General features: G+C 73.1%; 32 protein-coding genes and 1 pseudogene. 14 read left to right on the top strand and 19 right to left on the bottom strand.

Annotated features, from left to right (window positions below):
- Positions 1-107: 107 nt before the first annotated feature.
- The 7 genes from V7E46_RS09245 (at position 108) to V7E46_RS09215 (ending at position 6,582) form a co-directional block, all read left to right on the top strand.
- The gene (locus tag V7E46_RS09245) at positions 108-911 is read left to right on the top strand and encodes a DUF4184 family protein (protein WP_333767963.1); all 804 of its coding nucleotides are present in this window, start codon (positions 108-110) and stop codon (positions 909-911) included.
- 153 nt (positions 912-1,064) lie between these two features.
- Positions 1,065-1,652: a sigma-70 family RNA polymerase sigma factor gene (locus V7E46_RS09240; RefSeq protein WP_329172044.1), complete on the top strand. Its 588-nt coding sequence runs from the start codon at positions 1,065-1,067 to the stop codon at positions 1,650-1,652.
- Entirely contained in the window at positions 1,649-2,392 is a 744-nt protein-coding gene (locus V7E46_RS09235) for an anti-sigma factor (protein WP_333767962.1), read from the top strand. The genes V7E46_RS09240 and V7E46_RS09235 overlap by 4 nt, the downstream gene beginning before the upstream one ends.
- Positions 2,393-2,499: 107 nt before the next feature.
- Positions 2,500-3,765, top strand: coding sequence for an NAD(P)/FAD-dependent oxidoreductase (locus V7E46_RS09230; protein WP_333767961.1), 1,266 nt, complete (start codon positions 2,500-2,502; stop codon positions 3,763-3,765).
- Positions 3,762-4,496: a DUF1365 domain-containing protein gene (locus V7E46_RS09225; protein ID WP_333767960.1), complete on the top strand. Its 735-nt coding sequence runs from the start codon at positions 3,762-3,764 to the stop codon at positions 4,494-4,496. Before V7E46_RS09230 ends, V7E46_RS09225 begins: the two co-directional genes overlap by 4 nt.
- Positions 4,493-5,779 carry a cyclopropane-fatty-acyl-phospholipid synthase family protein gene (locus V7E46_RS09220; RefSeq protein WP_333767959.1) on the top strand — a complete coding sequence of 429 codons (1,287 nt, stop codon included), beginning with the start codon at positions 4,493-4,495 and terminating at the stop codon, positions 5,777-5,779. Before V7E46_RS09225 ends, V7E46_RS09220 begins: the two co-directional genes overlap by 4 nt.
- Positions 5,776-6,582, top strand: coding sequence for a DUF1295 domain-containing protein (locus V7E46_RS09215; RefSeq protein WP_333767958.1), 807 nt, complete (start codon positions 5,776-5,778; stop codon positions 6,580-6,582). Before V7E46_RS09220 ends, V7E46_RS09215 begins: the two co-directional genes overlap by 4 nt.
- Before the next feature lie 23 nt (positions 6,583-6,605).
- Here the strand turns inward: V7E46_RS09215 and V7E46_RS09210 are convergent, their stop codons facing one another.
- The 3 genes from V7E46_RS09210 to V7E46_RS09195 all read right to left on the bottom strand — a co-directional run bounded on the left by V7E46_RS09210 (position 6,606) and on the right by V7E46_RS09195 (position 12,412).
- Positions 6,606-7,376 carry a helix-turn-helix transcriptional regulator gene (locus tag V7E46_RS09210; protein ID WP_329172033.1) on the bottom strand — a complete coding sequence of 257 codons (771 nt, stop codon included), beginning with the start codon at positions 7,374-7,376 and terminating at the stop codon, positions 6,606-6,608.
- Between the two features lie 159 nt (positions 7,377-7,535).
- Entirely contained in the window at positions 7,536-10,988 is a 3,453-nt protein-coding gene (locus V7E46_RS33855; protein WP_443054095.1) for a discoidin domain-containing protein, read from the bottom strand.
- 560 nt (positions 10,989-11,548) lie between these two features.
- Positions 11,549-12,412, bottom strand: a complete 864-nt coding sequence (locus tag V7E46_RS09195) for an NAD(P)H-binding protein (protein WP_333767957.1) — start codon at positions 12,410-12,412, stop codon at positions 11,549-11,551.
- A 123-nt stretch (positions 12,413-12,535) separates the two neighbouring features.
- Between V7E46_RS09195 and V7E46_RS09190 the strand changes: the two are divergent.
- A pseudogene (locus V7E46_RS09190) lies at positions 12,536-12,808 on the top strand (MarR family winged helix-turn-helix transcriptional regulator); the annotation flags it as partial.
- Between the two features lie 143 nt (positions 12,809-12,951).
- Here V7E46_RS09190 and V7E46_RS09185 read toward each other — a convergent pair.
- The 5 genes from V7E46_RS09185 to V7E46_RS09165 are packed head-to-tail and all read right to left on the bottom strand — an operon-like array spanning position 12,952 to position 18,791.
- Positions 12,952-14,349, bottom strand: a complete 1,398-nt coding sequence (locus V7E46_RS09185; protein WP_333767956.1) for an alkaline phosphatase family protein — start codon at positions 14,347-14,349, stop codon at positions 12,952-12,954.
- Positions 14,346-15,524, bottom strand: coding sequence for a metabolite traffic protein EboE (gene eboE, locus V7E46_RS09180; RefSeq protein WP_333767955.1), 1,179 nt, complete (start codon positions 15,522-15,524; stop codon positions 14,346-14,348). The genes V7E46_RS09185 and eboE overlap by 4 nt, the downstream gene beginning before the upstream one ends.
- Before the next feature lie 15 nt (positions 15,525-15,539).
- Positions 15,540-16,394, bottom strand: a complete 855-nt coding sequence (locus tag V7E46_RS09175; RefSeq protein ID WP_329172019.1) for a TatD family hydrolase — start codon at positions 16,392-16,394, stop codon at positions 15,540-15,542.
- Positions 16,395-16,422: 28 nt separating this feature from the next.
- Positions 16,423-17,958 carry an EboA domain-containing protein gene (locus V7E46_RS09170; protein ID WP_333767954.1) on the bottom strand — a complete coding sequence of 512 codons (1,536 nt, stop codon included), beginning with the start codon at positions 17,956-17,958 and terminating at the stop codon, positions 16,423-16,425.
- Entirely contained in the window at positions 17,955-18,791 is an 837-nt protein-coding gene (locus V7E46_RS09165) for an SCO3242 family prenyltransferase (protein ID WP_333767953.1), read from the bottom strand. The genes V7E46_RS09170 and V7E46_RS09165 overlap by 4 nt, the downstream gene beginning before the upstream one ends.
- Positions 18,792-20,119: 1,328 nt before the next feature.
- Here V7E46_RS09165 and V7E46_RS09160 point away from each other — a divergent pair.
- From V7E46_RS09160 to V7E46_RS09150, 3 genes are all read left to right on the top strand, one after another.
- The gene (locus V7E46_RS09160) at positions 20,120-21,391 is read left to right on the top strand and encodes an ROK family transcriptional regulator (RefSeq protein ID WP_333767952.1); all 1,272 of its coding nucleotides are present in this window, start codon (positions 20,120-20,122) and stop codon (positions 21,389-21,391) included.
- 358 nt (positions 21,392-21,749) lie between these two features.
- Positions 21,750-22,979 (top strand): ThuA domain-containing protein, encoded by a 1,230-nt coding sequence (locus V7E46_RS09155; protein ID WP_333767951.1) that lies wholly within the window; start codon positions 21,750-21,752, stop codon positions 22,977-22,979.
- Positions 22,980-23,074: 95 nt separating this feature from the next.
- Complete coding sequence (locus V7E46_RS09150; RefSeq protein ID WP_333767950.1) at positions 23,075-26,002, top strand: PQQ-dependent sugar dehydrogenase; 2,928 nt, start codon at positions 23,075-23,077, stop codon at positions 26,000-26,002.
- A 94-nt stretch (positions 26,003-26,096) separates the two neighbouring features.
- Here the strand turns inward: V7E46_RS09150 and V7E46_RS09145 are convergent, their stop codons facing one another.
- From V7E46_RS09145 to V7E46_RS09095, 11 genes are all read right to left on the bottom strand, one after another.
- The gene (locus tag V7E46_RS09145) at positions 26,097-27,158 is read right to left on the bottom strand and encodes a substrate-binding domain-containing protein (protein WP_333767949.1); all 1,062 of its coding nucleotides are present in this window, start codon (positions 27,156-27,158) and stop codon (positions 26,097-26,099) included.
- A gap of 58 nt (positions 27,159-27,216) precedes the next feature.
- Positions 27,217-28,308 (bottom strand): ABC transporter permease, encoded by a 1,092-nt coding sequence (locus V7E46_RS09140; RefSeq protein ID WP_329172007.1) that lies wholly within the window; start codon positions 28,306-28,308, stop codon positions 27,217-27,219.
- Positions 28,305-29,789, bottom strand: coding sequence for a sugar ABC transporter ATP-binding protein (locus V7E46_RS09135; protein WP_333767948.1), 1,485 nt, complete (start codon positions 29,787-29,789; stop codon positions 28,305-28,307). The genes V7E46_RS09140 and V7E46_RS09135 overlap by 4 nt, the downstream gene beginning before the upstream one ends.
- Before the next feature lie 289 nt (positions 29,790-30,078).
- A complete protein-coding gene (locus V7E46_RS09130) occupies positions 30,079-30,867 on the bottom strand; it encodes a ferritin-like domain-containing protein (RefSeq protein ID WP_333767964.1) in 789 nt (262 codons plus the stop codon).
- Between the two features lie 201 nt (positions 30,868-31,068).
- Positions 31,069-32,412, bottom strand: coding sequence for a cryptochrome/photolyase family protein (locus V7E46_RS09125; protein ID WP_333767947.1), 1,344 nt, complete (start codon positions 32,410-32,412; stop codon positions 31,069-31,071).
- 82 nt (positions 32,413-32,494) lie between these two features.
- Positions 32,495-34,033: an SDR family oxidoreductase gene (locus tag V7E46_RS09120; protein WP_333767946.1), complete on the bottom strand. Its 1,539-nt coding sequence runs from the start codon at positions 34,031-34,033 to the stop codon at positions 32,495-32,497.
- Between the two features lie 217 nt (positions 34,034-34,250).
- On the bottom strand, positions 34,251-34,625 hold the full coding sequence (locus V7E46_RS09115) for a hypothetical protein (RefSeq protein ID WP_333767945.1): 375 nt from the start codon (positions 34,623-34,625) through the stop codon (positions 34,251-34,253).
- Between the two features lie 125 nt (positions 34,626-34,750).
- Entirely contained in the window at positions 34,751-35,152 is a 402-nt protein-coding gene (locus V7E46_RS09110) for a roadblock/LC7 domain-containing protein (RefSeq protein WP_333767944.1), read from the bottom strand.
- A 50-nt stretch (positions 35,153-35,202) separates the two neighbouring features.
- On the bottom strand, positions 35,203-35,982 hold the full coding sequence (locus V7E46_RS09105; protein WP_333767943.1) for a transcriptional regulator: 780 nt from the start codon (positions 35,980-35,982) through the stop codon (positions 35,203-35,205).
- Positions 35,979-36,368: a hypothetical protein gene (locus V7E46_RS09100; protein ID WP_329171993.1), complete on the bottom strand. Its 390-nt coding sequence runs from the start codon at positions 36,366-36,368 to the stop codon at positions 35,979-35,981. The genes V7E46_RS09105 and V7E46_RS09100 overlap by 4 nt, the downstream gene beginning before the upstream one ends.
- Before the next feature lie 155 nt (positions 36,369-36,523).
- Positions 36,524-37,150 (bottom strand): MarC family protein, encoded by a 627-nt coding sequence (locus V7E46_RS09095; protein ID WP_333767942.1) that lies wholly within the window; start codon positions 37,148-37,150, stop codon positions 36,524-36,526.
- A 121-nt stretch (positions 37,151-37,271) separates the two neighbouring features.
- Between V7E46_RS09095 and V7E46_RS09090 the strand changes: the two genes are divergently transcribed.
- The 3 genes from V7E46_RS09090 to V7E46_RS09080 all read left to right on the top strand — a co-directional run.
- Positions 37,272-38,978, top strand: coding sequence for an MDR family MFS transporter (locus tag V7E46_RS09090; RefSeq protein ID WP_333767941.1), 1,707 nt, complete (start codon positions 37,272-37,274; stop codon positions 38,976-38,978).
- A gap of 20 nt (positions 38,979-38,998) precedes the next feature.
- Positions 38,999-39,463, top strand: a complete 465-nt coding sequence (locus tag V7E46_RS09085) for a universal stress protein (protein ID WP_333767940.1) — start codon at positions 38,999-39,001, stop codon at positions 39,461-39,463.
- A gap of 111 nt (positions 39,464-39,574) precedes the next feature.
- Positions 39,575-42,002, top strand: a 2,428-nt coding sequence (locus V7E46_RS09080) for a polysaccharide lyase family 8 super-sandwich domain-containing protein (RefSeq protein ID WP_333767939.1), incomplete at its 3' end; no start/stop codon positions are given.

Genomic DNA, 42,002 nt, shown 5'->3' with positions numbered 1-42,002 from the left:
CCCCCAGGTCTACACACCCTGACCCCGGCTCGCGGCGGCGACACCGGACGGGGGGACGTCCTGTCCCCCCGTTCGCCGCGCCGGGCCCGCCCCGGGAAGATGACAGCATGCCGTTCACACTCAGTCATCCCGCCGCCGTGCTGCCGATGCTGCGCGGCGGGCGGCCCCGCGGCCCGCTGGTGGCCTCGGCTCTGGTCGCCGGGTCGCTGGCGCCCGACGTCCCCTTCTTCACCGACTCCCTGGTGCACGGCACCTTCGGGTTCGGCGAGTTCACCCACAGCCCGCTCGGCGTGGCCACCGCGGACGTGGCGATCGCGGCTGTGCTCGCCGCCGGCTGGCACTGGCTGCTGCGCGAGCCGCTGGTGGCACTGCTGCCCGGCAGGTGGGCGGATGCCGCCGACGCGGTCACCGCGCCGACCGGGCGGACCGCGGGCCCGGCCGGAGCCGGCCGTTTCGCGCTGTCCGCGGCGGTCGGCGCGGCGACCCATGTGGCCTGGGACGCGTTCACCCACGGCGGCCGGCTCGGCGCCCGCCTGCTGCCGGCGCTGAACCGCACAGTGCTGGGCCGCCCGCTCTACTACGACCTCCAGTTCGGATCCTCGGTGCTGGGCCTGGGCGTCATCGGCTGGTACGCGGTGCGCACGCTGCGCTCGGCCCCCGCGCAGGCCCCGCCCCGGATGCGGCTGTCGGCCCGCACCAGGGCCGCGGCGACGGTCCTGGTGGGCGCGGCGGCGACGGCCGGGGCCGCCGCACGGCTGGCCCGCTGGGACCACGGCCCGCTGCGCACCGCCGGGCTGCTCGACCTCGTCCCGGCCGTCGCCTTCGGCGGTGGCGCCGGCGCCGTCGTGGGCCTGGCCTGCTACGCGGCCGTGGCCCGCACCGCGCTGGGGCGCCGCAGGGACACGGCCTAGGAACCGGCCCCGGCTCGCCCCGCGCCCGCCGCCGCGCGTACGGTGACGGTCCGGCTCCGTACCCGGCGGGAAAAGAATTTCCCGTCCCGACCAATCCGTACGGGCCACGGCGTCGAAACCCCCGTGACGACGTTCCCGTCCGGAGGTGTGCCCATGCGCGCGGTGGCCCGCGACACAACACCGGCCCCGCACAGCGGTGCCCTGGAGAATCTGCTGGACCGGGTGTCCCGCGGCGACCGTGAGGCCTTCGAAGGCGTGTACAACGCGGTGGCCGGCTCGGTGCTCGGCCTGGTGCGCCGGGTGCTGCGGGACCCGGCGCAGTCCGAGGAGGTCGCCCAGGAGGTGCTGGTCGACGTGTGGCGGTGCGCCGCCCGCTTCGACCCCGGGCAGGGCAGCGCCATGGCCTGGATCATGACGCTGGCGCACCGCAGGGCCGTGGACCGGGTCCGCTCCTCGCAGGCCGCGGCCGACCGCGAGCACAAAGCGGCGGTACGCGACCACAGCCCGGCCTTCGACGAGGTCAGCGAGCAGGTCGAACGCCGGCTCGAACGCGAGCAGGTCCGCCGCTGCCTCGGCGGGCTCACCGAACTCCAGCGCGAGTCCGTCACCCTGGCCTACTACCGCGGCTGCACCTACCGCGAGACCGCCGACCTGCTCGGGGTCGCCCTCGGCACGGTCAAGACCCGGCTGCGGGACGGCCTGATCCGACTCCGTGACTGCCTGGGGGTGACCTCCGCATGACCGTCGCCGACCTGCACACGCTCACCGGCGCCTACGCGCTGGACGCACTGTCGCAAGGGGAGGCCGAGGACTTCGCCCGGCACCTGGCCGTCTGCCCGTCCTGCGCCCAGGAGGTCGCCGAACTGCGGGAGACCGCGGCCCGGCTGGCGCTCGCGGTGGCCGTGGTCCCGCCCGCCGGGCTGCGCGCCCAGGTGATGGCGGCGCTGCCCGGCGTACGCCAGCTGCCGCCGCACCCGCACACCGCAGTGGTGCCCGCCCACCCCCGGTGGCGGCGCCGGCTGCCGCATCTGGCCGCCGCCGCGTGCCTCGCGGCCGCCGTCGCGGCGGGCGCGGTGGCGGTGGACGCCCAGCACCGTGCGGACCGGCAGCGGGACCGTATCGCGCAGGCCGAGCAGCAGACCGCCGCGCTCGGCGCGCTGCTGGCCGCGCCCGACGCCACCACCCACGCGGGCGCCGTCAAGGGCGGCGGCAGCGCCACCGTCGTGGCCTCCCGGCAGCTCGGGCGGACGGCGCTCTTCTACCACGGGCTGCCGCGGCTGTCCGACTCCCGCGTCTACCAGCTGTGGTACAGCCGCGGCGGCACGATGGTGCCCGCGGGACTGGTCGGCTCCGGCCGGCCCGACGGCGCCGCCCTGCTGGCCGGCAGCGCGCAGGGCGCGTCCGGCGTGGGCGTGACCGTGGAACCGCAGGGCGGCTCACGGACGCCCACCGGCGCGCCGGTCGTACTCCTGGCGCTGTGACCCGGGGCACTCGCGCGGACCAATCCGCGGGCGCCCCGGCTTCGAACGAGCCATGACAGAATGATCCGCACACGCGGGCCGCCCGCCGGGCGAGGAGGAGGACGGCTGTGGAGCGGCGCAGAACGGCTGTGGTGGGCGGCGGCATCGCGGGTCTGACCGCCGGTTACATCCTGCGCAACGCCTGCGACGTGTCGCTGTACGAGGCGGACGACCGCCTCGGCGGCCACGCCGACACGCACGAGGTGACCGAGGCCGACGGCCGCGTCCTCGCCATCGACACCGGCTTCATCGTGCACAACGAGCGCACGTACCCGAACCTCCTGCGGCTGTTCGCCGAACTCGGCGTCACCACCCAGGAGTCCGAGATGAGCATGTCGGTGCGCTGCGACGGCTGCGGCCTCGAATACGCCGGCGCACGCGGCTTGTCGGGAGTGCTCGCCAGGCCGCGCACCGCGCTGCGCCCCCGGGCGCTGAGGATGTTCGGCGAGGTCCCGGCCTTCCACCGGAAGGCCCGGCGGCTGCTCGCCGCCGACGAGGGTCCCGGCGACCCGACACTGGGCCGCTTCCTGGCCGACGGACGGTTTTCGGCCTATTTCGTGGCGCACTTCATCACCCCGCTGGTCTGCTCGGTGTGGTCCTGCGCCCCCGCGACCGCCATGGAGTATCCGGCCCGCTACCTCTTCCGCTTCCTGGACCGGCACGGACTGCTCGCCGTGACCGGGTCACCGCAATGGCGAACGGTCACCGGCGGATCCGCCGCGTACGTCCGGCGGATCCGCAAGCAGCTCGCGGCCGTTCACACCGGCGCACCCGTACGCGCGGTGCACCGCTCGGCGGACGGCGTACGCATCGTCACCGCCGACGGCACGGCCAGCGACCACGACGCCGTGGTGCTGGCGGTACACCCCGACCAGGCACTGCGGCTGCTGGCCGACCCCACTCCGGCGGAGACCGCGGTCCTCGGCGCCTTCCCCTACTCGCGCAACCCCACCGTGCTGCACACCGACGCCTCGGTGCTGCCGCGCGCCCGCCGGGCCAGGGCCTCCTGGAACTACCTGATGCCGTCCTGCGACGCACCCGCAGAACAGGTCCGCATCGGCTACCACATGAACCGGCTGCAGCGCCTTGACGCCTCCGAGGACTACATCGTCTCGCTCAACGCCGAGGGCCTGGTCGACCCCGCCCGGGTCATCGCCTCCATGGTCTACGAACACCCCGTCTACACCCCGGAATCCGTCGCCGCCCAGCGCCTGCTCCCGTCGCTGAACACCCCCGTCACCGCCTACGCCGGCGCATACCACGGCTGGGGCTTCCACGAGGACGGCTGCCGCTCGGGCGTCGAGGCCGCCTCCGCACTGGGGGTCTCGTGGTGAGCCCCGCCGCCCCCGCCCTCTACGACTGCCGGATCGACCACATCAGGACCGGCCCGCTGCGCCACCGGGTGCGGCTGAGCAGCTACTTGTGGCTGGTCGACCTCGACCGGCTGCCGCGGCTGCCGGCCCTGCTGCGCCCGCTCGCCCGCTTCGACGCCCGCGACCACTTCGGCGGCACCGCGCCCACGCTGCGCGCCGGGCTCGACCGCTTCCTGGCCGCGCAGGGCGAACAGCCGCCGGGCGGGCAGGTGCTGATGCTCGCGAACGCCCGGGTGCTCGGCTACGTCTTCAACCCGCTGACGCTGTACTGGTGCCACGACACCGGCGGCGCCCTGCGCTGCGTGGTCGCCGAGGTGCACAACACCTACGGGGAGCGCCACGGCTATCTGCTGCACACCGACGTCCACGGGCGGGCCGACACCGCCAAGGAGCTGTACGTCTCGCCCTTCCACGGCGTCGACGGCCGCTACCGGATGCACCTGCCGGAGCCCGGGGAGCAACTCGCCGTCACCGTACGGCTCACGCCGGACGGCGGCAGCCCGTTCACCGCGACCGTACGCGGCACCCGGCGCCCCGCGACCGTCCGCGGACTGCTGGCGGCCGCCGCACGGCACCCGTGGTCCACCCTCGTCGTCTCCGCCGCCATCCGCCTGCACGGCATCCGCCTCTACCTGCGCGGACTGCCGGTCAGGCCCCGACCGCCGCACCCCACCCAGGAGGGCATGAAGTGAGCACCCCGCTCACCCACCGGCCGCCGGTGGCCGCCCGGCCGCCGGTCGACCCCGAACGCTGGCCCGACGTCGCCCGCGTACCGCGCAGTTCACCGCCGCGCACCGCCATAGCCCGGGCGATCGTCACCCGGGCGCTGCGGCGGCTGCCGCTGCGGGTGCGCTTCGAGGACGGCAGCGCGCTCGGCGACCGCGGACCGCTGCTGACCGTGCACGACCGGCAGGCGTTCTTCCGCCGCATCGGCACCGACGGCCTGATCGGCTTCGGCGAGTCCTACATGGCGGGGGAGTGGGACGCCGAGGACCTGGTCGGCGTGCTGACCGTTATGGCCGGGCACGTCGGCACCCTGGTCCCCGCCTCCTTGCAGCGGCTGCGCGGCGTCTGGGCGCCGCGCACCCCCGACGCCCAGCGCAACACCCCGGACGGCGCCCGGCGCAACATCCGGCACCACTACGACCTGTCCAACGACCTCTTCGCGCTCTTCCTCGACGAGACCCTGACGTACTCCGCCGCGGTCTTCCGCGGCTTCCCCGCCGACCACGCGGTGCTCCCCGCTGCCCAGCACCGCAAGATCGACCGGCTGCTGGACCTCGCGGAGGTCGGCCCCGGCACCCGGCTGCTGGAGATCGGCACCGGCTGGGGCGAACTCGCGCTGCGCGCCGCCGACCGCGGCGCCCGGGTGCTCACCGTGACGCTGTCCGCCGAGCAGCGCGACCTGGCGGTGCGCCGGGTGCGCGAGGCCGGGCAGCAGGACCTGGTCGAGGTCCGGCTCAGCGACTACCGGCAACTGACCGGCAGCTACGACGCCGTGGTCAGCGTCGAGATGATCGAGGCGGTCGGCGCGGAATTCTGGCCCGACTACTTCACCGTGCTCGACCGGCTGCTCGCACCCGGCGGCCGGATCGCGCTGCAGGCGATCACCCTGCCGCACGACCGGCTGCTGGCCACCCGCGACGGCCACACCTGGATCCACAAGTACGTCTTCCCCGGCGGTGTCATCCCCTCCCTGGAGGCCGTCGAGCAGGTCACCGCCGCCCACACGGCGCTGACCGTCGCCCGCCACGACGGCTTCGGCGTGCACTACGCCGAGACCCTGCGGCTGTGGCGCGAGCGCTTCGTACAGCGGGCCGAGGACGTCGAGGCGCTCGGCTTCGACGCGGTCTTCCGCCGCATGTGGACCTTCTACCTCGCCTATTCCGAGGCCGGCTTCCGCTCCGGCTACCTCGACGTACGGCAACTGCTGCTCACGCGCCGCGAGCCGGACGCCGCCGGGGCCGCCGGGTGAACGGCTTCCCGTGGCAGGCCTTCGCGGTCAACCTCGGGGTCTGCGCCGGGGTCACGCTCGCGGTGTGGCTGGTGACCTTCGCCGTCTCCGTACGCCGAGGCCTGCACCGGCTGGCCGACATCACCTGGGGCCTGGCCTTCACCGTGGTCGCCGCCGTCAGCTTCGGGCTGTCCGCGGGGCACGGCGACACCGGCCGCCGGGTCCTGGTCCTGGCGCTGACGGCCGGCTGGGGGCTGCGGCTCGCGGTGCACCTGGCCTGGCGCGGCCGGGGCCGGGGAGAGGACCCGCGCTACGCCAGGATGCTCGCCAAGGCCCCCGGCAACCGCAACGCCTACGCGCTGCGGATCGTCCACCTCACCCAGGCGGCCCTGGTCTGGCTGGTGTCGCTGCCGGTGCAGGCCGCCTGCTACGTGCAGGGGGCGCTGGGTCCCGTGGCGGCCGTGGGCGCGGCGCTGTGGCTGCTCGGGGTCGGCTGCGAGGCGGTCGGCGACTACCAGCTGGCCCGCTTCACGGCCGACCCCGGCAACCACGGCCGGATCATGGACCGCGGTCTGTGGTCCTGGACCCGGCACCCCAACTACTTCGGCGACTTCTGCGTGTGGTGGGGGCTGTTCCTGATCGTCTGCGACGATCCCGCGGCGGCCGCGGTCACCGTGGTCTCCCCGCTGACCATGAGCTTCCTGCTGATCGGGGGCAGCGGCAAGCGGATGCTGGAGCGGCACATGGCGGAGCGCCCCGGCTACGCCGAGTACCGCGCCCGCACCAGCGGCTTCGTGCCGCTGCCGCCGGCCCGGCCGCGCTGAGCGCGCGGCCGTCCGGCCGCCGGTCAGCCGGGGGCCCGACGGCAGCGGGCGTCCTCGGCTCCCGGCGGTGCGTCGGGGCCGCTCTCCCGCAGCTCCACACAGCAGCGGGTGGTGGTCGTTCGGACCATCGTCGCCTCGATGCCGTGCGCCTGCATGCCGTCCAGCAGACCGTCGAGCAGCGCCAGGTTGATGGCGCACACCAGCTCGGGGGAGCGCATGACGAGCTGGTGGAAAGGGCAGTTGAGCAGCCGCAGCCGGGTGGGCGCCGGGCGGTCGGGCTCGTAGCCGTACTGTTCGAGTATCGGTTCGGCGACGCTCACCGAGCGCTCGGGGCCGAGCCGGCCGGGGCGCACCCTGGCGCGGGCCGCCTGCCCGATCGCCTCGCCCTGCCGCCGTGCCGCGTTGACCGCGGCCGTCGGCGCGTCCTCGCTGGGCTGGGCGCCCATCACAGCGTCGACCAGGATGCCGGCGATGACATCGCTGCGGCGCTCCGGGATGCTCACCCGGATCTCGACGTCGGCGGGTTCGTAGACCTTGGGGCGGCGGCCGACCCGGGGGATCGCGGCCGGGTTGGCGTAGGAGGTCCGCAACAGGCCGGCCGCCACCAGCTTGTCGAGGTGGAAGGCGGCGAGCTTGGCCGAGATCCCGTCGGCGGCCGCGACGTCCTCACGGGTCACCGGCCGGTGGGCGCGGCGCACGATCTCATGGATGCGCCGTCGCTGCTCGTCCGCGAGCACCGCGACCGCATCCAGCCCCGCGTCCCGCGGGGCCTCGTAGGCAATGGCATCAGACACGGGACCACCATAACGCCCACGTCCGTTTCTGAAACCCCTTTCGCAAAGCCTTCTGTCCGAGACCGGGTGTTGCCACCCGGTGTTAGCTCCAGCGGTTGTTGGCGTAACCGCCGCCGGCGCGGGGTGCCGTCAGCCGGCGCCCCGCACCGGCGGCCGCCGTCAGTCGGCGGTCACCGCGGAGGGCAGCGTGACGCCGCCGCTGAGCGGAAGGTTGCGCGACGAGTCGCCGACCAGGATCTGGTAGGTGCCCGCGTCGGCCACCCAGTGGCCCGCCGTGGTGGACCAGGAGGCCAGCGCGTGGACCGGGACGGTGAAGGTGACCGTGCCCGAGGCGCCCGCGGCCAGGCTGATCCGCTGGAATCCCTTCAACTGGTGCGGCGGCTCACCCGCCGGGCCCGGATCGGCCACGTAGAGCTGGGCGACCTCGGTGCCCGCCCGGCTGCCGGTGTTGGTGACGGTCGCCTTCACCGTCGCCTGCCCGCCCGAGACCGCGCCGACCTGGAGGTTGCCGAACGAGAAGCTGGTGTACGACAGCCCGAAGCCGAACGGGAACAGCGGGGTGAGGTTGTTCGTGTCGTACCACCGGTAGCCGACCTTGAGGCCCTCGGAGTAGTTCACCTGGCCGTTGGTGCCCGGCCACTGGGCCGCGGTGTTCGCCGGGACCTGGGACAGCGCCGCGGGGAAGGTCACCGGCAGGTGGCCCGAGGGGTTCACATCGCCGAACAGCAGCGCGGCGATGCCCTGGCCGTACTGCTGGCCGTCGTAGAAGCCCTCGAAGACGCCCGCGACCTGGTTCAGCCACGGCATCAGGATCGCCGAGTTGTTGTTGAGCACCACGATGGTGTGCGGGTTGGCCGCCGCCACCGCGGAGATCAGCGCGTCCTGGCCGCCCGGCAGGTTGAGCGAGGCGTTGTCGGCCTCCTCGTGGCCGTAGTTGTCGCTGGCGAAGACGACCGCGACGCTGGAGGCCCGGGCCAGATTCGCCGCCGCGGTCACGTCCGTGCCCTCGTCGTAGGTCACCTTGGTGCCGGTGTCGGCGAGCCGCTGCTGGATGCCGATGACCGGGGTGTAGGTGCCGCTGCTGGTCACCGTGCCGCTGCCGCCGCCGATCGTCTGGGTGCCGGGTCCCGCGTCGGTGCCGATCACCGCGACACCGGACGGCAGGGCCGCCGGATTCAGCGGCAGGGCACCGTTGTTCTTGAGCAGGACCGTGCCCTCCTCGACGCCCTGCAGGGCGACCTTGTTGTGCGCGGGCGTGGTCACGATGGCCTTGTTGTCACCGGTGGGCGCCTTGTCGAACATCCCGAAGCGGAACATCTGGGTGAGCACCCGGGAGACCATGGTGTCCACGGTCGCCTGGCTGACCCGGCCGTCCTGCACCGCCTGGATCAGGAAGTCGGCGTAGTAGTAGCCGCCGGGCATCTCCACCGTCAGGCCGGCGTTCGCGGACTCCACGGTGGAGTGGATGGCGCCCCAGTCCGACGTCACGAAACCGGTGAAGCCCGCCTGCTGGTAGAGGCCCTTGTTGAGGATGTCGGGGTTCTGGCACGACGGCTCGTTGTTGACATTGCTGTACGCGCACATCACCGCCGCCGCCCCGCCCTCCTTGATCGCGGTCTGGAAGGCGGGCAGGTAGATCTCCTGCAGCGTCCGCGCGTCGACATCGACCGTGCCGGCCGGCTGCTCGATGTTGTACGCGGCGGCGTGCTTGACCTCCGCCATCACCCCCTGCTCCTGGATGCCCCTGATGTCGGCGGCGCCCATCTGCCCCGACAGGTACGGGTCCTCGCCGAAGGTCTCGTACGACCGCCCCCAGCGCGGGTCGCGGATGATGTTCACCGTCGGGCCGAGCGCGACATGCACGCCCTTGCCGGCGAACTCCTGGCCGACCGCGTCGCCGTAGCTCTGCTGCCACTGCGGGTCGAAGGTCGCGGCGGAGACCATGCCGGACGGCATCTGGGTCACCCCGCCGAGCCCGTCGCCGACGCCGGCCGGGCCGTCCTCGAAGTTGACGTCGGGGATGCACAGGGCGGGATTGCCGACGATCTTCCCGATGTAGTCGGGGGCGTCGGTGCCGTGCAGCATCGCGACCTTCTGCTGGAGCGACATCTGCCCCATCAGCTGGGCGACCCTGGTGGAGGTGGCCGCGGTGGAGTTCAGCCACGGGCATGTGCCGGGAGCGGGCTGCGAAGGCGGCGGCGGGATGGTCGCGGTGACCCCGCCGACGGTGTAGACCTCGAACTCCCACAGCGCGTAGCCGTAGGCGGTGGCCCGGGCGGTGCCGTACATCCGGATGTAGCGGCCGCTGCCGGTGGCGTCGATGCTCTGCTTGCCGCCGGGGCCGGTGGTGGTGGAGTAGATCTGCCGCCAGTCGGTGCCGTTGTCGGACAGCTGGATCTGGAAGGCCTTCGCGTAGGCGTTCTCCCAGTTGATCACGACCCGGCAGACCGGCAGGCTCGCGCCCAGGTCGACCTGGAACCACTGCGGGTCCGAAGAGGCGCTGGACCAGCGGCTGATGGTGCTGCCGTCCACGCCGTAGACGGCCGAGTAGCCGGGGTCGCCGTCCTGGAGGGAGGAGGCGGTGGCCGGGTGGCCGAGCGCGGCGTTCGCAGTGCCGCAGTCGCCGGTGCCGGTGCCGCCCGTGGTGCCTCCGCTGCCGCCGCTGCCGCCGCCCGAGGTGCCGCTGCCCCCGGTGTGGACCTGGAACTCCCACAGTGAGTAGCCGTAGCCCGTGGCGCGGGCGGTGCCGGTGACGCGGACGTACCGGCCGGTGCCGGTGACGGTGAGGGTCTGGACGCCGCCGGTGCCGGTCGTGGTGGAGTACACCGGGGTCCAGGTGGTGCCGTTGTCGGACAGCTGGATCTGGAAGGCCGTGGCGTAGGCGGCCTCCCAGTTCAGCACGACCTGGCACACCGGGACACTGCTGCCGAGGTCGGCCTGGAGCCATTGCGGGTCGGCCGCTGCGCTGGACCAGCGGGTGCCGGTGTTGCCGTCGACGGCTGCGGAGGCGGGGGTGCCGGCGTTCTCGGTGGAGGACGCGGTGGCGGGCCGGTCGAGTGCCGCGTTGTCGGTGCCGCAGGCGGTGGGTCCTGTGGTGCCGCTGGTGCCGTAGACCTGGAACTCCCAGAGGGAGTAGCCGTATCCGGTGGCGCGGGCGGTGCCGTAGAAGCGGACATAGCGACCGGAAGCGTTTACGGGGACTGTCTGCACGCCGCCGGTCGCGGTGGTGGTGGAGTAGGCGTCGGTCCAGGTGGTGGCGTTGTCGGAGACCTGGATCTTGTAGGCGGTGGCGTACGCCGACTCCCAGTTGAGGGTGACGGAGCTGAGGGCGGCGCCGGTGCCGAGGTCGACCTGGAGCCACTGCGGGTCGGCCGCCGCGCTGGACCAGCGGGTGCCGGTGTTGCCGTCGACGGCTGCCGAGGCGGGGGTCCCGGCGTTCTCGGTGGACGAGGCCGTCGCGGTCCTGCCCTGCGACAGCAGGGAAGGCGCGGCATGCGCGGGGCGTGCGGCGGTGAAGAGGGCGGCGATCAGCGCGAGGACGGCGGCCGAGGCGAGCCAGGCGGCGCGGGTGGTGCGGACAGCACGGGACCTGACCCTGTTGCTGGCATACATGAGTCTCCCTCAAGGGGGGTGTGGGGGGAACGCAGGAGATCTCTGGACGGCGGCCGCCGGGCGGTGGTGCGGTGAACGGTGACACATGGAGCGGGAGAGCGCTCTCCAATGCGGAAGTGAACACTCGCGTGCAGGACGCGTCAAGGCCTCGACGCGAACTCGCCCGCGCCTCACCGGCGGTACAGCGGCGGACGTGGGCGGACGTGGGCGAATGCTCCCGGGCCCGGGGCAACCTTCCCGGGGTGCCGGGCGGTTGCGGAGGTGGAGGCAGTGGCGTACGCCCGGCACCGCGGCCCGGGAGAGCGGTTGCCGGGCCGCGCCGGACCGCCCCGCGCCGCCGCCCGCCTGCCTCCCGCGCCCCCGTGCACCGAAGCGTTGCCCCATGCCTTCCCCTCCTCCCCGTGCGCTGCTGTCGGGGTCGGGCGCGGTGGCGATCGCCGTACTCGCCGGCGTGTCCGAGGCGCGTATGAGGCAGCTGCCAGCCGTTCTCGACCCCGCCCTGCAGCCGGTGGTCGTGATGGGCGACGCGGCGTCGCTGGCGCGCGGAGCGGGCGGCGCGGTCAGCCGGTGGGGCCGGCCCGGAAGGCGTCGGCGTTGCGGGCGCACCAGTCGGCGAAGGCGGCCGGCTTGCGCCCGAGCAGCTCCTCGACGGTGTCGGTGCGGAAGCCCTCGGTGTCGGCCCGCAGCAGCGCGAAGCCCTCGACGAGGGCTTCGGCGAGGGCGGGCGGGGCGCCGCCGGGGAAGCGGGCCGCCACCGTTTCCTGCGCGGTCACGGCGGGGCGTACGGCGATCGGCCGGCCCGCGGCGGCGGCGATGATCGCCACCTGCTCCGCCACCGTGAAGGCCTCGGCACCGGTGAGGGCGTATTCCGCGCCCGCGTGGCCCTCGCCGGTGAGGGCGAGGGCGGCGACCGCGGCGATGTCCGCCGGGTCGATCGGGGCGAGGCGTCCTGGGCCGACCGGGTCCAGGACGTAGCCGCCGGCGCGGATGGTCGGCAGCCAGTCCAGCGCGTTGGTCATGAAGCCGCCGGGCCGCAGGACGGTGGCCGGGATGCCGCAGTCGCGGACGATCTGCTCGCGGGCGTGGTGCCAGCGGCCCATCGCGGGCATCGGGTCGCCCAGGACGTTGGTCGAGGACAGCTGCACGAGGTGCCGTACGCCCGCGGTCCGCGCGGCGGCCACCGCGTGGGCCGTGGTGTCGGTGCCGATCCCGGGGGTGAGCAGGAACAGCCGGTCCACGCCGGCGAAGGCTGCGGTCAGCGTGTCCGGCGCGGTGAGGTCGCCGGTGAAGCGTTCCGCGCTCGCGGGAAGGGCGGCGGCCCGGGCCGGATCGCGCACCAGGACGCGGAAGGCGGCGCCCGCCGCGTCGAGCTGCCCGACCAGCTCGCGGCCGATGTTTCCGGTGCCGCCGGTGACGAGTATCATCGGGATCCCCCCAGGTCGTTTGCCGTCTAATGAATTGACCCGGGGAACGTTAGCCGGTTAATCATTAGCCGTCAATCGATTCTGTGGGCGTGCGGCGGCCGCCCTAGCCGACGGGAGGCCGCGATGCCCGAATTCCTCGACCTGCACAGCAGGACCACCAAGGTGCTGCGCACGCTCGCCGACGAGGCGATGCGCCGGCACGGCCTGCACTACGGCCAGCACCACCTGCTCGCCGCGCTGTGGGAGCAGGACGGCAGGACGCCGGGCGAGGTCGCGGCGAAACTGCATGTGACCACCCCGACGGTGGTCAAGATGGCCGACCGGATGACCGCGTCGGGACTGCTGGTACGCCGCCGCGACGACCGGGACAACCGGCTGGTCCGGCTGTGGCTGACCGGCGCCGGACGCGCGCTGCGCGAGCCGGTCGAAGCCGAACGTCTGGAGCTCGAACGTCAGGTCACCGCGGACCTGACCGAGGCCGAGCGCGCCCAGTTGATGGCGGCCCTGGCGAAGGTCAGCCGCGCGGCCGGGTCACTGCCTCAGCCCTGCAGTTCGAGCCCCGCGAGCCGCAGCAGCAGGTCCTTGACCTCCGTCACATGGAAGCGGTCCCTGCCGTATGCCGGGTCCGAGCAGATCAGCACCGGGCCGTCCTGCGGGTCGTCCGGCAGCCGGCCGTGGCTGCCGCGTACGCACGACGGGTCGAGGCCGACCACCTGGAGCGAGGTGCGGATGCCCAGTTTGAGCTTGGCCACCGACATCGCCGCCCGCACCTTGACCGTCGGATCGGTCGGGTCGAGGAACAGCTCCGCCGGGTCGTAGCCGGCCTTGCGGAAGATCTCCACCCCGGTCGCGAAGTCCGGCGCGAGATCGTCGTCGAGCCAGTAGTAGTACGTGAACCAGGCGTCCGGCTCGGCGATCGCGACCAGCTCGCCCGAGCGCTCGTGGCCGATCCGCAGTTCCGACTGCTCGCTGCGGTCCAGCACCCGGTCCACGCCGGGCAGCGCCTTGACCACGTCCCGCACCCGGGGGATGTCGCCCGGGTCGCGGACGTAGACGTGCGCCACCTGGTGGTCGGCGACCGCGAAGGCCGGCGAGGTCCACGGGTCCAGATTCTCCATGTCCTGCTGGACGTAGACGTTCAGCAGCCCCTCGCGGCGCAGCGCCCGGTTGATGTCGACCGGGCGGCGGGCCGCGGTGATGCCGTACTCGCTCAGCGCCACCACCGTCGTGCCCTCGGCCCGCAGCCTGCGCAGCAGCGGGGCCAGTTCGTCGTCCACCGCGCGGGCCGCGGCCGGCGCCTCGGGCCCGTCGGGGCCGTGCCGCTGCAACTCGTAGTCCAGGTGCGGGATGTAGACCAGCAGGGTGTCGGGGCGGCGGGTGTCCAGGATGTGCCCGGCGGCGCGGACGATCCACCGGGTGGAGGCGATGCCCGCCCCGGGACCCCAGTAGTTGAACAGCGGGAACTGGCCCAGGGCCGCGGTCAGCTCGTCGTGGACGGACTGCGGATGGGCGTAGCAGTCCTGGCCCTTGCGGCCGTCGTAGTGGTAGACCGGGCGCGGGGTCACCGTGACGTCGACGTCCATGCCCATGGCGTACCACCAGCAGATGTTGCCGACCCGGTAGTCGGGGTCGCTGCGGCGGCCCGCGGCCCACAGCTTGTCGCCCCGCACCAGGCTGTTGGACTGCCGCCAGTGGAAGATCTCCCCGGCGTCGCGGAAGAACCAGCCGTTGGCGACGATGCCGTGCTCGTCGGGCATCGAGCCGGTGAGGATGCTGGACTGCACCGGGCAGGTCAACGCCGGGAAGACGGTGCCCATTTCGGCCGTGAAGCCCTCGGCGGCGACCTTCCGCAGCGCCGGCATGTGGGCCAGCAGCCGCGGGGTGAGGCCGACCACGTCGAGGACGACGGTTCTGCTGCGCTGTGCCGACGGCGTCATGCCGTCACCTCCTTGAGGCCGAGATCGGTCAATGTCCCCGCCGCCCAGGCCACTTCCGCGGCGATCCCGGCGACCAGCGCGTCCGCGCCCTCCGGCCGCCGGTCCGCGGGCAGCACCGACCAGGTGTACGTCTCGACCTCGACGTGGTCGGCCAGCGCCGCGGGTCCACCGAAGAGCAGCCCGAGGGTCTGTTCGAGTACGGCCGAGGTGCCGGCCAGCGGCGGCTCCGGCGGCGCGTGCAGGGGGACGTGGAAATGCACCCGCCAGGGCGCCGCGCCGGGCAGCGCGCCGGGACCCGACAGCGCCTCGCCCAGGTCGTCGGCCGCGTGGGCGGCGCCGCCCGTGCCCGCCTCCCGGGTCTGGTGCAGGAAGCGCGGTTCCACGAAGGCCGCCAGTGCCTCGCGCACCGCGGGGTCGGACGGGTCGTCGGCCTGCAGGGCGCAGGACGCCTGCACCTTGACCACCGCGAGCCCGGCCGCCGCGAGCCGGTCCAGCACCTGCGCGGGGTCCTCGTAGGACACCGCCAGATGACACACATCGAGGCACAGTCCCAACAAGTCGCCGCCCAGGCCGGTCAGTTCCCGTTCGATCTGCTCCGCCGTCTCGACCGCGCAGCCGGGTTCGGGCTCGAAGGCGACCCTGACCGGCCGGCCGTCGCGGTCCGCCTGCGCGGCGAGGCCCGCCTCCAGGGCCCGTATCCGCTGCCCCGCCGCCGCCCGCCGGTCCGCGTCCCAGGGGTCGCGCCAGGCCAGCGGCAGGGTCGAGATGCTGCCGTGCGGGGCGTCGTCGGGAAGCAGGCCCGACAGCACCTGCGCCAGGTCGAGGGTGTAGTCGAGCCGCGCCTGCGACGTCCAGTCCGGGCTGTAGACCGCGTGCTTGACGACCGGCGCGTGGAAGCCGCGGTAGGGGAAGCCGTTGAGGGTGACCACTTCGAGGCCGCGGGAGTCGAGTTCGGCCCGCAGCCGGGCCACCGCCGTACGGTCGGCCGCCAGTTCGCGCGCCACATCATGGGCGAGCCACAGGCCGAGGCCGAGCCGGTCGGCGCCGAGCCGTTCGCGTACCGGCAGGGCGTAGTGGTCGAGTTGGCCGACGATACCGGCCAGGTCCTCGGCCGGGTGGACATTGGTGCAGTAGCCGAGATGGACGGTCGTGCCGTCTGCGTGCCGCAGACGCATGGGGACCTCCTGGGGTCAGCGGGAGCCGCGCTGGACGGAATTGCCCTCGAAGAGCGACGCCGGGTCGAGGGCCGGCTCGTCCACGTCCAGCCGCCCGCTGATGCCGTAGAAGGCCACCGGGTTCTGCCACAGCACCCGGTCGACGTCCTCGGCGGTGAAGCCCGCGGCGAGCATCGCCTCACCGGTGGCGAGGGTCCGCAGCGGATCGCTGTGGCCCCAGTCGGCGGCCGAGTTCACCAGGACGCGTTCCGTGCCGTACTCCTTCAGGATCGCGACCATCCGGTCGGGCTCCATCTTGGTGTCGGGGTAGATGGAGAAGCCCGCCCAGCAGCCGGACTCGAGCACCTGGCGGACGGTCAGCTCGTTGAGGTGGTCGACCACGACGTGCTCGACCGGGATGCCGGACTCCCTGATCACATCGATCGACCTGGCCGTGCCCGTCGCCTTGTCGCGGTGCGGGGTGTGCACCAGGGCGGGCAGCCGGTGCTCGACGGCCAGCGCGAGCTGCGTGGTGAAGGCCTTCTCCTCCGCCGAGGTCATCGAGTCGAAGCCGGTCTCGCCGACCGCGACCACCCCGTCCTTGGCCAGATAGCGCGGCAGCAGGTCGAGCACCTCCGCGCAGCGCGGGTCGTTGGCCTCCTTCGGGTTGAGCCCGATGGCGCAGTGGTGCTTGATGCCGAACTGCGCGGCTCGGTAGGGCTCCCAGCCGAGCAGCCCGTCGAAGTAGTCGACGAAGCTCGCGGCGGACGTCCGCGGCTGGCCCAGCCAGAACGCGGGCTCCACCAGGGCGCGTACGCCCGCCGAGTACATCGCCCGGTAGTCGTCCGTGGTGCGCGAGGTCATGTGGATGTGCGGGTCGAAGATGCGCATGCGGTGCTCCTGGGTGGGATGGCGGGGGTCAGCGCAGAGCGGCGAGCACCCGGCGGGCGGCCTCGGCCCTGCGCGGTACCGGCGAGGCCGCCTCCGCGTGGATGGGCGAGGCGTCGAGCAGCGCGGGGAAGCGCCGCACCAGCGGAAGGACGTCGGCGGGCACATCGCGGCCGGCCGCGACCCGCTCATGGGCGAAGTCCAGCAGCATCCTGGCGAGTTCGGCGTCGGTACGCTCGTCGAGCCCGGCCACCGCGCTCAGCGGGATGCCCAGGAAGACGCATTTGAGCACCCCCTGCCGCCAGGTCCCGATGTCGAGCACGGCCGCGGCCGGGCCCAGTGCCGCGCCGACCAGTGCGACGTCGTTGGTGCGGAGCGCGTCCTCGATCAGCGGCAGCGCGCCGAGGCCCAGGTCCAGATACGGCAAGGCCCGCAGTACAGCCCGCCGTTCCGCCCGGTCCCCGCGCGCGTAGAGGTCGGCCGCCGCCTCCGCGCCCGCACCGGCCAGCAGGACGACGCGGGCCGCCTCGTCCACCGTCCAGCCGTCCCAGCCGGGCGCGGTCAGCGGACCCCGCCCGCAGGAGCGGCCAGCGGCGGGGAAGTCGGCGAGCAGCGTGGCCGGATCCGCGGCGGCCCGGGCCGCCGCAGCTGCCAGCCACTCCCGGCCCTGCGGCGTCAGATCCGCGTCCACGGCGTCGGCCGGTGAGAGCCGCGGCGTCCGCGCGTGCGCGCGCAGGAAGTCCAGCGAGCGGCGGGCGGTGTCCGGCGCGCTGTGGCTGTGCCGGGGGAGTTCGACCGCGACGAGCCCGCCGTAGCCGACCTCGGCGAGGGCGGCGAGCACCGGCGTGAAGTCGATCTCGCCCTCGCCGAACTCCAGATGCTCGTGCACGCCCCGCCGCATGTCGTCGATCTGCACGTTCACCAGATCGGGCCCGGCGATCCTGACGCAGTCGGCCACCGACTCCGACTCCAGGCAGCGGCAGTGGCCGATGTCCAGCGTCAGCCGGAAGGACGCGGGGGCGCCCAGCGCGTCCCGCAGCCGCCGGTAGCCGGCCAAGTCCTCGACCAGCATGCCGGGTTCCGGCTCGAAGCCCAGGACCACGCCCTCGCGGGCCGCGGTCTGCGCGAGCCGCCCGCAGCCCTCGGCCAGCAGTTCCCAGCCGCGCTCGGGCGACGTGCCGCCGGGCAGCACCCCGCTCCAGAAGGACACGGCCTCGGCGCCGAGCCCGGCGCCGATACGTACCGCCCGCTCCAGGAAGTCGATCCGGGTCTCGCGGCCGTCCGCGTCCTCGTGCAGCAGCGTGGGGGAGTGCTTGTGCCACGGGTCGAGCAGGTAGCGTGCCCCCGTCTCCACAACCACCGCCAGGCCCAGCGCGTCCAGCCGCCGCCGTACCGTACGCAGATGACCGGCCAGGTCGGGGTCGAACGGGTCGAGGTGGGCGTGGTCGAGGGTCAGGGCGACGCCCTCGTAGCCGAGGCCGGCGATCACGTCGAGGGCCTCGTCGAGGCGGTGGTTGGCGAAGCCGTTGGTGCCGTAGCCGAAGCGAAGTGGAGAGTGTGACGTCACGTCGGTGACACCTTCCGAGAGAGCCGGCGGGCCAGCGGCAGCGCCGCCAGAAGAGGAAGTGCGACCCGGGTCGCCCCCGCGCGGCCCGCCAGCGCCGCTTGCAGCGGGAGCACCCCGAGGATCCCGGCGCCGACGGCCCGTTGCAGCCGCCGGGGGTCGGGCTTGCGGATCGCCGCGAACTGGGCGCCGCCGAAGGTGCGCCCGTACACCGACAGCAGCGCGGCCGACGCGGCCCGGTGCCGTCCGCGCGCGCCCGGCGCCGCGGCCACTCCCGCCGCGAGCACGGCGGTCGCGGCGAGGGTCGCCTCGGGCAGCGCGTGCGACGAGCCCTCCGCCTCGCGGCGGCTCAGCGCCATCACGATCCCGGTGTGCGCGGCGATCGTCGCGGCGGCGGGCGCCGCCGCCCGCCTGCCCTGCGGTCCCGCCGCGAGCAGCACATCGAGGCCGCGTGCCGCGGCCATCGCCGGCGCGCCCAGCGGGGTGTCCTTGAGCGCCAGGTCGTACGCCCACACCACGGCGGCCAGTGGCAGCGCCGTGCCCAGCGCCCGTCGGCCGCCCGCCGCGGCGGCCACGCCGAGGCCCGCCGCGGTCAGCGCGGCGGCCGTCACCAGCGCGGCCCGCGGGCTCACCCGGCCCGAGGGGATCGGCCGCCCGGGCCGCTCGACGGCGTCGGCCTCGCGGTCGGCGTAGTCGTTGAGCGCCATGCCGCTCCAGTAGAGGAGTACGGAAGCGCCCGCGAGGCCCGCGGTGGCCCGCACCCCGAACGGCCACCCGGCCGCGCTCGCCCCGACCAGTACGTCACCCGGCACGGTGAGGGCGGCGGGGGCCCGCACCAGCTCGGCTAATACGCCGACTTCGGGTATTCGCGCCGGGCCGCCCTGGCCTGTCCGCGGCGCTTTTGTCGCTGGTCGCGCAATTCCCGGCACCCCTGGAAGGGCGCCATTTGCGGTGGCGTTCACAGTCGCGCTCCGTTCTGGCGTGTCGCGCAGTTCCCCGCGCCCCTGAGGGTTGCCCTCCTGCTGTCTCATTCACACCTGTGGCGCCGCCGGGGTTGATCACGCAATTCGCCTTGCGGTGAGCTGTCACCATTCGTTCGTATGCGGTTTCGCTTGCGCGGGCAGCCCCATTTGCGATGGTGGCCGCATGCCTTTACCCGACGGTCCGTCGTGGCCGGTCGCGCAGTTCCCCGCGCCTTTTTGGGTCTGCCACTTGCGGTGGCGCCTCGCGTGCGCGGCCCGGCGGGGGCTGGCCGCGCCGTTCCCCCTCCCCGGGCGGGTGCCACTTGCTGTTGCTTTCACACCTGCGGTCCGTCGTGGCCGGTCGCGCAGTTCCCCGCGCCCTTTTGGGGCGCCCTCTGCCGCGGAGGGCAACCCCCAGGGGCGCGGGGAACTGCGCGATCAGCCACGATGGCGCGACCGACGAAAACGCGCCGCACGAGGCAACCCCCGGCGGGGGCCGGACCCGCGTGGAGCGCCTGGCGTGAACCGTGTAAGGGGCACCGACCGTGCGGGGGTGAATGCCCGGTGGGTGCACCCACCGCAAGCCTGGCCCGGCGCGCACCGCGTCAGGCGTACAGGGGGAGTCGAACCGCCGGCCAGGCGCTCCGCGCGGTGGCCGAACGCATACGTCACCTCCAGGTGTCACCCCGTGGAGCCATGCCCGCGCGGCAGGAAAGGCCAGGCCGACGAGCGTCGGGGCGCGGCCCACTCGCCGGGCACCCCTCGCGTCAGCGATCTGTTCGTCAGTTCAGCGAATAAACTAATCACCCCTTTCCCGCACGGCAAGAGCCAGTCAAGAATCGGTTGAACGCACCACGCGAAGCGGCGACTTGGGCAACCCTGAAGCGGTGCCCCGGCGCCGCCGGGGGCCGGGGTCGAGTCCGTGAAAGTCGGCGCGTAAGGTACATCCCCGGCATCCGCAACGATCACCGCCGGTGCGCCGCGGCGGTCGGCCGCGCCTGCCGCCGTACGACCCATCGGTCCGCTTCGACGTTTCTGTGAGTGTCCTGAAGGTCGTTGACCTGCAGTGAAGCGTCTATTAGTTTGATGAATGAATAAATAGGTCAGAGAAGTTTGCCGGGCAGGACCCGTCGTGGTCCGCGTCGGCGGAGAAAGGTCGCAGCGTGATGAACGGCGGCGGGCAGCCGGCGAGCAAACAGAGCATGCGCCGGCACAACCTGGCGCTGGTGCTCCGTCAGGTCGCTGCCAGTGAAAGCGCCTCGCGGGCCACCGTCGCGGCCCGCGTGGGACTCACCAAGGCCACCGTCTCCTCGCTCGTCGAGGAACTGCGGCTGGCCGGCCTCGTCATCGAGCACGTGCCGGAGAACCAGGGCAGGGTCGGCCGCCCCGGCGGCGCGCTCGCGCTCAACCCGCAGGGGGCCGCGGGCGTCGGCGTCGAGGTCAACGTCGACTACACCGCGGTCTGCGTCGCCGACCTGACCGGCGCCCCCCGGGTCCGGCTCACCGAACGCGCGGACAACCGCGGCCGGGACGCCGAGGAGACGCTGCACTCGGCGGGCCGGCTCGCGGCCAGGGCCTGCGCCGCCGCCCGGCGGGCGGGGCTCAGCCCGGTCCAGGTGACCCTGGGCGTCCCGGGCCTGGTCCACGACGACAAGGTGCTGCACGCCCCCAACCTGGACTGGCGCCACATCCCCGCCGCCGAACTGCTGGTACGCGGCCTGGGCAGGCAGCGGCTCGCGGTGTCGGTGGACAACGAGGCCAACCTCGCCGCGATCGGCGAGTTCCAGGCCAGGCCGGCCGGCGCGGGGGCGAGCTTCCTGTACGTGTCGGGCGAGATCGGCATCGGCGCCGGGCTGATGGTGGACGGCACGCTCTTCCGCGGCGGCGGCTTCGCCGGGGAGATCGGCCACGTCACGGTGATCCCTGACGGCCCCGAGTGCGGCTGCGGCGCGCGCGGCTGCCTCGAACGCTACGCGGGCCAGGACGCGCTGCTGGAAGCCGCCGCGCTCGACACCGTGAGCGCGACCCGGCTGGGCTCCGCGCCCGTGGCGACCGCCACCGCGGCCCGCGCCGGCGGCGGCCCCGGTCGGCACGCCCTCCAGGACGCGCCGACCGAGGGCAGCGCCCCGGTGGAGCGGCTCGCCGCGCTCGCCGCCGAGGGCGACGGGGCCGCGGTCAGGGCGCTCGCGGTGGCCGGCCGGGCGCTGGGCGTCGCGCTGTCGGGGGCGGTGAATCTGCTCGACCCGCCCGAGGTGGTGATCGGCGGGATCTACGCCAGGCTGGCGCCCTGGCTGGTGCCCACTCTCCAGGTGCAGCTGCACGAGCGGGTCACCTCGGGCCGCTGGCGGTCCGACCGGCTCCAGGTGTCCGGGCTGGGCACCGAAGCGGCGGTACGCGGCGCCGCTGGGGCCGGGGTGCAGGCGATCCTGCGCGACCCGTCGGCGTACATCGACCTGACCGGCCCGGTGCTCTGAGCGATCGTCAATTCCCCCCTGAAGCGGCCCTGCTGAGGGCCGGGCCGGTGGTGAAGGCCGGGGCGGAAGCGCTTATTGGCTTGTGTGTGACAACCCTTGACGCTCCGCGCCCGGCCAATTAGTTTTTTGAACCAACGAACCAATTCATCACTCCGCCCGCGGTTTGCGCTGATCAGCGCGCCGCGATGGAGCCGAGGCATCCCTTGTCACCGCCAAGTCTCCAGGTGATGCCGTTATGCCGCAGGACGGACCCTTCGCCGCCCGGCGCGAGCAGACCTGCTTCGTCGCGCCCCGACGCGGTCCGTCCGTTCCACCCTGCGGCACATCCCCCCGCAGTGCGTCCGAACGAGGAGCCGCCATGCGCACGCCCCGCCCACGCACACGTCTCGCCCTGCTCGCGGCACTGAGCCTGTCCGCGGCAGCCGTACTGACCGCCGCGGCCCCCGCGGTGAACGCCGTCCCGGCCCCGCCGTCCGCCGGCCGGGCCGCGGCAGCCCCCTTCAAGATCCTGGTGTTCTCCAAGACCACCGGCTTCCGCCACGACTCCATCCCGGCGGGCATCGCCGCCATCCAGCAGCTCGGCGCGCAGAACAACTTCACCGTCGACGCCACCGAGGACGACTCGAAGTTCACCGACGCCAACCTGGCGCAGTACGCGGCCGTGGTCTTCCTGTCGGCGACCGGCGACCCGGTCACCACCCAGGCGGAGAAGGACGCCTTCCAGCGCTACATCGAGCACGGCGGCGGCTACGCCGGCGTCCACGCCGCCTCCGACAGCGGCTACACCTGGGCCTGGTACGGCGGCCTGGTGGGCGCGTACTTCAAGCAGCACCCCGCCATCCAGCCGGCCACCGTGACCGTTGAGGACCACACCCACCCGTCGACCCAGGGGCTGCCGAACACGTACACCCACACCGACGAGTGGTACGACTTCCAGACCAACCCCCGCTCACAGGTGCACGTGCTGGCCTCGGTCGACGACAACTCCTACACCGGCTCGACCATGGGCGCCGACCACCCCACCACCTGGTGCCACGCCTACGACGGCGGCCGGGCCTGGTACACCGGCATGGGCCACACCATCGAGAGCTACACCGAGCCGAACTTCCTGCACGTGCTGCTCGGCGGCATCCAGACCGCGGCCGGCGTCGTCCCCGCCAACTGCGCGGTCGACACGACCCCGCCGCCGGCCGACCCCGGGATCAGCCTCAAGGCGCACGCCAACGGCAAGTACGTGACCGCGCCGGGCGGCGGCGCCCAGCCGCTGACCGCCAGTAGCACCACGGTCGGCACCGCCGAGAGGTTCGACGAGATCGACCTCGGCGGCGGCAACATCGCGCTGCGCGCCCACGCCAACAACCAGTACGTGACGGCCGAGAACGGCGGCGCCGCCTCGCTGATCGCCAACCGGGCCGCGGCGGCCGGCTGGGAGACCTTCCAGCTGATCCACAACTCCGACGGCAGCGTCAGCCTCAAGGCCGGGGCCAACGGGAAGTACGTGACGGCCGAGAACGCCGGCGCCCAGCCGCTGATCGCCAACCGCGCCGCCATCGGTCCGTGGGAGGAGTTCGACCTCACCACGAGCTGAGCCCAGGCAACGCCCGCCGCACGGCCGCACACGCCATCCGCAGCCGTGATGGTCTGTCATGTCCATGATTACCCCCCCCATCGAGGAGACCCCACGTGCTGTCCGTACGACCACGACCACGACCGCGCCCCCGGGCACGGCTGCGCACCTGGCTGACGCTGCTGGTGGCGCTGCTGACGCTGCCCGCCCTCGTGGTGCTCACCACCGCACCGGCCAGCGCCGCGGGCCGGCAGACCGCCGGCGCCGCGAGCCCGGCCGTCGCCGGTGTCCCCGACAGCAGCTTCCAGAAGGTGCTGCTCAACAACTCGGGCGGAAACCCCCTGCAGTTGGACATCGCCAGCGACGGCCGGGTCTTCTTCATCGACATGCTCGGCGATGTGCGGATCATCAACACCACCGGCACCACCGTGACGGCGGGCCACCTCGACGTCTTCACGGCGAACGAGAGCGGGCTGCTCGCGATGGCCCTCGACCCGGCTTTCGCCACCAACCACTGGATCTATGTCTACTACTCGCCCGCGGCCACGAGCGTCGACCGGCTGAGCCGCTTCACCATCAACGGCTCCACGCTGGACATGACCAGCGAGAAGGTGGTCCTGGACGTCCCCGTCCAGCGCGCCGAGTGCTGCCACCACGGCGCCGGCATGGCCATGGACCACAAGAACGGCAACCTGTGGCTCTCCATCGGTGACAACACCAACCCGTTCGCCTCCGACGGCTACGCGCCGATCGACGAGCAGGCGGGCCGCGCCACCTGGGACGCCCAGCGCACCGCAGGCAACACCAACAGCCTGTCGGGCAAGGTGCTGCGCATCCACCCGGAGGCCAACGGCACCTACACTGTCCCGGCCGGCAACCTCTTCCCCGCGGGTACCGCCAAGACCAGGCCCGAGATCTACGCCATGGGCTACCGCAACCCCTTCCGGCTGGCCCTCGACCCGAAGACCGGCTTCCCCGTGGTCGGCAACTACGGCCCCGACGCCGGCGGCCCCAACGCCGGCCGCGGCCCGGAGAACACCGTGGAGTGGGACCTGCTGAGCAAGCCGGTCAACGCGGGCTGGCCGTACTGCATCGGCAACAACACCCCCTACATCGACTACAACTTCGCCACCCAGACCTCCGGCGCCCCCTTCGACTGCGCGGGCGGCCCGACCAACAACTCCCCGAACAACACCGGTCTGACCAAGCTGCCGCCGGCCACCCCGGCGACCGTCTGGTACCACTACAACACGGACGCGAACAACTTCCCGCTGCTCAGCGGCGGCGCCCCGATGGCAGGACCGGTCTACCGCTACGACGCCAACCTGGCCTCGGACCGCAAGTGGCCGGCCGCGATGGACGGCCAGGCGATCTTCTCCGAGTGGAACACCAGCAAGGTCTACACCTTCCACGTCAAGCCGGACAGCAGCGGCATCGACGACATGCAGACCTTCCTGCCGTCGGTGTCGTTCAAGAAGCCGATGGACATGAAGTTCGGCCCCGACGGCGCCCTCTACATGGTCGAGTGGGGCACCGGCTACGGCGGCAACAACGCCGACGCGGGCATCTACCGCATCGACTACCTCAACGGCGGAGCGCTGCCGGTCGCCGCGGCGAGCGCCAACCGCACCAGCGGCCCCGCGCCGCTCGCGGTGAACTTCTCCAGCAGCGGATCGAACGACCCGGCGGGCGGCAGCCTCAGCTACAAGTGGGCCTTCGGCGACGGCGCGACGTCCACCACCGCCAACCCCAGCCACACCTACACCGCGGTCGGCAACTACACCGCCGTGCTGACCGTCACCAACAGCGCGGGCAAGACCGCCACCGCGAGCCTGGCCGTCACCGCGGGCAACACCATGCCGACCCTCACCGTCAACGGGCCGCCCAACGGAGGGGTGTTCGACTGGGGTGACAAGGTCAACTTCGCGGTCACCGTCACCGACCCCGAGGACGGCACCGTCGACTGCGGCCAGGTCAAGATCCAGGCCATCCTGGGCCACGACACCCACGGCCACCCGCTCGACCAGTACACCGGGTGCAGCGCCACCGTCAGCACGACCCTGTCCAACGGCCACAGCGACGGCGACAACGTCTTCTACGTGATCGAGGCCACCTATACCGACAAGGGCGGCACCGGCGGGGCGGCCCCGCTCACCGGCCGGGCCCAGATCACCCTGCAGCCCAAGCACAAGCAGGCCGAGTTCTTCACCGACACCGGCCGGACCACGGACGGGCAGGGCACCGACACCCCGGGTGTCACCGTCGAGAGCGGCGCCGACAGCGCCGGCGGCGGCCAGGACATCGGCTTCATCGAGGACGGCGACTACTGGAGCCTCGCGCCGATCGCGCTGAACAACGTCACCGCGGTGCAGTTCCGCACGGCCTCGGCGAATTCCGGCGGCCGGATCGAGGTCCGCTGGAACGCCCCGAACGGGCCGCTGCTCGGCACCGCCACCGTACCGAGCACCGGGGCCTGGCAGACGTACACCGACGTCACCGCCAACCTCAGCAATGTGCCCACCGGCAGCGGCAAGGTCTACTTCGTCGCCCGCAACCCGTCCGGGCACACCGGGCCAGGCGCGCTGATGAACGCCAACTGGGAGATGTTCGTCGGCGCGGGCGTCGGCACGCCCGGCACCCCCGGCGGCGCCACGGGCATCAGCCTCAAGGCGCACGCCAACGGCAAGTACGTGACCGCGCCGGGCGGCGGCGCCCAGCCGCTGACCGCCAGTAGCACCACGGTCGGCACCGCCGAGAGGTTCGACGAGATCGACCTCGGCGGCGGCAACATCGCGCTGCGCGCCCACGCCAACAACCAGTACGTGACCGCCGAGAACGGCGGCGCCGCCTCGCTGATCGCCAACCGGGCGGCGCAGGGCCTGTGGGAGACGTTCGCGCTGATCCACAACTCCGACGGGAGCGTCAGCCTCAAGGCCGCGGCCAACGGCAGCTACGTGACGGCCGAGAACGCCGGCGCCCAGCCGCTGATCGCCAACCGGGCCGCCATCGGCCCCTGGGAGGAGTTCGACCTGAGCACCGCGTGAGTGCCGGCCCCCGGGCCGCACACATGGAACTGCCCCGGGCCGACGGCCCGGGGCAGTTCCATGAGGGGGTCCGCGGGAGGAGCGGACGGCGCGGTCAGGTGAAGGACGTCGGGAGGTACTGGTCGACGTTGTCCTTGGTGACCGTCGCCGAGAACAGCGTGATCGAGGTCGGCACCTCCTGCTCGACCAGGTCGCCCATGCCCCTGCTCTGGCCGATCAGCCGGGCCAGGGTGACCGCGGACGCCGACATGCTCGACGGATAGACCACGGTGGCCTTGAGCACCCCGCTGTCCGCCTTGATCTGCTGCATCGCGTGCTGCGACCCGGCGCCGCCGACCATGAAGAACTCGCTGCGCCCGGCCTGCTTGATGGCCGCCTCCACACCGATGCCCTGGTCGTCGTCGTGGTTCCAGACCGCGTCGAGCTTGGAGCGGGCCTGCAGCACATTGCTCATCACCTGCTGGCCGCTGTCCGCGGTGAAGGCTGCGGCCTGCCGGATGCTCACCGAGAAGCCCGCCTTGGCGAGCGCCTGTTTGAAGCCCAGGCTGCGCTGCTTGGTCAGGTCGAGGTTGTCGATGCCGGCGATCTCGCCGATCACCGGCTTGCTGACACCCTTCGCCTTGAGGGTCCTGATGATGTACTGGGCGGCGTTCACGCCCATGCCGTAGTTGTCGCCGCCGATCCAGGTGCGGTAGGCGAGCGAGTTGTCGAAGACCCGGTCGAGGTTGACCACCGGGATGCCCGCGTCCATCGCCTGGGTGCCGATCGCGGTCAGCGCCTTGCCGTCGAAGGGCAGGATCACCAGGACGTCGACCTTCTTGTCGATCAGGGTCTGGACCGCACTGATCTGGGCGTTGACGTCGTTGGTGCCCTCGGCCGCCTGGAAGCTGACGTCGCTGTACTGCCCCGCCTGCGCCTTGGCGTTCTTGGTGATCGCCGCGATCCAGCCGTGGTCGGCGGCGGGCGCGGAGAAGCCGACGGTGACGTGCTTGCCCGGAGTGCTGCCCGACGCGGCGGTCGTCGCCTTCACATTGGCCTTGTCCGAGTCGCCGTTGGAGTTGCTGGTGCACGCCGACAGCAGCAGACCGCTGCCCAGGGCGCCTGCGCCGAGCAGCATGTTTCTGCGCCCCATGGCCGTGGGTCCGGTCTCTTTCATACGCGTGTTCCCTTCAGAGGGGAGTGGAGGCGGGGAAAACGAGGGGTGGAGCAGCCGGTCAGGCCGGGGAGCGCCCGCCGCGGGTGCGCTGCAGCAGGACGGCGACCAGGATGATCAGCCCCTTGGCGATCTCCTGGATGTCCGTGGTCAGGTTGTTGAGCACGAAGATGTTGGTGATCGTGGTGAAGACCAGGACGCCGAGGATCGACCCGAACAGCGATCCGCGACCGCCGGCCAGCAGGGTGCCGCCGATGATCACCGCGGCGATGGAGTCCAGCTCGTAGAGATTGCCCAGGTTGCTGGCACCGCTGGTCGTCCGGGCGGTGAGCATCACCGCGGCGACACCGCAGCACACCCCGGACAGCACGTAGAGCAGCATGGTGTGCCGCCGTACCGCGATACCGGCCAGCCGGGCGGCCTCCGGATTGCCGCCGACCGCGAAGGTGCGCCGGCCGAAGGTCGTACGGTTCAGCAGCAGCCAGCCCAGCACCACGATCCCGGCCATCAGGTACACCAGAAGCGGGACGCCGAGGAACTTGTCGGTCGCGATCCGGTTGAACGACTCCACCGTCACCACCTGCGACTGCCGGTCGGACAGCCGCTCGGCGACCCCGCGGGCCGACGCCATCATGGCCAGCGTGGTGATGAAGGCGACGATCTTCCCGTAGGCGATGAGGATGCCGTTGAGCAGTCCGACGACCGCGCCGACGACGACTGCGGTGAAGAGCATCCCGCCCAGGCCGTACGACTGGGTGGACACCGTGGTGCACCACACCGACGCCACCGCCACGATCGCGCCGACCGACAGGTCGATGCCGCCGCCGATGATGACGAACGTCTGGCCCACCGTGATGACGCCGATGACCGCCGCGCTGGTGAGGATATTGACAATATTGTTGCTGGTCAGGAAGTTGCCGGAGGTGGCGGTGCCCACCACGCCCAGCAGGACCAGGACCACCAGCAGCCCGAGGCTGTGCACCTGGTGCAGCGGGAACAGCCGGCGCAGCCGGTCCGCGGCGGCCGGCCGGCCCCCCGGGTCGGGCCCCTCCTTCAGCGGGGCCGGCTTGGTGGCGACATCGGCGCCGGACCCGGCCTGTGCGGGCAGCCCGGGGGCGCCCTGCGCGGGTCTCGGCGTGGTCTGGTCGCTCATGGGCGGCTCTCTTCCATCACGAGGTCGAGTACGTGGGATTCCTTCAGCGAGGCGGCGGCGGCCTCATGGACGATCCGGCCCTCGCGCAGCACCAGGGCGCGGTCGGCGAGGCCGAGGACTTCGGGGACCTCGCTGGACACGAACAGCACCGCGACACCGGAGTCGGCCAGTTCCCGTACCAGTGCGTACAGCTCGGAGCGCGCGCCGACGTCCACCCCCCGGGTGGGCTCGTCGAGCAGCAGCACCCGGCAGCCGCGCAGCAGCCAGCGGGCGAGTACCGCCTTCTGCTGGTTGCCGCCGGACAGCGTGCGGACCGCGCGCTGCGGGTCGGCCGGGCGCAGGTCGAGCGCGGCCACCCGCTCGGTCGCCGCGGCGGCCTCCCGGCGGCGGTCCAGCCAGCCGAACCGCGCGAACCGGCCGAGCGAGGAGATGCTGACGTTGCGCACGACGCTGTCCTGGAGGAAGAGGGCCTGGCTCTTGCGCTCCTCGGGCGCGAGACCGACACCTGCCCGCACCGCGGCGGTCACCCGGCCCGGCGGCAGCGCCCGCCCGTCGACCAGGACGGCGCCGGACGCAGGGCGCGTCGCACCGTAGACGGCGTGCAGGATCTCCGAGCGCCCGGAGCCGACCAGGCCCACAAGTCCGACGATCTCCCCGGCGCGGACGGTGAAGCTCACGTCCTCGAAGCTGCCGGGCAGCGTCAGGTTCTCCACCCGCAGCACCTCGTCGCGCGCCCGCTCGGCGCGCCGTCCGCGCTGCGGGAAGTCGTACGCGGTCTCGCGGCCGGTCATCAGCGCGACGAGCTGGGCGGTGGGGGTGCGGGCCGGCAGGCCGCCGGCGACGGTACGGCCGTCCTTGAGCACCGTCACCCGGTTGCCGATGGCCCGGATCTCGGCCATCCGGTGCGAGATGTAGAGGACCGCGACCCCGGCCGCGGTCAGCTCGCGGATGACCCGGAAGAGATTGCCGACCTCGTCCTGGGTGAGGACCGCGGAGGGCTCGTCCATCACGATCAGCCGGGTGTCGTGCGACAGCGCCCTGGCCATGCTGACGATCTGCTGCTGGGCGGGGGACAGGCTGCCGACCTCGGTGCCCGGTGCGATCTCCGGGTGCCCGAGCGAGCGCAGCAGCTCGCGGGCGGCGGTCGCGGTCTCGCCGCGCCGGGTCAGGCCGAAGCGGGCGCGCTCGTGCCCGAGGAAGATGTTGTCGGCCACCGACAGGCCGTCCACCAGGTCCAGCTCCTGGTAGATGGTGGAGATCCCGTGCCGCATCGCCGCCGTCGGGCTGGGCAGCACCACCGCCTCGCCGTCCCAGGCCAGATCGCCGCCGTCCGGCTGGTGGGCGCCGGCCAGCACCTTGATCAGGGTCGATTTGCCGGCGCCGTTCTGGCCCAGCAGACAGTGCACCTCTCCTGCTTCGACCTCCAGATCGACGCCGTCCAGTGCCTTGGCACCGGGAAACACCTTGGTAATTCCCCGCATTTGAAGCAGAGGAGAACTCACATTGCCACCTAGGGAGGGGGGAACTGTGGGTGCCGATAGAGACACAAAGCGTTCGTTCGTCAGTTCAGCGAACAAACTAATCAGGACAGAGAAGGAGGGCAAGAGCGAGGACGGAACCAGTTGGGAAACCTGACGGCATTTCACCGGCGCTCTGTGCGCCCGAATCCGACCCGGGTCGACGGGGCATCAGCCCGCGGGACGGACCGCACGCGCGAAAAGGCGGCCCGGACCCTCCGGACCGCCCACCCCCGCTCGGCACCGCGACAGGTCAGGACACGGCCTCCGCCGCGACCGGGCCGCCGCCCAGCGCATTGCGCCGGGACGGCATCGTGAGCGTCGTCATCCGGCGCCGGCCGGCCACGCGCTCGTACGCGTACACCGCGTGGATGCCCGCCCGCAGGGCCGCGGACTTCGGCGCAGGCCAGCGCAGCAGGCGGCCCATGTGCGCCATCACCGCGAGGCTGACCTCGCGGTACACGCGGATCTCCGCCCTCGCGCACTCGTCCAGCGTGCGCCGGATCAGCTGCCCGTGCCCGGCCCGCACGAGCATCAGCAGCTCCTCGTGGCAGTACGCCAGATGGTTGTCCTCGTCGCGGGCGATCTGCCGGATCGCCCGGCCGATCTCGGGGTGGTCGCCGAACAGCCGCAGCAGCATCGCCATCTGCTCGGAGGCCCGCTGCTCGGTCACCCGGCTGTGCGAGAGATACGTGACGATGTCGTGCTCGCTGAGCGGCTGCTCGGCCCGCAGCCGGGAGTGGGCCAGCCCGATACCGGCCCGCTCCAGCAGCATCGTGTAGTCCGTGTCGGCGGGGACGGGCACCGGTTCGAGGGCGCGGCCGTGCAGCAGGCCGTTGAAGATCCGCCCGTGCTTGTCCTCGTCCGCGCCGTGCCGGGCGATCTTGGGCGCCAGCGCGGCCAGGCCGGGGGGCACCAGGGCCGCGATTCTGCCGTTCTCCCAGCCGCCTTGCGTCTCACCGCTCGCGGCGATGGAGCAGAAGAGCCGGAAGGACTCGTCATTGTCGAGGATCTCCGTGAACAGGCCGCGCGCCGACAGCACCACGCCTCTCCTCTCGCCGCCCACCGGGTGTCACGACGAGTCAAGGTCGGTGCGGTGGACCCCGCAACCGGGCGGCGCCGCGGCTCCGCCGTACGGAGTAGGCCCCCGCCGTGCCCGGGCCGCCGGTCCCGGCGGAGGCGGGGGGCCGGTCGGAGGTCCCGGCCGAGCGCGAAGCAAGCCGCCGCGCCGCCGCGAGCCGGATCAGTCCAGGCCGCGGGCCTGCCGGAAGCGGTTCCTGCCGTCGGACAGCTCCACGACGGGCACCGGATAGCCGTTGCGGTCCTTTTCCGGAAGCTTCCAGGGCTCGTGCACCGCGGACCCGTCCACCGAGGCCAGCTCGGGGACCCAGCGCCGGACGTAATCGCCGGCCGGGTCGTGGCGGCGGGCCTGGAGCAGCGGGTTGAGCACCCGGTTCGGACGCGTGTCGGTGCCGGTGCCGGCCACCCACTGCCAGTTCAGCTGGTTGTTGGCGATGTCGCCGTCCACCAGCAGGTCGAGGAAGTGCCGGGCGCCCACCCGCCAGTCGACGTAGAGCGTCTTGGTCAGGAAGCTCGCCACCAGCAGCCGCCCCCGGTTGTGCATCCAGCCCTCGGACCGCAACTGGCGCATCGCTGCGTCGACCACCGGGTAGCCGGTACGGCCCTCCCGCCACGCCTCGGCGTCGGCATCCGCCTCCGTGCCGGTGCGCCAGCGGTCGTGCCGGCCGCGGTAGTCCGCCGCCGACACCTCGGGCCTCGCGGCCAGCAGCTGGCGGTTGAAGTCCCGCCAGCACAGCTGCCGTACGAAGGCGTCCGCGCCGGGACCGCCCACCGCCCGCGCGCGGTGCACCGTCTCGACGGCGGAGAGCGTCCCGAAGTGCAGATGCGCCGACAGCCGGGAGGTCGCGTCGCCCGCCAGGTCGTCCTGCGAGGTGTCGTACGCCGCCAGGCCCTCGCGCAGCCACGTCGACAGCCGGCGCCGCGCCGCGTCCTCACCGCCCGCGCCGGAGGTGCCGGGCGGCAGGCCGGCCGACCGTACCGAGTCCGGCACCCGCACGGTCCGCGGCGCCGGCAGGGCCTCCCGCAGCTTCTCCGCCGACCAGCGCCGGAAGTACGGGGTGAACACCGCGAAGTGGTCGGAGCCCTGCGGGGCGAGCGCGCCAGGCGGCACCGCCGTCACGACCGTGTCGTGGACGTGCAGCCGCCGCCCCGCGCTGCCGAGCGCGGTACGCAGCCGGTCCTCGCGGCGCTGCCCGAAACCGCTGTCGGCCGCCGCCACATGCACCTCGGCCGCGTCGCACTCCGCGGCCACCGCGCACACCTCCGCGGCCGGATCGCCGGTCCGCACCACCAGCCGGCCGCCCCGCTCGCGCAGCCCGGCATCGAGATCGGCCAGGCAGTCGGCGAGGAAGGCCCGCCGGTGGGGCGCCGCGAAGCCGGCCCGCGCCACCGCCGGGTCCTGCACGAACAGCGGCACCACCTCGTCGGCCGCGGCGAGCGCGGCCCGCAGCGGCGGATGGTCGTGCAGCCGCAGGTCGCCGGTGAACAGCACGACGGCCCGCTTCACGCGCCGCCCCCGGGGATCCCCCGCGCCGCCACCGGCCGCACACGCCGTACGTCGCCGTGGTGCCGCTCTTCGCCGTACGCCCTCATGCCGCACCCTCCTTCGCCGTCCGTGCCGCGGCGCGGGCGATGTTCCGGGCCATGCCGCCGAAGACCGCCGCGTGGAAGGGCGAGATCGCCCACCAGTAGGCGTGGCCCAGCAGCCCGCGCGGGTGGAAGAGGGCCCGCTGCCGGTAGCGGGTGCGCCCGGCCTCGTCGCGGTCCGCGCACATCTCCAGCCAGGCCAGGCCCGGCAGCCGCATCTCGGCGCGCAGCCGCAGCAGGTGGCCGCGTTCGATCTCCTCGACCCGCCAGAAGTCCAGCGAGTCGCCGACCCGCAGCCGCGCCGCGTCACGGCGGCCCCTGCGCAGCCCCACCCCGCCGACCAGCCGGTCGAGCAGCCCCCGTACCGCCCAGGCCAGCGGGAAGGAGTACCAGCCGTGCTCGCCGCCGATGCCCTCGATCACCCGCCACAGGTCGGCGGTGCTCGCGTCGACCGCCGCCTCCCGCCGGTCGGTGTAGAGGCTGCCGCCCGCCCAGTCGGGGTCGGTGGGCAGCGGGTCGCTGGGGGCGCCGGGCACCGCGGCCGACGACCAGCGGGTGGTGACCTGGGCGTCCTGCACCCGGCGCAGCGCCAGCGTCAGCGCGGCGTCCACCCCGAGCGGGCCGCCCGGCGGATCGGGGACGTAGTCGGCGATGTCGTGCTCGTCGCAGACCACCTCGTGCCGCAGCGACTCCGCCAGCGGTTTGGCCACCCCCGCGGGCACCGGTGTGACCAGCCCGATCCAGTGGCTGGACAGCCGCGGGGTCAGCACCGGCACGGGCACGATCAGCCGCCGGGGCAGGCCGGCCACCACCGCGTAACGGCGCATCAGCTCCCGGTAGGTGACGATGTCGGGGCCGCCGATGTCGAAGGTCCGGCTGACGTCGGACGGCATGCGGGCGCTGCCGACCAGCCAGCGCAGCACGTCCCGTACCGCGACCGGCTGGATCCTGGTGCTCACCCAGCTCGGTGTGACCATCACCGGCAGCCGCTCGGTGAGGTAGCGCAGCATCTCGAACGACGCGGAGCCGGAACCGATGATGACCGCGGCCCGCAGCACTGTGGCCGGCACGCCCGACTCCAGCAGGATCCGGCCCACCTCGGCCCGCGAGCGCAGATGCGGCGACAGGTCCCGCGCGGCCACCCCGTGCGGGGTGAGGCCGCCGAGGTAGACGATCCGGCCCACCCCGGCCGCCCGCGCCTGCTCGGCGAAGAGCCGGGCCGCGCCGCGGTCGGTCCGCTCGAAGTCCTTGCCTGAGCCGAGCGCGTGCACCAGGTAGTAGGCGACGTCGATGCCGCGCAGCGCGTCCCGCACCGACGCCTCGTCCGTCACGTCGCCCGCCACCACCTCGGCCTCGCCGACCCAGGGGTGGTCGCGCAGCTTGACCGGAGTGCGGGCCATGCAGCGCACCTCGTGCCCGGCGTCCAGCAGCTCCTGCACAAGACGCCCGCCGATATAGCCGGTCGCGCCGGTGACCAGGCAGCGCAGCCGCGCCCCGTCGGGACGGTCCTGCGACGCTGCTTGCTGCGCGCGGCTGATCACGTCGGCACCTCTGCGCTTGCTCGGCCGGGCTGGCCGGCCTGCGGGCCGCACCGGTCACTGACGGGCTGTCACCACCCAGCAGACCATGGCCGTCCCGTCCGTGGTGGCCGCCCCGGTGCACAGTCACCCGAAGCGCCCAACGTCCGCCGCCCGGCCGGAGTCCCCGGCGGCCCGTAAGCGGGGCGGACGGATGCCGGTGGCCGCCCGCCCCCGCCGGTCAGACCTCCAGGCCGTTCTCCACGGACTTGAGCTGGTGGCGGGCCATCGCCAGGTTGGCGCGGCCGCGGTCGAGCGCCAGGTAGAGGAAGAGCCCGGACTTTCCGTTGCCGCGCAGTAACCGGATCAGGTGGTACTGCGTGCCCAGGGTGATGAGGATGTCCTCGATCTCGTCCTTGAGTCCGAGCATCTCCATCGTGCGGGCCTTGGCGCGTACGACGTCGGTGTTGCCCGCGGCGGCCACGGACAGGTCGAGGTCCTTGCCGCCGCCGAGGGTGCCCAGCGCCATACCGCTGGTGTAATCGACGAGCGCCACGCCGATGACGCCCTCGATGGAGGTCATCGCGTCCTTGAGCGCGGTTTCGGTGTTGGCCATGATCTTCGTGCTTCCCTTCGACGGTGTGTGAGGTACGTGCTGTGCGGTCCGGGTTCTCCGGGAGTCCCCGGGGTCCTGCGGGCGGGTCCTGGCCCGGCCGGCGCGCGGTCCGGGCGGCCGGCCGCTCATGACGTGCCGCCGCCCTCCGGCCCGCCCGGGGCGTGGCGGAGCAGGTCCGCCACCTCGGCGCAGCTGCGGCGGGCCTCCAGGTGCAGCCGGCCGACGTTGGTGCGCGGCTCCGCGAGCACCGCGAGTACCGCGTCGCGGCCGGCCGTGTAGAGCGCGATGCACCCGGTGTCGCTGCGGATCAGCAGCTCGCGGAAGGACCGCTGCCCCGCGGTCTCGGTGAGCCGCAGCCCCACCCCGAGGGCGGCGGCCGTCAGCGCCGCGAAGCCCTCGGCCGGCAGGCCCGGGGCGTCCTCGGCCAGCACCAGGCCGTCGGCGGTGGCCGCGAGCGCTCCGGTCACCTCCGGCAGCCGCGCCCGCAGGCCCGCCAACTCGGTACGTATCGCGGCTTCGTGCACCATCGACCTCTTCCTCCGCTCGGCCCGCAGGGCGCGCCGGTGCAGCGCCCGCATCACAACCGCTCCAGCGCGACCCGCAGCCTGCGCAGCAGCGCCACGTCCGGGTCGTCGCCGATGTTCTGGAACCAGGCGGGCGCCCTGGCGCTGGTCCGCGCGCCGCCTTCCGGGGTCTCGACCAGCCCGAGCGCGGCCAGCCGGCGTACGTCGACCAGCACGTGGAAGGCCGGGCGGCCCAGCAGCGCGGCGATCGCCGGCGGGGTGCGGGCGCCGTCCGCGAGGCGGAGGACGGCGGCCCGCCGGCGCGGCAGGTACGGCAGTCGCGCGGCCGGGCGCAGGGCGGCCCGGGCCGGGGTCACCGGCGCGGCGTCCAGGGGCGGGTGCGGCCACAGCGATTCGAGCAGCAGCCGGCGCCGCAGGATCTCGCGTTCCACCGCGGCCACCGGTACACCGCCCAGCGACCCGAACCAGTGCCGGACGCCGTGCCGGAAGCGGGTCGGGCCGGCGGCGGGCGACAGGACGAAGTAGGCCGCGTCGTACAGCGCGCCGAGCCGGCTGATCTCCAACTCGCCCGCCGCCAGCCTGCGGTGCTCGATCAGCCAGCGGCCTGTCGCGCACTCGGCGCCCGCCGCCTCCACCGCCTCCTGCCAGGCCTCGGACGACAGCCGGCCGCCCGCTGTCAGCAGCACCTCGATACCGGGCGCCGCCGGGCTCTCGGCGTGCGCCACCGCACCGTCCTCCAGGTAGAGCGCGCCGGCGTCCCGTAGCAGCACCCCGGTGGCGCGCTCTTCCGCGAGCCGCGACAGCATGGGGGAGTGGCCGGCCGGCGCGCTCATAACAGGACCAGCCCGTCCGCGAGTTCGCGCAGGCCGCGCAGCGCGAGTGCGAGGTTCGCCTGCTCCCGGTCCAGCCACAGGTAGAGGAACACCCCGCCCTCGTACGGGGCTTCGACGAACCGCAGCAGGTGGTAGCCGGTACCGGTGACCACCACCGCCTCCTCGGCCGCGGGGCCGCTGCCCTCGTGGCACGCCGTGAAGACCGGGTGCTCGGCGGTGGCCCTGGCGTAGGCGGCGGTCTCGGCGGCCACCGTCTCGTGGTCGAAGCCGCCGGGCGCCTCGCCGATCACCCCGAGCGCCAGCCCGCTGACCCATTCCGCCAGGGCCGCGCCGCGCGCCCCGGGCAGCGCCATCGCCCGCAGCAGGCACTCGTCGATGCCGGACACACGGCTCCCTTCGTTCCCCGCGGCGCGCAACCGCCATTCGGGTGGTGACGAGGAAGTTACTTTCCGTGCGGCCTGTTTCGGGGAGTTCCGGCATTTTCCTGCGGTACATGCGGGCCGCTGGCCTAAGATGCCCGCCACGCGGCGCCCCGCCCCGGTCAGTGGGCCGACACGGTCCTGACGCCCAGGTCGAACAGCCCGTCGAGGACCAGGTCGACGCCGACCGCCGCCAGCAGCAGCCCGAGGAGGCGGGCGACCAGCTCCACGACCGCGTTGTGGGTCTTCTGCAGCAGCCCGCCGAGCAGCAGCACGCAGGCCAGGTCCACCGCGATGACCGTGAGGAACGCCGCGACGACCGTGCCGCGCCACCCCCAGTCGTCGCGTTCCGCGGCCTCGATCAGCACCGCGGTCAGGGCCAGCGGACTGACCACGTACGGCACCAGCAACTCCCGCAGCCCGCTGGACACATCGGGCCCGTCCTCGCCCGCGTCCTCCGACCCGAGACGCAGGCCGAGCACCAGGCCGACCGCGTAGAGGAAGAAGATGATCCCGCCTGCCATCTCCAGTGCGGGGGTCGAGATGTGGAACAGCTTCAGCAGCCACGGCGAGGTGAAGCCGGCCGCCGTTCCGATGACCACCGCGCCGGCCGACGACACCAGCGCCATGGTGCGCACGTCCTTGCTCGGATGGTTCTGCGCCAGGCCGGCGAAGGCGAGCAGCACCTTGGGCGGGCCGATCACGGAGAAGAACGTGATGAGCGCGGCGGTGTACGTCAGGGTGATCATAACGGGCATGATGCGCAGTTCGGGGCCGCGGGCCGGGTATTGACGCCGCTGCGGCCTGTGCTTTCCGGCATCCGGCAGTATCGTTGCCCAGGGCAAGCAAGGATCCGGAGAAAGAGTCCCCATGACCGCCCAGGCAGACGCAGCGCAGGCCGGCACCGCCGCACCACCGACGGGTTACACACACCGGCAGATCATGATCATCCTGTCCGGCCTGCTGCTGGGGATGTTCCTCGCCGCGCTGGACCAGACGGTGGTCTCCACCGCCATCTACAAGATCGGCGAGAGCCTCAACGGCCTGACCGCACAGGCCTGGGTGACCACGGCGTTCCTGATCACCTCGACCATCGCCACCCCGCTGTACGGCAAGCTGTCCGACCAGTACGGCCGCAAGCCGTTCTTCCTCTTCGCGATCTCTGTCTTCATCGTCGGGTCCGCGCTGTGCATGCTCTCGACCTCGATGTACATGCTGGCCGGCTTCCGCGCCTTCCAGGGCATAGGCGCCGGCGGCCTGTTCTCGCTGGCCTTCGCGATCATCGGCGACATCATCCCGCCCCGCGAACGCGCGAAGTACCAGGGCTACTTCATGGCCGTCTTCGGCACCTCCAGCGTGCTCGGACCGGTGATCGGCGGGGCGCTGGCCGGCCAGGACTCGCTGCTCGGCATCGACGGCTGGCGGTGGATCTTCCTGGTCAACGTGCCGATCGGGATCGTCGCGCTGATCGTGGTGGCCAAGGTGCTGCACATCAAGCAGGAGCGGCGGCCCCACCGGGTCGACTCCCTCGGCGCGGTCGCGCTGATCGTCGCCCTGGTGCCGCTGCTGATCGTCGCGGAGCAGGGCCGCGAATGGGGCTGGGGCAGCGGCACCGCGCTGACCTGCTACATCGTCGGCGCGGTCGGCATCGTCTGCTTCCTGGCCGCCGAACGCCGGGCCGGTGACGAGGCGCTGCTGCCGCTGCGGCTGTTCCGCAACGGCGTCTTTGCGCTGGGCTCGGCCCAGTCCGCGATCATCGGCATCGGGATGTTCGGCGGCATCACCCTGATCCCGCTCTACCTCCAGCTGGTCAAGGGCAATTCGCCCACCAGGGCCGGCCTGCTGACCCTCCCGCTGGTGCTCGGCATCATGGCGCTGTCCATGGTCTCGGGCCAGATCACCTCGCGCACCGGCCGCTACAAGATCTTCCCGATCATCGGCTGTGTGCTGCTGGTCGCCGGCATGCTGATGTTCTGGCAGATGGACGCCGACAGCAGCCTGCCCTACGTCGACACCGCGATGTTCGTGGTCGGCGCCGGACTCGGGCTGAACTTCCAGACCATCGTGCTGGCCATGCAGAACGCCGTACCGCCCCGGGACATCGGCGTGGCCACCTCCTCGACCACCTTCTTCCGGCAGATGGGCGGCACCCTCGGCGTCGCCGTCTTCCTGTCCGTCGTCTACTCGGTGGTCGGCGGCCGGATCAGCTCGGCCTACGCCGGCGCCCGCGGCAGCGCCGCCTTCGACAAGGCCGCCGCCGCGCATCCGGACCAGCTCAAGATGCTGACCTCGGCGTCCTCCGGGGGGACCGGAAGCCTCAACGACACGTCGTTCCTCAAGCACGTCGACCCGGCGCTCGGCCACCCCTTCAAGGTCGGCTTCACCGGAGCCATCAACGTGGCCTTCCTGGTCGGCGCGGGCGTCCTGGTGATCGCGCTGGTGCTGTCCACCCTGCTCAAGGAGGTACCGCTGCGGACCACGGCGGCGGCCTTCGCCGACCAGGACGAGGCGCGGCCGGGTGCGGACAGGGCGGCGGGCGCCGCCGGCGACGGGTCGCCCGACGGCTCGGCGGCGTAGCAGCCCGGCACGGCGAAGCCGTGGCCTTCGAAGAACGGGCCGCCGCCCCGCGGGGCGGCGGCCGGGTCCTCGTGGTCGGCGTGGACGACTCCGACTGCTCATGGCGGGCCGCCGCCTACGCCGTCGGGCTCGCCCGCCGGCAGAACGCCCTGCTGGTACTGGTCCACGTGCTGCCGGTGCACGCGAGCGCGATGCTCGCCGGGGCGGCCTGGATGCTCGACGCCGACGACCTGGCGGTCGCCGAGCAGTTGCGGCACCGGGTGGCGACCGGGCTGGCCGGCACGCTCGACCTGCCGCCCCCGCGCTGGGAATTCCACATCCTGCGCGCCGCCGACGTGGCGACCGGGCTCAGCGGGACCGCCGACGAGCTGCGGGCGGACACGGTGGTCATCGGCGCGTCCAGGGGCCTGCGGCACCGGCTGTTCGGCTCGCCCGGGGTGCGGCTGGTCAAGACCGGGCGGTGGCCGGTGATCGTGGTGCCGTGAACGGGACGGCTGTCGCTTCCGGTGACAGGTGGGACCAAGGTTGCTTCAATGCGGGGTGGCGCCGTCCCGGCGGCGCCACCCCGCTGTCGCCGACCGCTTGGAGCGTCCGCCGTGCAGATATCCCGTCGCGCCCTGCTGTCGATGGCCCCGGCCGGGACCCTGCTGGCCCTGGCCGGCCGGATACGCGCCGGAGCCGCGGAAGCGGGCGCCGCGGCCGTAGCGACCGCCGCCACCGACCAGGCCGCGCTGCTCGGCAACGTCACCGCCGTCTTCTGCGGCACGGCCGGGTCCAACGCCCGCCCCGAGGTCGCCGCCAAGCTCGCCGCGCTCCAGTCCACCGCCGCCGCCAGGATCGCCGCCATGGACACCGCCGGCCCCGGCGAGCTCTTCCACGGCGTCGGCCTCGGCACCAGCGACCCGCACCTGAGCACGTCCTTCCAGTACCTCTACGAGATCGCGCTCGCCACCCGCGCCCCCGGCTCCGCCCTCCTCGGCGACACCGCCGTGCAGCAACGCGTCATCGACGGCCTGACCCGGCTCTACGACGGCTACTACGGCGACCAGTCGGCCGGCTACTACGGCAACTGGTTCACCTGGGAGATCGGCATCTCCGGCTACGTCAGCCGCACCCTGGTCCTGCTCGCCGACCGCCTCGCCCAGGCCGCGCCCGCCCTCACCGCCACCTACGTCGCCGCGATGGACGCGTATCTGCGCAACGGCAAGGACGGCGACGTCGACCTCGACTCGCGCTTCCACACCGGCGCGAACCTCGCCGACATCACCACCAACCGCGTCCTCCAGGGCGCCGCGCTCGGCGACCCCGCCCGCGTCGCCACGGCCGTCGCCGACCAGCTCACCGTCTACGCGACCGTCGACCCCTACGCGCTCCGGCACGGCGTCACCGACGGCTTCTACGCCGACGGCTCCTTCCTCCAGCACGCCTCGGTCGCCTACACCGGCTCGTACGGCACCGGGCTGCTCACCCGGGTGGTGCAGACGGTGAAGATCCTCGACGGCACGAGCTACGCGCCCGGCGACGGCGACCTGGCCGGCGTCGTCACCGGCTGGGTCGCCGACAGCTTCGCCCCGCTGATCGTCGAGGGCTGGATGGCGGAGATCGTCAAGGGCCGCTCCGTCTCCAGGACCGGCACCGGATACGCCGACGTGGCCGCCGTCGTCGAGGCGGTCACCGACCTGTCCGGCTACGCCGCGGGGGACAGCGCCACCGCACTGGCCGGCTATGCCAAACACCTGCGGCAGGTGACGAAGGCCGCGCCCGACCCGGCCGGCTTCGTCTCCCCGGTCAGCGTCGCCCGCTACGCCGACATCCTCGCCGACCCGGCGATCCCGGCCCGCGACATCAACCCCGCGGCCCTGCACAGCGCCTACCCCGCCATGGACCGCAGCGTCCACCGCCGCCCCGGCTACACCTTCGCCCTCGCCCGCAGCTCCACCCGGATCAGCGGCTACGAGTACATGGGCGGCGAGAACCTGACGCCGTGGTTCCAGGGCGCGGGCGCCCACTACCTCTACCTCGCGGGCCAGGACCAGACCCAGGCCTTCGGCGTCGACTACTTCACCGCCGTGCCGCCCGACCGGCTGGCCGGCGTCACGGCACCCGTCGAGACCCGGCTGACCGTCCCCGAGCTGTACGGCACACAGTGGTACGACAACCCGGCCGCCGGCTTCACCTCGTCCTCGGAGTCGCAGAACACCTACGTCTACTTCCCCCGCGGCACCAACACCCACTCCGGCGGCGCCGTCCTCGGCGCGTACGGAGCCGCCGCGATGGTGCTGGCCCCCGACGCGGCCTACGCCGCCAAGCAGGCAGGACAGCTGCCCGAGGACTTCGTCGCCTACCGCAGCGCCGACGCCACCAGGTCGTGGTTCATGCTCGACGACGAGATCGTGGTGCTCGCCGCCGGGGTCGGCGACTCCGCGGGGCGGGCCGTCACCACCACGGCCGACGCCAGGATCGCCGGCCCCGCCGCCCCGGTCGCCCTCACCGGCGAAGTACGCGGCGGCGCCCCCTGGTCCGGCACCGGCACCGCCCCGCTGGCCTGGCTGCGGTACACCGACGCCGACCAGGGCACCGCCGTCGGCTACGTCCTGCTCGACCCGCACCAGCCGCAGCCGACCGTCGCGCTCGACACCGTCACCCGCAGCCGCCGCGCGGTCCGCCTCACCAACCCCGACACGCCTGTCACCAAGCAGGTCTTCACCCTGACCTTCCACCAGGAACCCGGCGCCCCGCACACCGCGCTCGCCTACGCCCTCGTCCCCGGCGCGACGGAACACCAACTGCGGGCGTACGCCCACGGCCCGCTCTCCGTCCTCGCCAACACCACCGCGGTCCAGGCGGTCACCCACCGCGGCCTCGGCCTGCTCGCCGTCAACACCTTCACCCCCGGCCGCCACCGCGTCGGCCGGCTCACCATCGACGGCCCCGCCTCCGTCCTGCTCCGTGAAGCCCCCGACGGCACGGTGGCGCTGGCGCTGGCCGACCCGACGACCACCCGCCCGACCCTCTCCCTCCACC

The organism is Streptomyces sp. IBSBF 2435 (assembly GCF_036815005.1).
Lineage (GTDB): Bacteria > Actinomycetota > Actinomycetes > Streptomycetales > Streptomycetaceae > Actinacidiphila.
The sequence above is the reverse complement of the archived record's forward strand: the minus strand, read 5'-3'. Positions and strand labels throughout refer to the sequence as shown.

Bases quoted from the DNA above. Each gene is read 5' to 3' on its own strand.
- V7E46_RS09245 (WP_333767963.1), top strand. From the start codon at position 108: ATGCCGTTCACACTCAGTCATCCCGCCGCCGTGCTGCCGATGCTGCGC.
- V7E46_RS09240 (WP_329172044.1), top strand. From the start codon at position 1,065: ATGCGCGCGGTGGCCCGCGACACAACACCGGCCCCGCACAGCGGTGCC.
- V7E46_RS09235 (WP_333767962.1), top strand. From the start codon at position 1,649: ATGACCGTCGCCGACCTGCACACGCTCACCGGCGCCTACGCGCTGGAC.
- V7E46_RS33855 (WP_443054095.1), bottom strand. From the start codon at position 10,988: ATGTATGCCAGCAACAGGGTCAGGTCCCGTGCTGTCCGCACCACCCGC.
- V7E46_RS09195 (WP_333767957.1), bottom strand. From the start codon at position 12,412: ATGATACTCGTCACCGGCGGCACCGGAAACATCGGCCGCGAGCTGGTC.
- V7E46_RS09185 (WP_333767956.1), bottom strand. From the start codon at position 14,349: ATGACGCCGTCGGCACAGCGCAGCAGAACCGTCGTCCTCGACGTGGTC.
- eboE (WP_333767955.1), bottom strand. From the start codon at position 15,524: ATGCGTCTGCGGCACGCAGACGGCACGACCGTCCATCTCGGCTACTGC.
- V7E46_RS09175 (WP_329172019.1), bottom strand. From the start codon at position 16,394: ATGCGCATCTTCGACCCGCACATCCACATGACCTCGCGCACCACGGAC.
- V7E46_RS09160 (WP_333767952.1), top strand. From the start codon at position 20,120: ATGCGCCGGCACAACCTGGCGCTGGTGCTCCGTCAGGTCGCTGCCAGT.
- V7E46_RS09155 (WP_333767951.1), top strand. From the start codon at position 21,750: ATGCGCACGCCCCGCCCACGCACACGTCTCGCCCTGCTCGCGGCACTG.
- V7E46_RS09145 (WP_333767949.1), bottom strand. From the start codon at position 27,158: ATGAAAGAGACCGGACCCACGGCCATGGGGCGCAGAAACATGCTGCTC.
- V7E46_RS09140 (WP_329172007.1), bottom strand. From the start codon at position 28,308: ATGAGCGACCAGACCACGCCGAGACCCGCGCAGGGCGCCCCCGGGCTG.
- V7E46_RS09135 (WP_333767948.1), bottom strand. From the start codon at position 29,789: ATGCGGGGAATTACCAAGGTGTTTCCCGGTGCCAAGGCACTGGACGGC.
- V7E46_RS09115 (WP_333767945.1), bottom strand. From the start codon at position 34,625: ATGGCCAACACCGAAACCGCGCTCAAGGACGCGATGACCTCCATCGAG.
- V7E46_RS09110 (WP_333767944.1), bottom strand. From the start codon at position 35,152: ATGGTGCACGAAGCCGCGATACGTACCGAGTTGGCGGGCCTGCGGGCG.
- V7E46_RS09105 (WP_333767943.1), bottom strand. From the start codon at position 35,982: ATGAGCGCGCCGGCCGGCCACTCCCCCATGCTGTCGCGGCTCGCGGAA.
- V7E46_RS09095 (WP_333767942.1), bottom strand. From the start codon at position 37,150: ATGATCACCCTGACGTACACCGCCGCGCTCATCACGTTCTTCTCCGTG.
- V7E46_RS09090 (WP_333767941.1), top strand. From the start codon at position 37,272: ATGACCGCCCAGGCAGACGCAGCGCAGGCCGGCACCGCCGCACCACCG.